The sequence below is a fragment of the Brevibacterium antiquum genome, assembly GCF_016107655.1.
In the GTDB taxonomy this organism is placed as follows: Bacteria; Actinomycetota; Actinomycetes; order Actinomycetales; family Brevibacteriaceae; genus Brevibacterium; species Brevibacterium antiquum.
Genome location: NZ_JABASX010000007.1, coordinates 56065 through 113328, shown reverse-complemented (window position 1 = coordinate 113328; position 57264 = coordinate 56065). Strand labels below are relative to the sequence as shown.

Genomic DNA, 57264 nt, shown 5'->3' with positions numbered 1-57264 from the left:
TGCCGACGGTAAAGAGATCGAAGACGCTCAGTGGCATGGAAGATACTCCGATTCTTTTCGGGTGATCGATGGGACCGACCAAGGCCGGAAGTTCCAGCCCGGTCGGACTGCGTCGTTCCAGCCGTGGCCGGTCCCATCGGTCGGAGGGTGTGTCAGAGGGAATTGGCCTCTGCGTAGCCTGCTGCGTCCATCACTTCGCCCAGTTCGGTGACGGTGACTTCGAACAGCCAGCCGTCGCCGTAGGGGTCGGAGTTGAGCAGTCCGGGGTTGTCCGTGGCTGCCTCGTTGATGGAGGTGACTTCACCGGTCACGGGGCAGTACAGGTCGGAGACCGACTTGGTCGATTCGACCTCGCCACAGGTCTCGCCTGCGGTGACGGTGTCGCCGATCTCGGGGAGGTCCACGTAGACGACCTCGCCGAGGGCGTCAGAGGCGACTGCGGTGATACCGATCTTCACCGTGTTGCCGACGATGGCGTCAGCGTCGGCGTTGATCCACTCGTGTTCGGCGGAGTAGGTGAAGTTCTCTGGAAGTGGGGGCAATTGCGCCATGATCGTCCTTTTCTGCTTGATTGACAGCTGTGTGGGTGAGCAGGTGCCCCCAGTGTACGAGTCACCGGGGGCATCAGCACCAGGTGCAACGGATCAGTTCTCGCCGCGTTTGTAGAACGGCAACTCGGTCACCGAGAATTCATGCGCCTTGCCGCGGATGTCGACGAAGACGGGCGTGCCGGGGTCGGCGAGACCGCGGTCGAGGAACGCCAGGGCGATGGGGTGCCCGAGCGTCGGCGAAGGTTGTCCGGAGGTGATGGTCCCGACGGTTGTCCCGCCTTCGGCACCGACCTCGTCCGCCGAGGCGAAGACGCTCGCTCCCGATCGTGCGGCGCGACGGCCCGCCGAGGTGAGTCCGACGAGCACGCGGGCCGGTTCGGTCTCCCCCAGCTTCGACAGTGCCTCACGTGCGGCGAAGTTCTCCTTCGTTGTGAACCCGATCATGCGGCCGAGTCCGACGTCGAAGGGTGAGGTCTCGAGGCTGAGTTCGTTGCCGTAGAGCGGCATGCCCGCTTCCAGGCGCAGCGAATCACGTGAGGCCAGGCCGCAGGGCACGAGGCCGTAGTCGACTCCGGCCGTCGTCAAGGTCTCCCACAGGCGCTCGGCGGCGATGTTGGGAATGTAGAGTTCGAAGCCGTCCTCGCCGGTGTAGCCGGTGCGCGCGAGCATCAGGTCGATGCCCGCGATCGTCAGCGGCATCCACGCGTAGTACTTCAGCTCCCGAACCGCCTCGCCGACGGTGATCCCGGTCGAGTTCACCGAGGAATCATCCGCGGCGCCGTCGACGGCTGCATCGTTGGCCGCTGATCCGTCCGCCGCTGTGGTCGCAGGTCCGAATTCCCCATGTTCACCCTCATCGAGGGCGCGGAGGATGATGGCCTCGGAGTTCGGCCCCTGCACGGCGATGAGCGCAGTGTCCTCGGACTCGTCGAAGAGTTTGGCATCGGCGCCCGGGGACTCGTTCTGCAGGAAGTTCCGCAGCCGTTCCTTCAGGGTCGCGACGACGCTCGGGGTGTTCGAGGCGTTGGGGACGATGAGGAACTCTTCCTCGCCGATCCGGTAGGTGATGAGGTCATCGAGGAGGTAGCCCGCCTCATTGACCAGCACACCGTACTTGGCCTTGCCGATCTTCATCTTCGAATACTTCGCCACGAGCGCGTAGTCAAGGAACGCGGCGGCGTCGGAGCCGGTGAGGCGGACTTCGCCCATGTGGGAGAGGTCGAAGATTCCCGCGGCCTCACGCACGGCCCGGTGCTCGGCCAGTTCGGAGCCGTACTTCAGCGGCATGTCCCAGCCGCCGAAGTCGGTGAAGGATGCGCCCAGCTTGTCGTGGGTTGAGTGCAGCGGGGTCTCGCGCGGCGAATTCTCAGTACTCATCAGTCGTCCTCTTCATCGTTGACTTCGAAGGCCTCTGGCGGCGGGCAGGTGCACACCAGGTTGCGGTCGCCGTAGGCGCCGTCGATGCGGCTGACCGGCGGGAAGTACTTAGTTGCCTTCAGCCCCTTGACCGGGAACACGGCAGTCTCGCGGGAGTACTTGGCATCCCAGTTATCCATCACGACGGTCGCCGGGTGCGGGGCACCGGCCAGTGGGGACTCCTCGTAGGTGTACTTGTCGCCGATCGAATCGATCTCTGCGCGGATGACGCGCATGGCTTCGATGAAGCGGTCGAGTTCGTCCTTGTCCTCGGACTCGGTCGGTTCGACCATCAGGGTGCCTGGGACAGGGAATGCAAGGGTCGGGGCGTGGAACCCGAAGTCGATGAGGCGCTTGGCCACATCCTCGGCGGTGACACCGGACTTCGCCGTGGCCTCGCGCAGGTCGAGGATGGTCTCGTGACCGACGAGTCCGTGCTCACCCGAGTAGAGGATGGGGAACACATCGTGGAGCTTGGCCGCCAGGTAGTTGGCACCCAGGAGTGCGGCACGAGAGGCCTCGCGCAGTCCCTCGCCGCCCATGAGCTCGAGGTAGGCGAGGCTGATCGGCAGGACGCCGGCTGAGCCGAACATCGAGGCCGAGATCGGCAGCTCGTGCGCGTTCTCATCCCCGGCCACGAGTTCCGCCGAGGTGGGATCACCGGGCAGGTACGGGGCGAGATGTTCGCGCACCGCGACGGGTCCGACGCCGGGCCCGCCACCGCCGTGGGGGATGCAGAAGGTCTTGTGCAGGTTGAGGTGGGAGACGTCGCCGCCGAATTCGCCGGGCTTGGCCAGACCGACCATGGCGTTGAGGTTCGCACCGTCGACGTAGACCTGACCGCCGGCGGCGTGGATCTTCTCGCAGACCTCGCGGACCTCGGATTCGAAGATGCCGTTGGTCGAGGGGTAGGTGATCATGATCGCGGCGAGCTTGTCGGCGTTCTTCTCGATCTTCGCGTCAAGGTCGGCCATGTCGACCGATCCGTCTTCTGCAGTCGCGATGACCTGGACCTTGAGTCCGGCCAGGACTGCGGAGGCAGCGTTGGTGCCGTGAGCCGACTGCGGGATGAGCACGACGTCGCGGTCGGTGTCACCGTTGGCGACGTGGAAGTTGCGGATTGCGAGCAGTCCGGCAAGTTCGCCCTGGGAGCCGGCGTTGGGCTGCAGGGACACACGGTCATAGCCGGTGACCTCGACGAGCGAGTTCTCCAGGCGGGTGATGAGGGTGCGCCATCCGTGCGTCTGCTCAACGGGGGCGAAGGGGTGGATGGAGGCGAACTCGGGCCAGGTGATGGGTTCCATCTCTGCCGCGGCGTTGAGCTTCATCGTGCACGAGCCCAGCGGGATCATCGTCCGATCCAGCGCCAGGTCCCGGTCGGCCAAGGTGCGCAGGTAGCGCATCATCGAGGTCTCGGAGCCGTGTGCGCTGAAGATCGGGTGGGTGAGGAACTCGGTCGTGCGGTGAAAGCTCTCGTCGAAGGCCGGGGTGGGCACGTGGTTGGCTCCGAATGTCCCCGCCGAGGCGGATTCGAAGTTCGCCTCATCGACCCGGGCGATGATGCCCAGGGCTTCGAGCAGTCCGTTGGCATCGGCGACCGAATGGGATTCGCCGAAGGAGACGCCGATGGTGTCGGCGTCGATGACGCGGACGTTGTAGCCGCCGCGCTCTGCGACGACTCGGGCCGCTTCCGCATCGGCGACGCGGATGGCCACGGTGTCGAAGAACTCACGGCTGACTACCTCGGCGCCGGGGGCGGTGTTCGCTGCGGTCGCGAACGCCTGTGCCAGGCGGTGGATGCGGGAGGCGATGCGGGTCAGGCCGACGGGGCCGTGATAGACGGCGTACATCGAGGCGACATTGGCCAGCAGCGCCTGGGCGGTGCAGATGTTGGACGTAGCCTTCTGGCGGCGGATGTGCTGTTCACGGGTCTGCAGGGCCAGACGGTAACCGGGCTTGCCCTGGGCGTCCTTGGAGACGCCGACGAGGCGGCCGGGCAGCTGACGCTGGAGGCCGGACTTCACGGCCATGAACCCGGCATGGGGTCCACCGAAGAACAGGGGGACGCCGAAGCGCTGGGCCGAGCCGACGGAGATGTCGGCGCCCTGGGAGGCGGGATCCTTGAGCAGGGTCAGGGCCAGGAGGTCGGCGTCGAAGGTCACGAGTGCGCCGCGGTCATGCGCGCCGTCGACGGCCTCGGTGAAGTCACGGATGACGCCGGTGGTGCCGGGCTGGGCGCAGACGATGCCGAAGATGTCCTCGCCGGCGAGCCCCTCGGCCAGGTCAGCGACGGTGACGCGGAAGTCCATGGCCTTCGCACGGGCGCGGACGACGGCGATGGTCTGCGGATGGAGTTCGGAGTCGAGGACGACGGTTGTCCCCTTCTTCACTGCCCGACGCATGAGAAGGACAGCCTCGGCGACGGCGGTGGCCTCGTCGAGAAGTGAGGCGTTGGCGATGTCGAGACCGGTGAGGTCCTGGACGACCTGCTGGAAATTGAGCAGCGCCTCGAGCCGGCCTTGGGAGATTTCCGGCTGGTAGGGGGTGTAGGCGGTGTACCAGGCGGGGTTCTCGACCAGGTTGCGGCGGATGACGGCCGGGGTGATCGTGTCGTAGTAGCCCTGGCCGATCATCTGCTTGCGCATGATGTTCTGACCGGCGATCGCGCGGAGGTCATCGAGGACCTCGGCTTCGGAGCGGCCCGTGGGCAGGTCGAGTCCGTCGATCTGAATGGATTCTGGGATGGCTGCGGCCGACAGTGCTTCAAGCGAGTCGTAGCCGAGTTCGGCCAGCATGGCCGCAGTGTCGTCGGCGCGGGGGCCGATATGCCGGTCGGAGAAGGGGCGTTCGGTGTCTCCGGTGGGCGCTGTGGTGTGCGCAAGTGAACTTGTGTGGGCGAGTGAACTGGTCAATTGCCGTCCTTGGGTCGGTGTCGCGCCCGCCTATGGAGGACGCACTGAGCAGTGGCGGTCCTCCCCGATCTGTCGGACGCGTCCCTCGTGTTCGCTTTGCGCCTGGAGCCTCACGTGCGTGAACACGTGCGCTCAGAGCGTTGCGAGCCGGAGTCGGCTCCTTCAGATATGCCTGCAATCGGTGGTACTGGGCCTGAGAGTTTCCCGGGGAGGGAATTGCACCTACGGCGCTGCGCAGTACGGTAGCGGCAACCGAAGCAGTTGCGGCGACTGAGCAGCTCTCCCACGTCATGTCTTAACGGCAGTATTCAATTATGTGTGGTTTTGCGTGTTGCTGGTGTGGCTATATCCCTGTAGCTGGTGTGGCTATAAACTTATGGGGCCAAGTCTAGTGTCTGCGATCACGGCGGACAAACACCGTGATGGGCGCGGTTACCCGTGAGTCGGCTGTTCCGTCCGGTGAGTCGGCTGTTCCGTCCGGTGAGTCGGCTGTTCCGTCCGGTGAGTCGGCTGTTCCGTCCGGTGAGTCGGCTGTTCCGTCCGGTGAGTCGGCTGTTCCGTCCGGTGAGTCGGCTGTTCCGTCCGTGGTTGTGGGCTCGCGTGCGATTCTGTCGAGGAAATCGCACGCGAGCCCACACTGACGGAGTCAGCAGATCAGGCCTTTCCGCCGGCGGTGATGACTCCACCATCGGCGGTGAGCACCTGGGCGGTGATCCAATCGGCATCCGAGGACGCGAAGTAGGCCACGGCAGCGGCGATGTCCTCGGGAGTTCCGAGACGTTTGGCCGGGTAGGCCGAGGCGACTTCCTCTTCCCTGCCCTCGTAGAGTGCGGTGGCGAAGTCCGTCTTCACCACCGCCGGGGCGACAGCGTTGACCCTGATGTCGGGGCCGAGCTCGACGGCCAGTGATCGAGTCAGATGTGAGACTGCGGCCTTCGAAATGCCGTAGAAGGAAATCCCCGGGCTGGGGACCTGGCCAGCGACGGAGGAGATGCTCACGACGCGGCCTTTGTTCTCGCGGAAGCCCAGCTTCTCGTGATGTACGGCGCCTTGCACCCAGGCGAGTGTGCCGAGGACGTTGACGTCGAGGATCTTGCGAGCTGCGTCGAGGTCGATGTCGATGAGGGGTCCGTAGACGGGGTTGATGCCGACGTTCGTCACGAGCACGTCGAGGCGGCCGAACTTCTCGGCGATCGTGTCATAGACCTCGGCGCGGTGGGCCGGGTCGTCGGACTTGCCGGCGATGCCCAATGCGGCGCCTTCGGGGAACTGCGCGACCACCTCGGCGAGGGCCTCGGGTTTGCGGGCGGTGAGGATGACCGTGGCACCCTCTGCCTGCAGACGCTTGGCGATGCCGAGTCCGATTCCACGACTCGCACCGGTGATGAGTGCGACCTGACCGGCGAATCGCGCGCCGAGGTGGGTCTGTTCTTGGGTGCTGGCGTGCTCTGTCATGCGTGAACTCCATCGTCCGTCAAGTTAACCGAGCGTTCGCTCAGTACTGTGTTTGTATCGTAGGCAGGAGCGACCGACAATCACAAGGACGAGTCGGCCGGCAGCATCAGGAGATGACGGATGAACCGATTGAAGCAGACCCTCGACCTAGGCCCGGCCGAGCTGTTCCCGACGGCAAGGGAGGCGATCCTGACGTGGAAGCTGCAGGAGTCTGCCGGTGTCATCGCGCGTCCGGTCCGTCGTGTGCATGTCGCTCAGGTCGTGAATCTCTGGCTCAATCCGACCTGGCCGCTGCCTGCACCGCATCTGCGCGGACGCGAGCTCACAGTTCCGGTCGGATCCTGCGAAGTCATCGAAGTCATCGACGCAGACTCTGCAGCGGGTTTCGTCTACCGCACTCTGCCCGGGCACCTCGAGTCTGGGGAGCAGACCTTCCTCGTGTCCGTCGGAGCGGACGGTCGCCTCGGCGTCTCCATCACTTCGGAGTCCGTTCCCGGACATCCGCTGCTGAGAGCCCTCACTCCGATGTCTGTTGCGGCGCAGCGGATGATGGCTCGGCGTTATGTGGCCGGCCTGAAGACGATGCTGCAGCAGTCAAGTGTGCAGGTGAAATTCCGCAGTAAGCAATTGTCGAGAAACAGCGCTCAAATCGACATTTCTTCACCCTGAAATTTCCCACTGCCCCTTCGCCCCGCAGCCTTCACTCAGCATCCTTCAGTCCACAGTTGGCAATACCGCCTCAGCCAGGTCGAGCACCGCGTCCAGAGAGGGTTTGCCGTGATCGGTCAAGTGCGCGAGGTAGACGATCGACGGCTCCTCGGGAATGTCGAGGGGCACGGCGACAGTGCCGGCCTCTCGCGTATTGGCCGAGACCGAGTCGAAGGTGACCGAGATGCCCAGCCCCGAGGCGACAAGCGCTCCGATCGTCTGCGTGTCCGGTGCCGCCTGAACGAGGCGAGGGGTGAATCCAGCCTCGTGGCACAGCCGCAGGGTGTTCTCTCTCAGAGTCGAACCAGGGTGCGCAGGCAGGGTGATGAAGTCCTCGTCCGAGAGCTCTTCAACGCGGATCGATGACTGCCCGGCCAGCCGATGACCCTCGGGCAGTGCTGCGCACAGACGCTCGATCATCACCGGTCGCCCTGTCACGCCCGGCGGCTGCTTCGCCCACCGGACCAGCGTGAGATCTAGGGTCCCGTCGACGAGCCGCGCCAGCCCTTCCTCGGCGAATACGTTGGACTCGAGGTTGAACGCGATCCCGGGATGTGTCCCCCGCGATGCGGTGACCAGTGCAGCAGCCAGTGCGCGAGACGACGACCGGGCGAAACCGAAGCTGATGCGTCCGGTCTCCCCCGTTGCCGCTCGCTGCACGGAGTCGAGAGCGAGGCTCTGGAATTCGAGCATCTTCCGCGCCGGCTCGACCAGCGCCTCACCTGCAGGTGAGAGCTTCACATTCCGGGTGGTGCGTTGGAACAGAGTGACGCCGAGGTCGTCCTCGAGAGCCCTGATCGTGCGGCTCAGCGGGGGCTGGAGCACCCCCAGACGCTCGGCTGCGCGGCCGAAGTGCAGCTCCTCGGCGACGGCGAGGAAGGCACGCACCTGCTGAATCTCCATCATGTCTCGCTCTCCTGCGCCGTCGGTTTAGATATCATTTACGATAACAATCACTTCTCATTATTACTCACACTGCTATATTATGGGGTGAAACACTCTGAGGAACTTCAGAGCCGAGCAGAACCACCGGGAGCGTTCATAGATGAATGGTGAGACCACCGCGACCCAGGCACCGCCGGATCACAAACAGTCGGATCACGGTCAGAAACCACAGGATCCCACTGACAGTGCGGGAGATCAGGCCCCCAGCATCGCCGATTTCCTCCCACGCGCCGGCAACGGTCCTCTCTCGGGCCAAGTCGTCGTCGATTTCTCCCGTGTCCTGGCCGGCCCCTATTCCACGATGATGCTCGCCGACCTCGGCGCCACGGTCATCAAGGTCGAGGGCCCCAATGGTGACGACACGAGGCATTGGAGCCCACCGGTCCGTGACGACGACGCCACCTACTATCTGTCGATCAATCGGAACAAGTTCGACATCGCCCTCGACTTCTCCGATGCCGATGACCTTGCCGTGGCGCAGAAGCTCGCGGCCCGTGCCGACATCATCGTCGAGAACTTCAAACCGGGAGGTCTGAAGAAGTTCGGCCTCGACTACGACTCGGTCTCCACCTCTAACCCCGTGCCCAACCCGGAAGTCATCTACGCCTCGGTGACAGGTTTCGGTGCCCATAACCCGTTGCCCGGCTACGATCTGCTCGTCCAGGCCATGTCCGGGTTCATGAGCGTCACCGGCAGTCCCGACGGTTCCCCCTACCGTGCCGGCGTCGCAGTCTTCGACGTCATCACCGGTCTGCACACGACGATCGGGATCATGGCCGCAATCCAGCACAAGAACCTCACCGGCGAGGGTCAGCTGGTCGAAACCAACCTCATGTCCTCAGCGATGTCGGGCCTGGCGAACCAGTCCGGAGCCTATGCCGCCGCAGCTGTGACACCGACGCGCATGGGCAACGCCCACCCCAGCCTCTACCCGTACCAGCCGATGGCGACGAAAGACGGCGAACTCATCGTGGCCGCGGCCAACGACGGTCAGTTCGCCACACTCGCCACAGCCCTGGGCCGACCCGACTGGGCCGAAGACAAACGCTTCGCAAAGGCCAAGACCCGCAACGCCAATCGCGAGCAGCTCGAGCCCGAACTTCTCGAAGCCCTGCAGCAGCATACGGCGCAGGAATGGTTTGAGAAGCTCACGGCCGTGGGCCTGCCCTGCGCCCCGATCAACTCGATCTCCCAGGGAGTCGAGCGCGCCCGGGACCTCGGCCTCGACCCGATCGTCGAGACCGGTCAAGGCGAGCGCATCATTCCCACGATCCGCAACCCGATCCGGCTGGCGAAGTCCGAGGTCTCCTACGACCTCGCACCACCGGAACTCGGGGCCGACTCCGATCAGGTCCGTGCCTGGATCGACAGCCTCTAGCCCCACCTCGGCGACAACGGGGCCCAGTTCCACCTCGCCGACAGCGACACCACCACCACCGACAACTTCACAGCACCACGTCAACTCACAAGGAGAACGAAGAATGGATACTTCGGAACTCGACGACATCCTCTCGATCGTCCGCGAATTCGTCCGCGAGAAGGTCGTCCCCATCGAACTCGACATCGAGGCCGACGACGCCATCCCGGAGACGATCATCAGGGAATCCGCCGAAATGGGGCTCTTCGGATGGGCCCTGCCCGAAGAGTACGGCGGGCTGGGCATGAATGCCGAACAAGACGCCCAGCTGGCAATGGAGCTCGGCTACACGACACCGGCGTTCCGGTCCGTCTTCGGCACGAACAACGGCATCGCCGGCCAGGTCCTCGTCAACTACGGCACGGACGAACAGAAGAGCGAATGGTTGCCGAAGCTGAGCTCCGGCGACGTCGTCGCCTCCTTCGCGCTGACCGAGTCCGAGGCCGGATCTGACCCCTCAGGCATGCGCACCAGGGCCGTGCGCGAGGGCGAGAATTACGTCATCAACGGCAGCAAGCGCTTCATCACCAACGCCGAATCCTCCGACGTCCTCATGGTCTTCGCCCGCACCGACCCGAATGCCAAGGGCTCGAAGGGCATCTCGGTCTTCCTCGTCCCGACGACGACGGCCGGCGTCACGGTCGGAACCCATGACAACAAGATGGGCCAGGCCGGTGCCTGGACCTCGGAGATCTTCTTCGACGACGTCCGGGTCCCCGCCGCCAACCTCATCGGCGGTGAGGAGGAGAAGGGCTTCTACGCCGCGATGGCCTCGCTCAACAAAGGCCGTCTGCACGTCGCCGCGATCTGCGTGGGCCAGGCCACCCGCATCCTCGACGAGTCCGTGAATTACGCCGCCGAGGCGAAACAGGGTGGCGAGCCCATCGCCCGGTTCCAGCTCGTCCAGGCCATGCTCGCCGACATCTACACCGAGGTTGCCGCCGCCAAGGCTCTCGTGCTCGCGGCCGCAAAACGCTGGGATGCCGATGAGGACCGGAAGCTGGGACCCAGCTCCGCGAAGCTCTTCGCCTCCGAAGCTCTGGGTCGCATCGCCGACAAGGGTGTGCAGATCCAGGGTGGAACGGGCTATATGCGCGAATCCGCGGTCGAACGCTTCTACCGGCACGCTCGTCTCTTCCGCATCTATGAAGGCACCTCGGAAGTCCAGCGCGTCGTCGTTGCCCGACAGCTGCTCAAGGGCGCCCACAAACCACAGTTCAACCTGTAACTCGTCTACACGCTGAGAAGACACATCCTCATGCAAGGAAAGAAGGACCTGATGACCGACGCACCAGCCACCACCGCCTCCACCACCCAGGGCATCTCCGAGATCCCCGGCCTGCTCACCGGCAAGGTCGCCGTCGTCACCGGCGGCGCCCAGGGACTCGGCCTGGCCATGGCCCGCAGCCTCGTCAACTCCGGAGCAAAGGTCGTCCTCGGCGACATGAACGAGGAGAGCCTTCAGGCAGCCGTCACCGAACTCGGCGGTGTCGACTCTGCCGCCGGCGTCGTGTGCAATGTGGCTTCCCTGGAGAACACCGAAAAACTCGCCGAGGCGGCCACGACGACCTTCGGTGGCGTCGACATCTGGGTCAACAACGCCGGCATCACCCGTGACGCGACGATCCGCAAAATGACGGAGAAGGAGTTCGACGACGTCATCTCCGTCCACCTGCGCGGGACCTGGAACGGGCTCAAGGTCGCCACCGGTGTCATGCGCGAACAGGACCGCGGCGGCGCCATCGTCAATGTCTCGTCCATCAGCGGCAAGGTCGGCATGCTCGGACAGTCGAACTACTCGGCGGCGAAGGCCGGCATCGTGGGCATGACCAAGGCCGTGGCCAAGGAGGTCGCGTTCAAGGGCATCCGCATCAATGCGATCCAGCCCGGCTTCATCAACACCGCTATGACCGCGGCCATGCCCCAGCACGCGATCGATTCGAAGCTCGCCGAGATCCCGCTGGGCCGCCCCGGAGAGCCCGAAGAGGTTGCCTCGGTGGTGCTGTTCCTCGCCTCTGGCCTGTCCAGCTACCTCACCGGCACGGTCACCGAGATCTCCGGCGGGCGCCACATCTGATCACTGTTCAGACCCCGTCAGCATTCGGCCCTCGCCGAGGTGAGCCGACGTCCCCGCGGGGACGTCGGCTCTTCGCATTCCGGGGTCAGCCTCGGCGAGGATCTACGTGGTCAGTCTCGGCGATAATTTGCGTGCTCAGTCTCGGTAGGAGCGCCTGCGCGGAAGTTTGACGACGCCGAAGACGATCATGCCCACCAGCGGCAGCAGCGGCCAGACCCAGGTCACCCCGGATGCATTGACCATGCCCACATCGGCCATGATCGCCAGTCCCGCACAGATCGCTGCTGCGGCGAAGATCGGCATCCCCACCCGAGGGGCAGGGCGATCGTCGGGCTGCGCAGATTCGAACCGGCCGAAGATCACTACGAGGAAGCCGGTGATCGCGAGCAGCGCCAGGCACCACAGAGGACGGGTCAGCCACCACACACCGGTCAGCGGGGTGGGCAGCAGCGCCTCGGCATCGAGTGCGAGGAGCACATGGGCAAGAGCCGTCAGAGCGGTGAGATGCCACAGGAACCAGGTCATGATCCGCTGGTTCACAAGGACGGTGAGCATCCACAGTCCTGGGCTTCGCAGCAGCGCCGCCAGCGGTCGCTGAAGCATGAGCACGATTCCTGCCTGGGCCATTCCGAGGAAGGCCATGGTCACCCGGGTCGGGGCCGAGTTGGAGATCGCATCGGTGCCGGCGGTGATCATCGAGACCGGGTACGGGCCGAATCCGACGAGGAGTCCGAGCCCGATAGCGCCGATGGCGAAGAGCAGCAGACAGCGCTTCAGACTGGCGAGTCTGCCGTCGAGCCACGCGTAGCCGAACTGGTGGAAGCTGGCCCACACGAGCAGGTAGTTGGGGTAGCCGGCGAGGATGCTGCCGGTGGTGATGCTGATGACGTCGATGATCCCGGCTGCGGCGATTCCGAGGACAATCGACCACCAGCCCCATTTCTCCCACAGCACCAAACAGGGCGGAGCGACGATCGCGACCAGCAGGTAGGCGGCGAGGAACCAGGTGGGCACCAGCGCCATCTGCGATGCAAGCTGCACCGCGGCAGGCTCGGCGCCGAAGTTCAACGCAATGATGCAGGTGAGCAGCCAGACGAGCAGCAGTGGAATGAGAGGCAGCCCCAGGCGACGCAGGCGAGCGCGCAGCCATTCGGCGTAGCCGATGCTCTTGCGTCTCGCCGAACGCCAGGACAGAGCGTTGGAATAGCCGCCGACGAGGAAGAAGATCGGCATCACCTGGAACACCCAGGTCAGCGGGTGCGTCCAGCGAGCCTCGTCAAGCAGGCCGTGCGGCTCGATGCCTCCGGTGGAGCTCACAGCGATGATCGTCCAATGTCCCAGCACGACGACGGTGATCGCCGCCGCGCGGAGGAAGTCGACTTCTCGGTTGCGGGAGTCAGGGGTGGCGGCATCGATCTTCCGCGCCTGAGCCATGAACGAGCGAGGCATATGTGAGGATTCTTTTCGGCAGGATGGGACAGCAGGTGAGTGGCAGGACGGCGGTGGCAGGCTGGCCGCAGCAGGACGGCCGCGGCATGTAGGCGGTGGCTGAGCCGCGGGCGAGCGGTGGTGCCGGTCAGGCTTGGTATTTCACCTGGCCGCCGACCACGGTCAGCGCGACTGTGGTGTCACGGATCGCCTCGGCGTGGGCGAACAGTGCCTCTTCGGATTCGTAGCCGAGCAGACCATCGTGCGAAACTGCAGAGACGGTCAGCCCCTCTGCCACAAACGGATCGGTGTCGACGACGATGAAGTCGGCGTCCATGCCCGGGGCCAGATAACCTCGGCGATCTTCGAGTCCTGCCGCGTAGGCCGGGCCCTGGGTGTGCTGCCGAATTGCCTCGACGGCCGATAGCCGACGTCGAGGCTGGAAGCTCGTGGCCGCGTCTCCGGAGATGTTCGCCCTGGTCATCGCCGCATAGATCGCTGCGAAGGGATTCGCGGGCTCCACCGGCCCATCGGAACCGAACGCCACGTGTGCCCCGGCGGCCAGCAGGTCGGGCCAGGCGTAGGCGGCAAGTTGCGCAGATTCGTCGATGAGGTGAAGCAGGTGCAGGTCAGAGATGCAGTGACGGGGCTGCATGGAGGCGATGACATCGAGCTCGGCGAACCGGGCGACGTCGGCAGGCTGAATGAATTGGGCGTGCTCGACCCGATGGCGCAGTGGGCGTTCGAAGCGTTCCTGCGCCTCCTTCGTGGTCTGACGCAGACGTTCGAAGACGTTGAGCACATGGTGGTTGGCCTGGTCGCCGATGGCATGGATGGCAACAGAGATACCGGCCTCGGTGGCCCAGCGTGCGTTCTCGAACAGGTCGTCTTCTGACATCTGGGCGATCCCGTAGTTGGCGTCCTCGGGCGCAGCGCTCAAGGCGTCCTCGGGCACGGTGCCGGGGTAGGTGTAGAACTCCTGCTCGGCGCCCGCCTCGTCTCCCACCTCGTCGGGGGTCACAGTCTCTGCGTGAGCGTGCGGCTCGGGAAACGGTGAGGACATGTGGCAGGTGTGCGAGCCCAGGGCTCCATCGGAGAACAGCTTCAGGCCACCTCGGCGCAGCCAGTCATCGCCGTCGCCGGTGTGCCATCCGGTCTCGATGGCCCAGGGCACCTCCGGTGAGCGCAGGTACTTCGTGACACGGATGTGCTGTCGGTCGGCTTCGCGCAGGTCGTACCACCCCAGCGTCGAGGCGATGGAGTCGAAATCGTGGATCCCGGTCAGCCCTTGGGAGAGGAAGAGCTTCTGGGTGCGATCGAGTCGCTCGACCTGTTCTGCGCGGGACGGTTCGGGAATGAATCTGGCCACCAGGTCGGTGGCATCCTCACGGACCAGCCCGGTCAGCGAGCCCTCGTCATCGCGAACGAATTCTCCGCCGAACGGGTCCGCGGTGAGGTCATCGATGCCGGCGATCTCAAGGCCGTGGGCGTTCGTCCAGAGGGTGTGGAGATCGACTGACCACATCGCCACCGGATGGTCGGGTACGGCTTGGTCGAGCAGTTCGCGATCGGGGTAGCGCGGGTCATCCCACTTGTTGATGTCCCACCCGGAACCGACGACCCATTCACCGAACGGCATCTGGCTGGCGCGGTCACGGATGGCGTCGACCGCCTCGGTCAAGGATCGGACATCGGAGAGATCGAGATTGGTCAGGGAGTCTGCGTAGTGGACCGAGTGCATGTGCGCGTCGACGAGGCCGGGCAGGATGACCTGGCCGGCGCAGTCGATCTCCTCGATTTCGAGGCCCGGAATCACCGTGGTGGCTCCGATTCCACCCGCCGAGGCGAGCGCTGCCGTCGTCGAGGACTCCGCGGCTGCGATGTCGAGCAGTTCGGCTCTGGTGCCCACGGCCACGATCGTCTCCCCGTCGACGAGGATCGAGTCGGGTGCCACCGCCGAGGTGGCATCAGGGGCGGCAGGTGCAAAACTTCGCACGACGGCATTGGAGAACAGACGCATGAGCACCAGTCTAGAGCGCAAGTGCACGCGTTCCGGGCTGGGGCGCGAGGTGGTTTCTGCGCGCCGATACCCCAGCTCTTCTACCGGGAGTAGAATCCGAGGCATGGCCAATGTCTTCAGTTCTCAGGACACCCGTCTCGCCGCGGGTGCTCGCATCGTTCTTCCTGCCATCTGGCTCGGTCTCATCATCGGCATCTCCCTCATCGAGGCGCCGCTGAAGTTCACCGCGCCGGGCATCACGATCCCGCTGGGGCTGGGCATCGGCCGTCTGGTCTTCACCGCCATGAACTGGGTCGAGATCGCCATCGCCGTGATCCTGCTGTGGTCGGTGTTCAAGTCAGCCGTCGGTGCCCGGTACCGGCAGCTGACATGTGCGGTGACGGTCGTCCTCATCGCCAAGGTCGCCGTGATCCGACCCCTGCTCAACAAACGCACCGATGCCGTGCTCGCCGGTGTCGATGACGGCGGGTCGAGCCTGCACCTGTTCTACATCGCCGCCGACGGTCTGCTCATCGTCGGACTCATCACCATGCTCATCGTCGCTGCTCGACGCTGGGTGACGATCCGACCTGCTGTCAAGGGCGCCCCGCGGAGGTGGCGCTCACCTCGTGGAGCTGACGCCGCTGGCTGCCGACCGTGCACTGGGCTGACGCTCAATGCCAGCGGTCCAGGGACACGATTCTGCTGTTCGCGTTGGTCGCCATGACCAGGGGCAGATCGTGTGTGGCCCAGATGATCGTGTGCCCGGCCTCGGCCAAGGCGCTGAGCAGACGGGCGAACCGCGCGGCATTCGAAGCATCGAGTGCCGCGGTCGGCTCGTCGCAGACGATCGTGTCGACTCCGCTGGCCAGGGCCCGGGCCAGGCACACTCTGGCTGCCTGGCCTCCGGAGAGCTCACCGCACTTGTGCTCGAGCAGATCCGACCCCAGCAGTGCGCGGCCCAAGATGTCGGTTCGTTCTTCGGCCTCCAGCTTGCGGCCGAGAATGCGAGCGGTCCGGTCGATCACCTCGGCGACGGTGTGCCTGGGGTTGAGCCATTCGCGTGGGTTCTGCGGCACCAGCACGCCCGGCTCACCGCGGATGCGCCCGCTGGTGGGGGTGAGGAATCCGGTCATGGCCAGGCACAGGGTGGTCTTGCCGCTGCCCGAACCACCTCGCAGAACGGTGACGCTCCCGACGAGGAAATCGGCGCTGACCGGGCCGATCCGGGTGCTCCCGTAGTCGATTTCGAGCTCATGCAGCTCCATCGGCGTCACCCCGATTCTGCTGTGCCCGATCATCACTGACATGGATGACGTCGCCGCCGTGGATGACGTCGCTGCCATGGATGGGTGGCCCGTCCAAGCGGCGCAGTTCATCGCCGACACGATAATCCTGCCCGCCGAGGTGGCGGGGAGTCAGCGGCAGCGGGTGGGCTCCCGCGTCCGGTGCGGCTGCGGCAAGGGCCCGACTGTAGGCATTGTCGGCGTCTCCTGCCAAGAAATTCTCGACAGTGCAGGTGTCGACGATGTGTCCGTTGAAGAGGACGGCGACACGGTCATCACCTCGGGCGTTCCTGGCCATGCCGGAGAGGTCGTGGGTGACGGCGAGTACGGCGGCTCCATTGGTACGGGCGCAGTCGTCGAGGATGTCAACCATGGAATCGGCCTGCCGGGGATCGAGTCCGGCTGTGGGTTCGTCACAGACGAGCAGCCTCGGCGTGTGTGACAGGGCCGCGGCCAGGGAGACTCGGGAGATCTGTCCGCCGGAGAGCTCGTGGGGGTATCGCTGAAGCAGCGTGTTCTCCAGATCGAAGGGGCGCAGGTCCGGATCATCGATTCCGGCGCGGTGGAACCACTGCCGCAGACGCAGCCGCGGTGGGAACGTGTCCATGGCGTTCTGCGGGGCCCAGGCGAGTTCGCCGCGCCCGCGCAGCTCGGCCAAGCGATTTCTGCCTCGCCGGGTGCTCAGGTCAACATGCTCGGCACCGAAGTCGAGGTGCCCGGTGACATCGGCACGGGCAGGAGTCAGCCCGGCCAACAGATTGCAGAGTGTGGATTTCCCGGCCCCGGACTCCCCCACCAGCCAGGTGATGTGCCCCAGCGGCAGAGTCACGGAGACATCGGAGAGGATGTGGGCTCCTGCAGGCGGCAGTCGCAGGGAACACTGGCTCACGGTAATGGCCTTCACAGTGATCGCGGCCTTTCTCCGAGGCGGCGGGACATGATCGTCGGCGGCAGGAGCAGCAGCATGAGTGCCAGCGTCGGGACGAGCAGTGTCCACCATGCTCCCACGGTCATGTCGTTGCGCCCCCAGGCGATGAGCGGGCCCAGGGACACCGCGGCAGGATCGACTCCGATGCCCAGAAACGAGGTGGTGGCCTCGTGGACGACGGCCGAGGGGAAGGTGATCGCCATGGCAGCGGCCACTCGCCCCCAGACGGCCGGGAGCAGATGCCAGGTCAGGATCTGACGGCGGGTGGCGCCGAGGCGGCGGTCGAAGCGCACCCACCCGGAGTTCCATTCTTCGCTGAGTTTCGGCCCGATGAGCTGGGCCGCGATCGGCCAGTGCGTCAGTGCCACCGTGACCATGATCGCTTCTCGTCCCCCGCCGAGGATGCCCACGACGATGAAGGTCAGCAGCATCGAGGGCACGGTGACGGTGGCGATGAGCAGTGCCGTGGAGATCTTCGACAGTGCCCGCGACAGGGTGGACACGACTCCGATGGCGGCCCCGATGAGAGTTGTCGCCGAGGCGGTGAGGAGTGCGGCAAGAGCCGATCCCCCGGCCGCGGTCCAGGTGGTTCGGAAGACGCTGCGTCCGTAATGGTCGGTTCCAGCCGGTCCGCCGTCTCCGGGTGGCAGCAGGGAGTTGGCGAAGTCGGTGGTCTGCGTCGGCAGGAAGCGTCCGATGATGAGCAGCACCAGGACGGCCGCGATGGCGAGGATCGGCAGGCGAATTCTCATGGCCGATCACCGCTGGTCGTCGCGGTGCGCACCAGCAGCATGAGTCCTGTCGTCATTCCCGCAGCGATCGAGGTGACGGTGGCCAGCAGCGGCAGGTCGGCTCCGGCTGCGGCTTGGACGAGTGCGTTGCCCAACCCCGGATAGGCCAGTACCGCTTCGACGGCGGCCTCGCCGAGGACGATGGTGGGCAGGTAGACCAGTGCGGGGCTGCGCGCGGCGCCGAGCACGGTGGGCAGCACCGTGCGGATCCGGGCTCTGTGGCCAAATCCGCGGCCGATCAGTGCACGGGCCCACGGAGTCGACCACACCTCGGCGGCGGCAGAACGGGCCGCGGCGATGAGCGGGGCGGCCCAGGCGAGCGCGATCGTGATCGCCACCCCGGGGATGAGAGTGATCGGGGCGCTGGTGGCGGGGTTGGGCAGCGAAGCGCCCCAGACCACGACGATGATCAGCGCGATGAGGAACGAGGGGACTGCCAGCCAGGCGCCGAGGAAGCCCGAGGCGCTCGTGCTCTGGGCCAGTCCCGGGAAGTGGGCCAGCGCTATCGCCACCGCACCCACCACGATCACGGTGATGGCTGCGGCGCAGACGCTGGCGGCGATGGTGTTGAGACCGCGAGAAGTCACGATCTCTGCGACCGGGGCGTGGAGGATCCGGGAATAGCCCAGGTCGCCCGTGGTCACCGCCGTGATCAGCCACTGCCACCAGGCGGAGAGCCACCCACCGAGGTGGTAGGCGGCTTCGAGGTCGGCTCGTGCCTGCTCGGAGGCGAACTCCCAGCTGCCGACGGTGTGGGCCAGAGGGTTCGCCGGTGAGGCCGCGGCCAGGGCGAACACGCCTGCACCAGCGGCCAGCACCGCGATGAGCATCCCACCGCAGACGATCGCGCAGCGACGTACGACGCCCCTGGCCACGGTGCCCCTCAGCTCTTCGTCCAGTCCGCCAGATTCCACCATGGACCCCAGTCTGAGCCGTGGACGTGGGGTTCGAACGTGGTGTCCGAAACGTCCCAGCCGTCGGTGTCGGCGACATAGGTGTGTTCGAGGAAGGCGACGATGAGGTAGCTGGGGTCGTCCATGTAGAGGTCCTGGACCCGGCGGTAGTCCGCGTTGACCTTCGCCTCATCGGTCTCCTCGGCGGCATGGTCGAGGAGTTCGTCGGCTCCGGGAATCTCCACGTCGGAAGGATTGTCAAAGACCCCGGAGGCGCTTGTGTGGGTGTGCAGCGCCGCCCTGATCTGGTGATCGATGTTGTAGGGCTGTTCCCCACCGGCGTAGACGATCGCCTGTTTCGTCATGGACTTCTCGATCTCGTCCCATTCTCCGGCTTCGACCTCGACGGTGATGCCCAAGGGTTTGAGCTGTGCGGCGACCTCGGCGGCGATGTCCCCGCGCACGGAGTCACCGGCGGGATAGGTGAACGGGATGCTCGCGCTCTGACCGTTCTTGGAACGAAGGCCGTCGTCACCCTTCTTCCATCCGGCTTCGTCGAGCATTCTCTGCGCGGCCTTGACGTCGAGTTCGAAGTTGGCCGAGGGTTCGTAGGCGTCTCCGTAGAACTCACCGACCGGGGTCGAGGCCGGTGTGCCGTGGCCGGCGAGGACCTCGTCGACGATCTTGTCCCGGTCGATGGCGATGTTGAGTGCCTTGCGCACGGTGGCCGAGGCGGTGAACGGGTTGTCAGAGGGCAGGGTCAGTCCGCGCCAGTCTGCGGTTCTCGCGGTGACGATCTCATGGTCGCCCCCCGCGATCTTGTCGACCGAGCGCGGTGGCACGGCTGCCCCGGAGACCTTGCCGTCGGAGACTGCTGCCGCCAGCGCGGAGGAATCCGCGTAGGCCTGGATCGTCACCGATTTCAGTTCCGGAGTGGTGCGCCAGTAGTCGTCCCTGGCCTTCAGCACCGCGGTGTCCGAGGTGAGGGAGTCCAGGACGTAGGCACCGGTGCCGACGGGTTCGCTGTTGACGCTCCAGTCGGCGGCCGGAGTGCCCTTCTCGATGGCCTCGCTGGGCAGGATCCCCAAGGTCAGCCGTGAGGCGAACGTGGGCGTCGGCTCGCTCAACCGGAAGACGACGGTGGACTCATCCGGTGTCTCGATGTCCTCGATCATCCGGAATGCGTCGACGACCTCCGAGGCGGAGTCGGGGTCGATGATGGCTCGATAGGTGGCGGCCACGTCCTGTGAATCGAAAGCGGAATCATCAGAGAACGTCACGCCCTCACGCAGTTTCACCGTCCATGCGCTCGAGTCCTCATTCGCCTTCGGTTCCGCGGCTGCCAGCGCCGGCGCCAGGCCCGGCATCTGTCCCGTTCCCGAGTCCTCCTGCAGGCGCAGCAGCCCGTCATAGAAGGGGGAGTTGCCGTCGACGGAATAGCCGTTGACGGGGTTGTATCCGCCGAGGTTCTCGGTGCCGATGACCAGCTGCGAGTCACCCCCGTCGGGAGCCTCGCACGCAGAGAGTACGAGTGCGAGCGCCCCCACAGAGGCCACCAGCGCCGAGGTTGTCCTTCGTTTCATATCATCGACTCAGTTCAGTGCTGGTGGGCTTCTCCACCTTCGGCATGGGTGTGCATATAGCCTTCGCCTTCTTCCTCGGCGTGGAAGTGCGGGGCCATCGGGCCAGGGTCGACCGGGGTGTGATCGCCCTTGACGAAACGGGCGTGGACCTCGCGGACCCAGTCGGCCAGTGCGTCAACGGTCTCGGGGACCTTGCGGGAGACTCCGAGCACAGGCCCGCCCTCGCGTGCCTTCTTCGCGTCTTCGAGCATGAGATCGACGTCGACATCGACGTACGGGCCGAGGTCGATCTTATTGATGACCAGGAGGTCGGCGCGACCGATTCCCGGTCCGCCCTTGCGTGCCACGTCACCGCCGCCGGCGACATCGAGGACAAAGAGCTGGGCATCGACGAGTGCTGGTGAGAATGTGGCGGTGAGGTTGTCACCGCCGGATTCGATGAGGACGATGTCGAGGGGATCGAAGTCCTCTTCGAGTGCTTCGACGGCCAGCAGGTTCATGCTGACGTCGTCACGGATGGCGGTGTGCGGGCAGGCGCCGGTCTCGACGGCGCGGATGCGTTCGTCAGGCAGGACTCCTGCGGCCTTGAGGAAGCGTGCGTCCTCGTCGGTGTAGATGTCATTCGTGATGACGCCGATGCGGAACTCCTGCGCGAGCGCGGTGCAGATGTTGGCGATCGACGAACTCTTGCCGGTGCCGACGGGCCCGGCGATGCCCAGTCGAAGTGCGCGTTTTCCAGTGCTCATTGCCTCTCCTTCTCTTCGTGGTGTGTCATTGCTTCGTCAGCGAAAATTCTTGGGGGCGCCGCCGCAGTCCGGCCGCTGGTGGGTCCGGGGCGCGTCTCAACGGGGCACCGCGGACCAGGTCTGTTCGCGGCCCCAGGGTTCGCCGATGTGCGTGAGTGCGGCGTCGAGGCGTTTGCGCAGCGCCAAACCGTCAGACCCGACCGCAGTGATCTGCACGCAGGTGTCGTCGACGGGCAGGATCGCAGTCTGCGGGTCGATGACCACGGTCTCTGCCGGCAGTCCGCCCTCGGGGTCGACGATGACGATGGAGCCGACACCCAGTCCTCGCCCTGCCACGGCGGGCGAGTCGAAGCCGGGACTGTTCGGTCCCAGGTCGAAGCGTTGGATGCTCAGCGGAGCTCCGCCTCGGCGGACGGTCAGGGCGGAGCTGAGGTCTCCAGGGTCTTCGCCGTGACGGCCGAGGACGAGCTCTTCGCGGTAGAAGAGTCGTGCGTCGGCTGCAAGGTCGATGTCGACGGTGTGGGTGTGGCGGCACCCATTCGCCGCGATCACCGGCTCCGGCACCCACACCAGGGTCGCTGCCTCACCGACGTGGGCGTGTGATTCCAACAGTGAGGGGTGACCGTGGACGCCTGGCAGCACGAGCGTGGCCGAGACTTCACGGATGAGCAGGCTCGAACCGTCGCCGACGCTGACGTCGAAACGGTAGTGGTCCCCGCCGAGTGGCCCGGCTGCTCCCGAGGTCAGGGCGATGCGGGCGGCGTTCGGATCTCGATCGATATAGGGTTCGTGGCCGCTGGCGCCGGTGGGTCGCGGCACCAGTGGGGCTTGAGCGCGCAGGCCCGACACGCGTGTTCCCGGCTGGCCAGGCTCGCTCAGCTCGGTCGCCACAGAGGCCCGGCACGTCATGCCGCTGGGGCCATTGGGTTTCACCTCGGCAGAGGACACGGTGCCGGGGCTCCTTCTCTCAGGATGCGAATAGTCGAACATGGTCCTTCACGTGCATCTCGGCGGCGAAATCTGACAGGGGCGAGCTCAGCGCAGGCAGGTCCCGGGCCGGGGTGAGTTCGTAGTCGGCGGCTGCCTCCGCGGCGACGTCGAGCTCCTCGCCCAGGGACAGGATTGCTCCGTGGGCTTGGAAGGGGTCGATGCTCATGAGCTTGACCGCGGCGGTGGCCGGTCCGGTGACTGCTTCGTGGAGCACGACGGCCGCCGTCTCCGCAGCCCCCAGTCCCAAGGCTCGACCGACTGCCCCGTACACGAGTGGCTGCTGCAGCCCCTTCGGCAGGTTCTCCAGCAGCGGATGCGGATGGATCCGCTGCATCGACCGCAGCATCAGCGTCCCCAACCACTCCCCCGTCGTGCGCAGGGCCGGGGCGGGTGTGCGGGCACAGAGCTCAGCATCGAGATCGGCGAGGGACCGGTGGTCACCGACGATGTGCCGAGCCGAAACCGCGAAGGCGGCGTTCATCAGCCCGGTCGTGTGCAGGCGTCCGTGCAGGAAGTCCTTCAGGTCGGACACATCGGTGACCCAGCCTTGGCGGATGGCCTGTTCGAGCCCGCCGGAGTGCGCGTATCCGCCTGAGGGAAGTCGCCCGTCGCCGAGCATCAGGAGGGTCGCGCGTGAGGTGCTTCGTGTCATTCCTGTTCTCAGAACAGGAAATAGCGTTGGGCCATGGGCACGAACTCCGCGGGTTCGTGTTCGATGAGTTCATCATCGATGGTGACGGCGTAGGTGTCGGAGTCGACCTCGATCTTCGGGCGGGCCGAGTTGTGGATCATGTCGTCCTTCGTGACTCCACGTGTCGAGGTGATCGGCACGAAGGGCCTGTCGACGTTGACCTTGTCCGCAATGCCGTCGGCGATCGCATGTTCCGACACGAACGCCATGCTCGTCGCTGCTGCCGCGGACGACCGGAAGTTGAAGCCCATCCGTTCGGACACCGGCTGCGGGGTCGGGATCGAGGCGTTCGGGTCGCCCAAGGCAGCTACGGCAGCCATGCCGCCCTTGAACACGGTGTGCGGGCGGACCGCGAACATCGAGGGCTGCCAGAGCACGAAGTCGGCCAGCTTGCCGACCTCGATGGAGCCGACGTGGGCGTCGATGCCGTGAGCGATGGCCGGGTTGATCGTGTACTTCGCGACATAGCGCATGGCGCGGTTGTTATCGGCCCGATCATCGCCTGCCAACGGTCCGCGCAGTCGTTTCATCTGGTGAGCGGTCTGCCAGGTGCGCATGGCGACTTCACCGATGCGCCCCATGGCCTGAGCGTCGGAGGACATGATCGACAGTGCTCCCATGTCCTGGAGAACATCCTCGGCGGCAATGGTTCCCGCCCGCACCCGGCTCTCGGCGAACGCGAGATCATTGGGCACCTGCGGGTTGAGGTGGTGGGCGACCATGACCATGTCCAGGTGTTCGTCGACGGTGTTGGTCGTGAAGGGCCGCGTCGGGTTGGTCGAGGCCGGGAGAACGTTGAGCTCCGAGGCGATCGTGATGATGTCGGGTGCGTGGCCGCCGCCGGCACCCTCGGTGTGGAAGGCGTGGAAGGTGCGCCCTTTGACCGCGGCGAGCATGTCTTCGACGAAGCCGGCCTCGTTGAGGGTGTCGGAGTGGATGGCGACCTGGACTCCGGTGTCATCGGCCACGCGCAGGGCGTTGTCGATGACGGCGGGTGTTGCGCCCCAGTCCTCGTGGATCTTGAAGCCGCCGGCACCGCCGCGCACCTGTTCGAGCAGGGCTTCGTCGTTCATTGTGTTGCCGCGCCCCAGGAAGAGGACGTTGACCGGCCAGGGGTCCATGCTTTCGAACATGCGCGCCAGCCACCAGGGGCCGGGGGTGGCCAGTGTGGCCTTCGAGCCTTCGGTCGGCCCCGTTCCGCCGCCGACCATTGTCGTGGTTCCGGCCATGAGTCCGACCTGGAACATATCGGGTCCGACGTAGTGGACGTGCGTGTCGACGGTGCCGGCGGTCATGATGAGTCCGTTGCCGCTGGCGATCTCCGTGTTCGGGCCGATGACCAGGTTGGGGTCAACGCCGTTCATGGTGTCGGGGTTGCCTGAGCGTCCGATACCGACGAATCGGCCGTCGCGCACACCCACATCGGCCTTGATGACTCCCCAGTGGTCGAGGATGATCACGCCGGTGATGACGAGGTCGGGAGTGCCTTCGGCGCGGGTCCGTGATGATTGGGCCATGGATTCGCGAGCGGACTTTCCGCCGCCGAAGACGACTTCGTTACCGCCGACGCAGTAGTCCTTGTCGATCTCGATGACGATGTCCGTGTCGGCCAGTCGGACTCGGTCACCGACGGTGGGGCCGAACGATGCCACGTATTCGGACCTCGATATGTCAACCATCCAACTCTCCTCTGCATTCGCCTCGGAACCCAAGGGCGATGCGTGCGCCCTGAATGGGAACGAGTTCGACTTCTTCATCGGCCCCCGGCTCGAAGCGCATCGCGCCGCCGGAGAGCACATTCAGTCTCTTGCCCCAGGACCGTCCGCGGTCGAATTCCAAGCCGGGATTCACCTCGGCGAAATGGAAGTGCGAACCGACCTGGATCGGACGGTCGGAGATGTTGGCGACTCTCAGGGTCGTCACGGCCAGGCCGACGTTGATCTCGACGGGTTCATCGCGGAGGAAGATCTGTCCGGGGATGACCTTGTCTGCAGCTGTGACCGGCGCCGTCGATTCCTCGCGTGGCCCCTGCCTCGAACCCGCTCCGGGTCGCCTCGGCTCGCTGGGGCCGCTGGGCCCCGATGAAGGGTGCCGCTCACGTTCGTCGATGCCCGGTTCCGCCACCACCGTTGCTTCGACATCCTCGTAGTCGCGCCCGGGGTCATCGCTGGGATGTTCGGCATCGATGTCGCGATGCTCGGGCTTCAGTTCTTCGTTTTCGAACGGGTTGGTGCCCTGCTTCTCGTCGTCGGGTCCCGTTCCTGCCGGTCCGTGTTCGTTGCTCATCATTGGAGCGGTCCTGTCACGGTCACGAGCTTGGTCCCATCGGCGAAGGTCGCCTCGACCTGGACCTGGGTGAGCATTTCCGGTACCCCTTCCATGACGTCATCTCTGCTGAGCACGTGTCGGCCCGATTCCATCAGGTCGGCGACGCTGTTTCCGTCTCTGGCACCTTCAAGGAGATAGGAGGTGATGACGGCTGTCGCTTCGGGCAGGTTGAGTTTGAGGCCGCGGTCTTTGCGCTCCAGGGCCAATTTTCCGGCTGTGTAGATCATCAGACGCTCTTGCTCATACAAACTGAGAAACACTTTTCCCCCGGTGCGTTCGAAAGGTATGTATCAATTCGCAAAGGTGATGTGGAGGCTGCCTGTCACTCCGGGTGCTCGAGACCCGGGCAGGGCACGTCGAATGACGTCCTGAAGCAGCGTCTCACCCGCGAGAATACGCTCATGCAAGCAACCTTACCCATCGCTTTTGGGCAGTCAAGTCCACGACGGAGGTCGTCTGCGGCCGGGGTGTCAGCGCAGCGTCGGCTCGGGGTCGGCGCGGGGTCAGCGCGGGGTCAGCGCGGGGTCGGCGCGGGGTCAGCAGGGCGCGATGAGGGCCGTGGGCAGCTGGCCCCCGAAGCCGTACGGGCCGTGGGGCGTCCTATCTGCCCGGGCGTTCTGACGGCCGCGCATTCGATCGCAATCCGAGCACCGTGAGACGCCGAGTCCGTCACCTTTGATGCAGGAGGCGATCACTTTTGGTGCAGGAGGCCAGATTGTGAACTGGTCTCCTGCATCAAAAGTGATCGGTGCCCAGTCGTCTGTCTGCTGTGGTCCGTGCCCACGGCGAGCTCAACGGGAGGCTCCGGCGAATTTCCTAAGCGTGGGTGCCTGTGCGAAGAGCTTGGTGGAGAAGGTATTCAGGTGCAGGAGGTCCTTGAACCTCATGCGAATCACGGTGTATCCGAGTGCCAGCAGACGGTTATGTCGATCGCTCTCCTTGTTCATGGCGGCCCGGCCCTCGATCAGATATTTGCCGATGCCATCGACTTCGATAATCGTCCTCGTCGCTTCATGGAGGAAGTCGACGCGAGCGACGAAGCCATTGGAGTCTCGGATACTCACCTGCTGGTCGAAGCCGTTGATCTTCAAAGCATGGAGGTTGAACGAGCAGAAACTCTCAGCGATGCTCTCGGACATCGGATTGAACGAGTCAACCATTCTTCGCGCCGAGGCCCTGCCGTTCTTGAGACGCTCAACGGCGGGGTACCAGCTTTCCACAGCACGTTCACGCGCAAGTCGCTGAAAGCCTGGAGGGTACCCGAATCTGAGATCAGGCTCTTCCTCGATTCCGATGAGCGAAGCTCGAAGCACTGATTCCATCGCCGCGAAACCCGCTTGCTGACCCAGTTCGCGAACAAGGTCCAGGGCAGTTCTGACCGGAGTGGTGAGTGCAAGATGGGAATACACGCATCGATCTGCTTCGTCGATCACACGCACATGACGGGTGATTTCGTTCGATCGGGAACTGCTGGTCGGATGAATGACCGAAATCGGGCCCGGCGCCACATCGAACAGTGGAATTCCATGTATCAACGCGGCAGAGACTCCCCATACGACATCGTCGCTTCGATATCGAGAATAGCTGAGAATGCGAAGTCGGCGCAGTTGTTCCTGATAGGAGAAGTCGTCCCTCAGCTGCGCTGGCGTCTTCTGCACATGCAGGTCGATCCACGCAGGATCGTCGATGAATCCGGCGAATCTCCTGTGCCGACTGTTCGAGCACCTGGCAAGGACCGTATACACTCCGCTGCACAGACGGCGCAGACAACAGGCCTGAGCCTGACGAATCACTCGTGTCGACACTCCCGCCGACACGAGCTCCCTGTAGTAGACGATGTTATGCATTCGTCGATCATGAGTCGCAGAAGCCAGCGAACACCAGACGGACCAGCGTACCTGTGGAAAGGGTGCCTACATCCACAGCCATTTCGAGCACGAGTCGGCGAACCGTCCACAGGCTGCCGCGTATATGCGGAGGACTTCACCAGCTGCCGATCACATTTGGTACACAGTCCGATCATCTTTGGCGCACCAGGCCAGTTCACAGACTGCTCGTCTGCATCACATGTGATCTGGAGACTGGTTCACCAGCCAAACCCGCGAAGCCAGTCACCTTCCGGCGCTGCTGTCCCATGCCGAACGCCGCCGCACAGCCCCAAGGCACGATGACACCCTTGTCAGTAGTACACGGCCAGCCTGCCGCGCGGGCCGTCGATGACTTCGACGGGGGTGTCGAAGACGCGGGTGAGCACCTCGGCGGTCATGATCTCCGCGGGTGTGCCGAACTCGACGACGCTGCCGGTCTTCACGGCACAGATGTGATCGGCATAGTGCCCGGCGAAGTTGATGTCGTGGAGGACGATGACGATGGTCCGACCCATCTGCGTGGCGGCCCGACGCAGGTGCGCCATCATCTGCACGGAGTGCTTCATGTCCAGGTTATTCAAGGGTTCGTCGAGCAGGACGTAGTCGGTGTCCTGAGCCAGCACCATGGCCACGTAGGCGCGCTGCCGCTGCCCGCCGGAGAGTTCGTCGATGAACCGGTCCTCGAGGTCGCTGAGTTCGAGGAAGTCGATGGCCTGGGAGATGATCTCCTCATCGGCAGCCGTCAGGCGTCCCTTGGAGTAGGGGAAACGACCGAAGCCGACGAGCTGGCGGATCGTCAGCCTGGTGATGAAGTGGTTCTCCTGGCGCAGGATGGACACGATCTTCGCCAGATCCTTCGACTTCGTCGACGACACGTCATAACCGGCGACCTCGATGGCGCCGTCGTCGATGCCCAGCAGGCGGCCGATCATCGTCAGCACCGTTGACTTCCCGGCGCCGTTGGGCCCGACCAGCGCGGTGACTCCCCCAGCTGGGATCTGCAGATCGACGGGACCGATCTCGACGTCGTTGCTGTAGGACTTGCGGACATCGCGCAGAGTGATCACAGGCGTCCCTTTCTCATGATGACGAAGAGGAATGCGCCTCCGCCGATGACCTCGATGATGATGGAGACGACGCCCTCGGCGTAGAACAGGTTCTTCATAATGAAGTACGCCCCGCCCAGGACGACGAACCCGAGGAGGCCGGCCATCGGCAGCACGTATCTGTGGTCGTAGGTGTCGGAGAACTGGTAGGCGAGCATCGCGACGAGGAAGCCGAGGAAGATCATCGGTCCGATCATCGACACGGAAACGGCCATGAGGAACGAGACGAAGAACAGGATCTTCATCATCTCGTACTTGTGGTTGAGTCCCAGGTTGCTGGTCGCGTCCCTGCCGAGTGCGAGGACATTGAGCCGAGAGGAGCTCAGGTAGATCGCGGCGCAGGCGAGGAGACACAACGGGATGGAGACAGGGAGATAGCTGGAGTCCGAGTTCGAGATCGAGCCGAAGAGCCGGGCCGCGAGCACGTCGAATTCACTCGGCGTCAGGGTCCGCTGCATGAACGTCGCGATCGAGCCGAGTCCGCCGCCGATGACGACGCCGATGAGCAGCATGATCGCGATATTGCCGTATCGGCCTGAGAGCAGCCAGCCGTAGAGCGCGAGCGAGAGCCCCACCATGAGCAGCAGTTGCACGGTGAAAGGCACCAACCCCTTGAGATCGACGATCGCTGTGACCCCGAAGAAGTACATGGCCCCGGTTTGGATGGCCACGTACAGCGATTCGAAGCCCATGATCGACGGCGTGATGATCCGGTTGTTCGTCACCGTCTGGAACGCCACGGTCGCGAACGCCTGGCACAGTGCGACGATCGCGATGACGACGAGGTTCTTCATCCGCAGCTGCGCAATGAGCCAGAACCCCTCGTCGGTGATCGGCATCGGGTTGTCCCAGGCCAGGAGGCCAAGAGCGATGGCCGCCGAGGCGACGATGAGCCCGGCCATGATCGACCAGTACCGCCACTTGGATTTGGACGTGGACAACGACCCGGAGGAGCGCCGAGGTGGGGCTGAGTCCCGCTGCTTCCTCGGCGTGGCTTCGTTCGGGTTTCGCGTGGTTTCGTTCGGGTATCGCGTGGACTCTGTCGTCTCTGCGGACATGGCGCGCCTCATCCCCGCTTCCGCTGCCGGAGGAGGAGTCCGACGAACACAGCGGCGCCGACGACTCCGAGGATGACGGAGACCGGCAGTTCGAAGGGCATGATGATGACTCGGCCGATGAGGTCGCAGATCGTGACGATCGCAATGCCCAGCAGGCAGACCCAGGGCAGGTTGCTGCGGAGGTCATCGCCGCGGATCATCGAGACGATATTGGGCACGATGAGGCCGAGGAACGGCAGACTGCCGACGACCACCGTGACGACTCCGGTGGCGATGGCCACGAGGATGGTGCCGATGAGGATGACCTGGTTGTAGTTGAGGCCGATGTTCGTCGCGACCTCTTTGCCCAGACCGGCGACGGTGAAGCGGTCGGCGGTGATGAAGACCGCGATGACGACGATGACGACGACCCACAGGATCTCGTACTGGCCGCGCAGGATCGAGGTGAAGCTGCCGGCGAACCAGATGCCCAGGCTCTGGAGCATGTCAGTCTGGACGGCGATGAAGGTCGAGATCGCGCCGACGACTGCACCGAGCATGATGCCGATGATGGGCACGATGAGCGATGATTTGAGAGAGACTCGGCGCAGGAACATGAAGAAGACCAGCGTGCCGATGAACGCGGCGATGATGGCCCCGATCATCCGCGCCAGGATGGAAGCGTCCGGGTAGACGATGACGGTGAGCATCAGACCCAGCCCGGCCCATTCCGTGGTGCCGGTGGTCGTCGGTTCGACGAACCGGTTCTGCGTCAGCAGCTGCATGACCAGGCCGCACATGGCCATCGCCGCACCTGCGAGGACCAGGGCGATGGTGCGCGGCACGCGGGTGATCTGGAACATCTCGGCTCCCCCATCACCGCCGAAGATGTCGTAGACACCGGTGAAGAGGGAGAGCACGAGGAGAAGCAGGACGCCGACGACGCCCACTGCCAGCTTCCAACTCAGCAGCTGCCCCTTTGCCCTGACAAGGCTCTTCCTCACCGAGGTGGCCTCGGCGAGGCTGTCGCGTGTACTCGTCATTCTCTCAATCTCAATTGCTGCCCGGAGGCGCTACTTCTGCTCTTCGAGCTTGTCAGCGAATGAGTTGAAGAACTCGGTGTAGGTCTGGATGCCTTCGTTGAGGTAGGTGTCCTGCGGGAAGTAGACGATCTTGTCGTCCTTGACTGCGGGCACATCCTTGAGCGCCTCTGACTTCTCGAGCACCTCGGCGGCGGGAGCCGATCCCTCATCGCGTTCTTCGGGGGCGAAGGAAGCGTCCCGGTCCAAGACGATCACGAGCTCGGGCTTGGAGTCGGCGATCGCCTCAACAGAGATGTCGTCTCCCTGGTGGTCCTCGCTGCTCGAGTCCACTTCGAGGGCCGGATCCAGACCGAGGATGTCGAAGACCGGTCCGACAGTGCGTCCGACCGAAGGAGCCGAATAGCCGATGTCACCCGCCGAGGTGATGAGGCCCATGGCCTTGTCATTGCTGTCATAGGCGGCCTTGGCTCGTTTCACCGAGGCATCGTAGTCGTCGACGATCTTCTTCGCGTCGTCCTGTTTGCCGAATACCTCTCCCAGGGTGGTCGTCTGGCGCTTGAGTTCAGAGCCGAAGTCTTCACCGTCACGGGGATCGAGCTCGAGCACTGTGGCCTCGGGCGCCAGCTTCGCGAGGTCGTCATGGAACTGCGCGAACCGCTGACCGTTGATGATGAGATCAGGCTTGGCCTCGACGACCTTCTCCAGATCAGGCTCGCGGTGCGATCCGAGGTCGAGGACGGAGTCGTCCTGCGTGTAGCTGAGACCCTCTGGCATCAGAGAGACCGCGCCGGCACTGAGTTCGATGCCCCACGTGTCGAGAGTCTCGAAGGTGCGGTTATCGGTGGCCACCACAGAGGAAGGAGGGCTCGCCACGCTCTGCGCTCCGTTGTTGTCCTCGATGTCGATGATGGTGCCGGAATCGGCATCGGCACCGGTGTCATCGGCGGCAGCTTGGCCGCAGCCGGCCAGAGCAAGTGCAACCACGCCGGCCAGGGCGGTGAAACGAAGGCGAGACGAACTCATGGTGATCTACTTCCTGCAAAAGTCATTGATGTCAGATGAACACGAACCGTGAATTAGCTTAGCCTAAGCTTCACGCAATACGTGACAGTAGTATGACGTTATTCATTTCACATTGACTCTGGGAGTAGTTCATGGCCTGGCCAGACAGGGAGCACCGGTGGGTGGAGTCACCGACAGATGGGCCGCATCAGATCGAGTCGATAAGACGCCTCGCTTCCTGCTCGGTTGCCGCGGCCGCAGTGGGGCCACCGGACCCACCCCGCGACACATGAGCACCGGCTTCCGCGGCAATGACGCCGCCACCGGCATAGTCATAGATCCCGAGGCCGCGCTCGGCATAGCTGTTGACCTTGCCTTCGGCGAGCATGCAGAGATCGATGGCGGCCGATCCGCAGCGCCGGATATCGTCGTAACCCTCCATCAGGGTGAACAGTTTGGCCAGCTGCGGGCCGCGGTTGTCGCCGGTATAGGCAAAGCCCGTGGCCAGCAGCCTGCCGGAGAGTCCATCGGGCGTCCCGCGCAGACGCCGGGCAGGGATGCCAGACGCCGAATCGCCACCATTCGTCGAATCACCATTCTCCGTCGAATCGCTACCCGACATTGATCTCCCAGCCTCAGACAGGCGACCGTCAATGCGATAGGAACCACGGCCCTTCGCGCCCACCCAGGTGGCATTCAAGCCCGGCGAAGCAACGAGGCCGATGAGCCACCGTTCCTCGCCAAGGCCCCGCCCGTGGATCTCGCCTGCCTCACAGACGCCAACCGAGAATGCATAGTGCTCGATGTTGCGCACGTAGTTCACGGTTCCGTCGATGGGGTCGACATGCCACTCCAGCGGCGGGCCGTCGTCGCTCATGTCGAGGAGGTCATCGCGGCTGGGGTCGAAGCCGTTGAGCCTGGCCAGGAGCTGCGCATCGAAGAACTCGATGGGATCCAGTGCCGGCGCGCCCTCCTCACCGACCATGGTGTCCGAGGGTCGAACCTTTGCCAGGTATCCGCGGACGAGTGATTCGATCTGCGCGTCTGCGAGAGTCACGAGATCGTTGGGTGAAGTCTTCGTGTCCACCACGGAAGCGTCAAGCTGTGCCCCGAGGGAGCTGCGCCAGGCCACCATCTGCTCCCACGCCATCACGGATAGGTCCGAGGCGATGCGAATCAAGGGCAGATCGTTGACAGCACTGGGCAGAAGGTCGGTCTCTGAGCTCATGGTTCAACTCTAGTCGGCTCCGGCGGGGGCTCTCCTGTAACAACACTGCAATACAGGCCCGAGTGTGTACTTCTTGTATCTAAGCCGAATTGTGACCGAACATCAGGGGATTCGGGACTGGCGGATTTGACCAACGGAGCTTCACTGCGGGCAGCAGAAATCCATACTCAGGAACCGGACTTCTCGATGACGAGAGCGCTCGGGCGGAAGGCCTCTTCTCTGCTTCTGGACAGCCGTTCATCTAATGCCGCGTGCATGGTTTTCACATGATTCCCACAATAAAGAAATCTTGTTATCAAATGGTGATCATTCGAATGACTTTGGTCACCATTGAGAAAACAAGGTGCCCCTCGGGTGCGAATCACGACACTGTGATGCACAGGCCCGACGAGCACCTCGGTCAACCGTCAGCCAGCGGGCGCCTCTACAGCGCCGCCTTGGCCCTATTTCGCAGGGGCTGGAATGGATCTCGCAGTATCGTTGCGCTGGACCTGACCATGCCTGCGCACGATCTCCTGCACCGCCTGTGAGGAGGTGCCTGCCGCCTCGGCGATGGACCCGAAGGTGGCCCCTTCTTCACGAGCGCGAAGAATCGCCATCACGTAATCGGTATTGATTTTGGCTCGTTGACGAGAAACCTTTCGAACTGCACCAACTAAGGCTGTCTGGTCAACTGTTAATTCACGGGCGCGACGCGACATGGTTTCTTCCCTTACTTATGACTATGGCTCGATGCCAGCTAGATGTGTAGTTCCATTAGATACCATGTATATGAGAATATGCCAATAATTCCCGAATATTAGAAGCTCGGATGCTTTCTGACTCATTTTATGTAACGGTTTTATAACATCTGCGGAGTTTCACGCTCCTTACTGTCGGGTAATCACGCCCGCAGTCGGCACCATCCCACTCCCTATTGAGGGAGTACCTCACTGACAACCGAAGTGGCAGAATGCGGACATGACCACATTGGCTCACAGCTCCAGTGCACCTCGGAAGTCTGCGGAGACAGAGATGTCTCTCGCCGATGTCCTCTCGACCGAGCTCCGGGCCGCGGGGGTCCGGGACTTCAGCGTCGACGACACCGATCGTGCTGCCTATACCACCGATGCCTCCCTGTTCCGCCTGGTTCCGCAGGCGATCGTGTTCCCACATGACGAGGGTGATGTCTCGCACACACTGGCGATCGCGCGCCGGCTGGGAGTGCCCATCACCAGCCGCGGCGCCGGGACCTCGATCGCCGGCAATGCGATCGGCACGGGCATCGTCCTCGACTTCTCCCGCCATATGAACGAGGTCCTCGCCCTCGACCCCGAGGCGCAGTCCGCATGGGTCCAGGCCGGATGCATCCACGCTCACCTGCAGGCACAGGCGCGGCCGCACGGCCTGCGCTTCGGCCCGGATCCCTCCACTCATACTCGCTGCACGATCGGCGGGATGATCGGCAACAACGCCTGCGGGCCACGCGCTCTGGGCTACGGGCGCACCGGCGACAACATCCTCGCGCTGATCGTCATGCTCGTCGACGGCACAGTCGTCACCCTCGACGACACCGACTCCTCAGAGACGTTCCCGCGTCTGCATGAACTCGTCGGCAGTCAGCTGGGCACCATCCGGACGAATCTGGGCACCTTCTCTCGGCAGGTCTCCGGGTATGGTCTGGAGTCCCTGCTGCCGGAGAACGACTTCGACCTGCGCCGGGCCTTCGCCGGGACCGAGGGCACATGGGGCATCGTCCTCGCCGCGAAGATGCGCCTGGTCAAAGACCCCACCCACACCTCGGCGGTGGTGCTCGGGTACGAGGACATGGTCGCGGCCGCACATGATGCTCCCCTGCTCAAGGGATTCCCGGTCGCGGCCTGCGAGGGTCTCGACTCGCGCATGCTCGATCGGGTCATCGAGACCAAGGGCGCCGATGCTGTCCCCCACCTGCCCGAGGGCGGCGGCTGGCTTGTCGTCGAGCTCACCGGCGAGGACGAAGCCGAACTGGTCGATGAGACGAAGCGACTGATCAGAGAGTCGAGTGCCCTGGATTCGGCGGTGCTCGGCCCTCAGGCCGCAGCCGAGGTGTGGGGAATTCGCGCCGATGGGGCCGGTCTGGTCTCCCGCACACCCGATGGACGTGACGCCCACGCCGGGTGGGAGGATTCCGCGGTTCCGGTGGAGCACCTCGGCGACTATCTGCGTGATCTCATGGATCTGCTCACCGAGCATGGGCTGTGGGGAATTCCCTACGGGCACTTCGGTGATGGTTGTCTGCACATGCGCGTCGACTTCCCGCTCGAGGATCCCGACGGACCCGAGGTGATGCGGACGTTCATGGTCGCGGCGACGAAGCTCGTGGCGCGTTACGGCGGGTCCGTCTCCGGTGAGCATGGCGACGGCCGTGCCCGGTCCGAGTTGCTGCGTCTCATCTATCCCCCAGCCGTGCTGGACTTGTTCAAGGAGGTCAAGGAGCTCTTCGACCCGCAGTACCTGCTCAACCCGGGAGTGATCGTCGACCCGGATGCCCTCACCGAGTCCCTGCGCTTGACCCAATTGCCGCTGCGAGAAGAGCTGCCGGGGACCTTGGCAATGGCCTACGAGGGAGAATCGGCAGGATTCGCCTCCGCCGTGCATCGCTGCACCGGCGTCGGCAAGTGCCGCGCCGACTCCGCCGACAGCGGTGGAGTCATGTGCCCGACCTACCAGGCCACCCGCGATGAAAAGCATTCCACGCGCGGTCGTGCCAGGGTGCTGCAGGAGATGGTGTCCGGTGATCTCCTCGACTCCTCGTGGCAGTCCCCCGAGGTCGCCGAGGCCCTCGACCTCTGTCTGTCGTGCAAGGCCTGCGGCACCGAGTGCCCGACTGGCACGGACATGGCCACATACAAGGCCGAGGTCCTCTACCAGTCCTACAAGGGCAGACTGCGTCCGATGAAGCACTATTCGCTCGGATTCCTGCCGCAGCTGGCGCGCGTCATCACGCCCCTGGCCCCCGTGGTCAACCGCGTCTCTGGCCTGCCGGGGCTCACGACCGTGGCCAAGAAGCTGGCCGGGATCGACATCCGCAGGTCCATCCCGCAGTTCGCGGCGACGACGTTCCGTCAGTGGTGGACCACCGCAGACAGCACCCCCGCCGAGGCTGAGCCCAGGAATTCGGGTGCACCTGGGGCAGGTGCCAGGGCGAAGACACGTGAGGTGATTCTGTTCGCCGATTCGTGGTCGAATCATTTCGCGCCGCGCATCCTCGCCGCCGCCGTTGCCGTGCTCGAACGCGCGGGTGTCACGGTGCGCGTCATCGACCAGACCGTGTGCTGTGGCCTGCCCCTGATCTCGACCGGTCAGCTCGATGCTGCGAAGGCGAATCTGGGCGCGACGATCAGCGCGCTCGATGCCACCGGGAACGTGCCCATCGTCGGGGTCGAGCCCTCGTGCCTGGCGACTCTCAAGGATGATTCGCAGAAGCTCTTGGCCGATGAGGCCTCGGCTCGAGTCGCGGCACGGGTGCAGACCTTCGCGCAGTACCTGCTCAGCGTGGGTGCCGAGCTGCCGCGATTGGACGAAGTCGAAGCGCTTGTGCAGCCGCACTGTCATCAGTCGGCGATCTTCGGCAATGCCGCGGATAAGGAGCTGCTGGCCAGGACCGGTGCCGCTGCGAAGTTCTTGGGCGGCTGCTGCGGTCTGGCCGGGAACTTCGGCGTTGAAGAAGGCCATTATGAGACCTCGGTCGCTGTGGCCGAAGTCGCTCTGCTGCCCGCGCTGCGCGAGCAGGAAACTCTGCGCAATCAGGAGACACTGCGCAATCGGGCACCGAACGCCGTCGGGACTGGAGGAGCGGCGGGGACAGGAGCAGTTGCGGGTGTCGGTGAGCCGACACGGGTCGTCCTGGCCGATGGCTATTCCTGCCGCACTCAAATCGCCGATCTCAGCGACGCGCAGGGTGTGTCACTGCCGGAGCTGCTCGCCTGGGGCTGGAGTCTCGAACCCACCCGCTAGCCGACGGGCCCACCCGCTAGCTGACGGGCCCAGGCAGACGACTGGCTTCAGACAGACGCCTCAGGCAGACGTCTGGCTTCAGGCCTTGGCGGTGAGGACCGGGACCTCTGCTTCGAGCAGGATTCGCTGTGCCTGTGATCCGAGAATGAACTTGCCGATCGCCGATCGCTTGCGCAGTCCGATGACGATGAGCTGAGCCTCGTGTTCCTCGACGAGCTCATTCAGCGTTCCCGGCAGGTCGTCTTCGTGATCGGGCTGGAGCACCTCGACCTCGACATCGGAATCCTTGCCGAGAGAGACAATGCGGTCGATGGCGTCTTGATCGATCTCGGTCGGGGTTCCACTGGCTCCGCGTCGCTGGGAGTTGATCACGACAGCATTGCTCGACCGAAGTTTGGCCTCTGCGAAGCCCGCGCGCAGAGCCGCCTCACCCTCAGGAGCAGGAAGATAGCCAATGAGAATCGTCATATCGACGAGTATATTGCTTCTGCCCTGATTCGTTCATTCCCGTATCACCGTGAGGACATCGCGCGGTCATCCCAGCTCCAGCTGCCCGAACCTGCAAAAGCCCGCCGCCTGCACGACGCTTTTGCAGGTTGAGGTGGCCGGCAGGGCACAGAGTGCTCAGTCCGCTCAGCTGCTGCCGGTCCTGCTCACCCGCTCCGCCCGCTGTCCCAGGTCGCTCAGTGCACCCAACAGCTCCGGTGGCTCGACGACCCGGAAATCCACGGGAGTCGCCGCGGTGATCACGGCCGCCCAGCTCAGGTCCTCGACTCCGAATTCGACGCGAGCACCGCCGTCGGTCTTCGTGATCGTCGCGGTCCTCGTCGGGAACCATGCTTTGGCCTCGGCCACGGAGGCATCCACGTCCAGGATCACTGTGTGGCGGTAGGCATCGGTGGTGACGGCGGAACTCACGGCCGCCTCGGCGTCGGGATGGTCTCTGGCAGTGAAGGCGAACGTCGTCTCATGGACCTCGCTCATCCGGTCGAGGCGAAAGACCCGCCAGTCGCTGCGGGTGAGATCCCAGGCGTAGAGGTACCAGTGCGCACCGAGGACGACCATCTGCACAGGCTCCACCCGGCGCTGCATCGTCTCGGATCCGGCTGCTTTCCGCTTCTCATGAGTGAACGTGAGAATGTTTAGGGACGCGATCGCCGAGGTGGTCGTCATCACCGCTGTCATGTCGACTCCGGGTTCATGACCAGGAAGGACGGACACGGACGTGCTGATGTCTCCGACTGTCTCGCGAATTGCGGGAGGCAGCATCGCGCGGAGCTTCGCAGTGGCCGAATCGGCATTCGCGGTGCCCAATCCGGCACCGTTGAGCAGTGCCAGGCCGACGGCTGTGGCCAGTGCCTCGCCGGTCTCGAGCTGCAGTGGAGGCAGAACGGTGCGCGAGTGAGCGCGGTAGCCGCCGGCCGCACCGGGGATGGATTCGATGATATAGCCGAGCTCACGCAGACTCGCGATGTCGCGACGGATGGAGCGCGGGGTGACACCGAAATGCGCGGCCAGTTCGGTCGCGGAGTAGGTCCGTCCTGCAGCGAGCATTCCCAACAGCGAAAGCAGACGAGATTCAGCGGTCATAGCGGACAGTATATGACCGCGATCACCTGGACACTTGTGTCACAGATCCGGACAGACCGGATCAGCCGCAGACAATCAGGAGATCCCATGCCATTCTTCGCCCCGTCCATCACGACCGAAGCCGACGCTCTGTTCACCTTCCTGGAACAGCAGTGCACACAGCTCAAGCTCACGGCGCTCGACCTCACCGATGAACAGGCCCGCAGCACTCCGACCGCGAGCCCGCTGAGCATCTCAGGGCTGTTGGCTCATGCGGCGCAGGTCCTCAATGGCTGGCTGCTGCAGGTGAAGGAGCCTGACCGCTACATCGATGAGGAGGAATATCCGACGATCAATGACGGGCTCGGGCTCGACGGGATGTTCGATGGCTCGGCTGTCCCCGACCTCGACATCGCCGAGGTCGTCGTGATTCTGGAGAAGAGCATCGCCGAGATCGGAGTTGCCCGCGCTGCCGTGAACGAGAACGGGACCGACCTCGGCACGGTCGTCCCGATGCCCGGCAATCCCTGGATGCCCAAGGACTTTGTGATGAACGTCCGGTGGATCCTGTGCCACCTCACCACCGAGATCGCCCGCCATGCCGGACACGCTGACATCATCCGCGAGTCCATCGACGGCTCAATCGCCTACCAGCTCAACGCCCAGGCCGACGGCCAGCCCTGGCCACCCGCGCAGTGGAGCTGAGTGTGGGGTGAGCCAAGTTTCTGCGCAGCCGTTCACGGGGTCACACCACGCAGAAACTGCCCGAGTCCGGGAACGCAACTGATACCTGTTGCGTTCCCGGACTCGGGCAGCCGATGAGTGACGATCAGGCCGCGAACACGGCTCCCTTCGACACCCTGTCGACCAGGTGGTCGGTGTAGGCGGGCATGGTGAGGAATTCGGGGAAGTCCTCACCCAGTGCGCTCTTGCGGAAGATCTCAACGGCCTCGGTGTAGTGGTCTGCGGGGTGGCGCTCGATGACTGCGAGCTCCTCGCCCATGTACCGCTCCACCAGGTCGCGGGTGACCTGCTTCCCGTTGTCCAGCGTCACCGAGTGGCGGATCCACTGCCAGATCTGGGACCTGGAGATCTCAGCGGTCGACGCGTCTTCGAGCAGGTTCTCGAGTGCGACGTTGCCGTTGCCGCCCAGCCATTCATTCATGTAGCCGATGGCCACACGGATGTTCAGGCGAACACCTTCCTCGGTGACCGTGGTGTCCAGACCTGACACGTCGAGCATGTGCTCGGCGCAGGCGTGGGCATCGACCCGGCGGTTGTCGAGCTGGTTCGGCTTGTCGCCGAGTGCGGCATCGAAGACCTCCAGCGCGTCATCCACCAGTCCAGGCTCGGCCACCCAGGTGCCGTCGAAGCCACGCGAGGCTTCACGAGCCTTGTCTTCACGCATCTTCACCAGCTCCGAGGTAACGAATTCCTTGTCCGGGTGAGTGGTCATGAGGTTGCCCATGGTCCCGATCGCGTGTGCTCCGCGGCGGTGGCAGGTCGAGACGAGGCGGTCTGCGAACGCCTGCAGCAGCGGCAGTCCCATTGTCAGGTGCTCGCGATCCGGCAGCACCCACTCCGGAGAGTTGCGGAAGTTCTTCACGAGTGAGAACAGGTAGTCCCAACCTGCGGCGTTGAGGCCGGCGCAGTGATCGCGCAGCTCCCACAAGATCTCTTCCATCTGGAACACAGCGGTGATCGTCTCGATGTGAGCGGTCGCCCGGATGGTTCCCTGCGAAATACCCATGTAGTCCTGTGCGAAAACGAAGATCTCGTTCCACAGGCGTGCTTCCCGGAAGGACTCGAGCTTGGGCAGGTAGAAGTATGGTCCCGAGCCGTTGTCGACGAGTCGACGGGCATTGTGGAAGAAGTAGAGACCGAAGTCGACCATGGCGCCTGAGGTCTCTGACTGGCCGCCCTTGTCATCGACGTGGATCAGGTGCTTCTCCGGCAGGTGCCAGCCACGGGGACGCAGGCCGATGGTGGGCTGCTCACGGTTGTTCACGCCCGGCAGGGTGCCGCGGATGGCGTTGAACAGGTTGAGCTGTCCGCCGATGACGTTGGCCCAGGTCGGGCTGGTTGCGTCTTCGAGGTCGGCGAGCCAGACCTTCGCACGGGAGTTCAGCGCCGCAATCACTTCAGGTTCGGAGACGGGGCCTGTCAGTTCGACGCGACGGTCTTCGAGACCGGGGGCTCCGGTCGCGCCGGCGACCTTCCATGTGGTGTCGGCCCGGATTCCTGCGGTGTCGGGGGTGAACCTCGGGAACGTGCCGTTCCGGATGCTCTGTGCCTGACGTCCACGGACTCCCAGCAGCTTGCCCAGACGGTCGCTGAAGCGATCGTGGAGCGCTGCGATGAAGTTGAGGGCGGACTCCGAGAGGATCGTGTCGAAGCCTGGTTCGATGGGGGCGTTGATTTTGATGTGAGACATGGGGCTTCTCCTCACCCGTCGGAATGTGTGCTGCTGATGTGCGTTGCGGTGGCTGTGCTGCGATGGCTGTGCCGGTGGTGCTGGTGTCGCCGAGGTTGTGGTTGGAGCTGTGATGTGTGGTGTGCCGGCGCGGACCAACAGTGCAAACCCCGTGAAAACACTGTCGATCCGCGCCGAGTACTAGGCGACCGGTCCCGGCGAAGCCGGTGTCCGTCGTCGCGTGACCGGTCGGGTCACCGAAGGCTCAGCTGAACTGAGCGGACTCGGTCGAACCGGCCAGAGCTGTCGTCGAGGACTCTGGGTTCAGCGCGGTCGAGACCAGGTCGAAGTATCCGGTTCCGACCTCACGCTGGTGCTTGGTTGCGGTGTAGCCGCGGCTCTCGGCAGCGAACTCGCGTTCCTGCAGCTCGACGTACGAGGTCATCTGGTTGCGGGCGTAGCCGTGAGCCAGATCGAACATCGAGTAGTTGAGCGCGTGGAAGCCGGCCAGGGTGATGAACTGGAACTTGTAGCCCATCGCTCCCAGCTCACGCTGGAACTTCGCGATGGTGGCATCGTCGAGGTGCTTGCTCCAGTTGAACGACGGCGAGCAGTTGTAGGCCAGCATCTGGTCCGGGTACTCCGCATGGATGGCGTCCGCGAACTGCTTGGCAGCTTCGAGGTCCGGTGTGGAGGTCTCCATCCACAGCATGTCCGCGTAGGGAGCGAAGGACAGTCCGCGGGCGATGCCTGCTTCGATGCCGTTCGTGATCTTGTAGAAGCCCTCAGAGGTGCGCTCACCGGTGACGAAGCGCTGATCGCGCTCGTCGATGTCCGAGGTCATGAGCGTTGCCGCTTCGGCGTCGGTACGGGCGATGACGAGGCTGGGCACGTTCTCGACGTCGGCTGCGAGGCGAGCCGCGTTGAGGGTGCGGATGTGCTGCGAGGTCGGGACGAGAACCTTGCCGCCGAGGTGGCCGCACTTCTTCTCAGAACCGAGCTGATCCTCGAAGTGCACACCGGCTGCGCCGGAGGAGATCATCGAGCGCATGAGCTCGTAGACGTTGATCGAACCGCCGAAGCCTGCTTCTGCGTCGGCCACGATCGGTGCGAACCAGTCGTCGACGTTCTTCTTGCCTTCCGAGGTCTCGATCTGGTCGGCGCGCATCAGAGCGTTGTTGATGCGACGCACGACCTGCGGCACCGAGTTGGCCGGGTAGATCGACTGATCAGGGTAGGTCTGTCCGGCGTTGTTCGCATCGGCGGCGACCTGCCAGCCGGAGAGGTAGATGGCGTTGAGGCCGGCCTTGACCTGCTCCACTGCCTGGTTGCCGGTCAGAGCACCCAGCGCGTTGACGTAGTCGCCGGACTTGATGTCGGTGGAGGCCACCTGGTTCCAGAGGCGCTCGGCACCGTGGCGAGCCAGCGTGTGCTCTTCGATCAGCGAACCGCGCAGTTTGACGACATCCTCGGGCTCGTAGTCACGAGCTACTCCCGACCAGCGGGCATTGGTGGCCCAATCGCGGCGGATGGCCTCAGCATCGTGCAAATTGCTCTGCGTGGTGTTCTCAGTCATTCTCATTCACTCCTCGTCGTTCGGGGTTGGTGAGATCAGTCTGCCGTGACCGCAAGGGGGCCGATAGAGATTTTGCCGATGAATAATCGACTGTTTTCCGGTTTTAGAAATTCTGTCGTTCTGTCATACTGATTCTCAGCGCATGTGAACCAGGACACGATGTCGACGGGAGCCGCCATGACAAGCAACGAGATCGATCTGAAGGATACCGAGCAGGAGGCCGACACCCTCAGCATCGGCAGAAGAATCAGGTTTTTTCGCAAACAGCAAGGGCTGACTCTCACCGAGCTGGGCGAGAAGGTGGGGCGCGCAGCCTCCCAGATCTCAACGATCGAGAACGGCAAGCGAGAAACTTCTGTCACGCTGTTGAGCGCGATCGCGAAGGCCCTGCACACCGAAGTCGCCGAGCTCATCGACCCCACGCCAGTCGACGGCAGGCAGGCTCTCGAACTCGAAGCCGAACGCAATCAGGCCTCACCCATGTACTCCTCTTTGGGTCTGCCACAGGTGCGGATCAAATCACTGCCCCACGACGCCCTCGAAGCGATCGTGGGTCTGCAGAGACAGCTCGGCCAGGTCCTCGAACGTCGAGCCGCGACTCCGGAGGAGGCTCGTCGGGCCAACCGGGAGCTGCGCGAGCGCATGCGTGAGAAGAACAACTACTTCGCCGACCTCGAGGCCCAGGCGGCCGAACTCCTGCGCCTGGCCGGCTATGAATCGGGCACGGTCTCCCAACGGCAGACGGCGACGATCGCGGAGAAGCTGGGATTCAGCCTTCACTACGTGTCCGATTTGCCCACATCAACCCGGTCGATCTCGGACACGGCCAACAACCGCCTCTATCTGCCCAACTCCGATGCCGCCGCAGATCCGCGCTCCCATCTGCTCACGAGCCTGGCCGCACACGTGCTCGGCCACGACTCTCCGAAGGATTTCAGCGAGTTCCTCCAGCAGCGAGTCGAGGCGAACTATCTGGCTGCGGCGGTGCTGTTGCCGCAGAGCTCTGCCGTGCCGATGCTCGTGGAGGAGAAGAAGAGGCGTGAGATATCGGTCGAGCACCTGCGCGATATGTTCGGCGTCAGCTACGAAATGGCCGCCCACCGGTTCACGAACCTGGCCACCGAACATCTGGGCCTGCCCGTGCACTTCATGAAGGTTCACCGCTCGGGAACGATCCACAAGGCCTACTCCAACGACGGCCTGCCCTATCCCACTGACCCCCTCGGTGCCATCGAGGGACAGTTCGCGTGCAAACGATTCACCTCTCGCACGGTGTTCCGTGTCGCGGACAGGTTCAGCCCCTACTACCAGTACACGGACACACCGGAGGGCTCATTCTGGTGCACCGCACGCGTACTGCCCGGTGGTGACTTCGCCATCAGTGTAGGAGTCCCCTTCGCCCACGTGAAGTGGTTCGAGGGACGAGAATCCCAGATCCGTTCCAAGTCAGCCTGCCCGGATCCCGCGTGCTGTCGCCAGGCACCCGAGGATCTCGCCGAGAAGTGGGAGAACCAGGCCCTGCCTTCGGCGCAGATGCACGCATCCCTGCTTGCGGCCGTTCCGCCCGGCGCCGTCCCCGGAGTCGATGACACCGAGGTCTACGAGTTCCTCGAACGCCACTCCGGCTGATTCGGACGAATCAACCGTGTGCGCCGTCTGAGGTCACCGAGCGTGCGTGCCGTCTGAGGTCACCGAGCGTGCGTGCCGTCTGAGGTCACCGAGCGTTCGCCTCAGCCGTCCGCGCCCGCGGGGCCGTCGAGGACTTGGTTCGCGACACGTTCAGCCGTCGCCAGCGCCGAGGTGGCCCCTGACCTGGGGAGGCTTCTGACCATGGTGAGCCTGCCGCGCGTGGTCACCCGCAGTTCGTCCACGAGCGTGCCCTCGGCGTCGATTGCCTGCGCGCGGATTCCGCGCGAGTCGGCCCGGACAGCCGAAGCGTCGATGGCAGGAACGAACTTCCGGATCTCCTCGACGAAGGCGGAGGTGCTCACGGCCGACTTGGCTCCGCGAGCGGCGGTCTTCGCTGTCTGCGCCGCGAACTTCCAGAACCCCTTGAAGCCGACGGTCGAGCCCATATCGCCGAGGTCGAATCCGTGCTTGTCATAGCGTTCGCGCCCCAGAGACACGATGGTGTTCGGGCCCAGGACCAGCCCACCTCTGATGCCTCTGACCACGGATCTCTCGGAGAACGGGGAGCTCGGATCGGGGACCGTGCCGATGATGCCCCGGACCACCTCGGCGGAGTCGTCGGTGGCGCGGTCGTCGATGGCGTAGTAGTCGCTGGTGAACGGGACGATGCGAGGCCCCTCGTCGAAGCCCGCCGCCGCTGCCAGACGGTCGGCTTGGAGGCCGGCGCAGACGATGACGAGGTCGAACACCTCCGTGTCCTCGGGCGAGACCGTACGATCACGTTCGCGTCCGGCAGGTTCCCGGTGCTCGTCCCCACCGGTGCGCCGGGGCTCGTCCCCACCGGTGTGCCGGGGCTCTCCCCCACCCGAGTGTCGAGATCGTCCTGAGGCGGGATTGGTGAACCGGTCGCTGAGGTTGCTGATCGTGTCTTCGACCTGATTGAACCAGTCCTGAGAGCCGAAACGACTGCGCAGCTCGTCGCGGAAGTCGATGACCGGTCCGGTGGTGTTATCGCCGCGATATGTCCGCGGAGCCTCGTGTACCTGGTCGTCGATATCGCCGTCGGAGCCGGAGTCGATATCCCTGTCGGCGCCAGAAGCGGAGTCACCGTCGGAGCCCTCGGTGCCGACAGTGGGCTCGCTCTGCTCGGGCGCTGCAGTGCGCATGCGCAGGCGAACCTCGTTGCTCATCACGTCGAAGCCGGTGACCAATGTGCCGAAGCGGAACGTGCCGCCGGCAGCGCTGACATCGGAGGCGAGCGCCTCGGTCAGAGCAGTGAAATCGGTGACGGCCGTGTGCGGTGCGTAGAGTGCGAGGACGCCCCTGGCGTTGGGTTCGACCTCCAGCATCTCCTTACGGTCAAGCAGCCGGACTCCCGGAATCGAGTTCGCTTCGGCCCGGGCGAGGATCTCCTCGAGTCGGTCGGCCTCGTCCGTATTCTGCGCAATGAGCAGCTGACCACACTCGCGGTAGGGGATGCCGCGTTCGGACACGAACGGGACCAGCAGCTCCACACCTCGGCGAGCGAGCTTCGCCTCCGCCGAACCCGGCTGCGCAGCGAGGGCGGGATCCACGATCCCCGAGGTGTGCCCGCTCTGATGCGCGGCGAGGCGGTCGGCCTTGTCGAAGACGGTGACTTCAGCGGCGGGGAGCCTGCCGGTGAGCTCACGAGCGAGCGCCACTCCGACGATTCCGGCACCGACCACGGCCACTCGTGAAATACTCATACAGCAATCTTGGCACCGATCGCGGAGAAGGAGAAGGATGTCGACGGCCCTGAACTGGACTGGCAAGGATGCCGCCTTCGCACTCGGTCGACGGCTGATCTCCGCGGACTCTTCGGGCCGCCTCGGCGAGGGGCCGCACTTCCTTCGCGGCGGTGACGCCTACCTCCCCACCGCCGATGAGAACATGCTCGTCGTCGGGGACAACCTGCCGGCGCTGACCGGGCTGCTTGCCACCCACCGGGGGCGAATCAAGGTCGTCTACATCGATCCGCCCTACAACACCGGCAACGCGCTGGCGTATAAGGATCACGGGCATGATCACGCAAGCTGGCTGAACTTCATGACGCCGCGGCTGATTCTGGCGCGCGAACTCATGCGCGAGGACGGGGTGATCTTCATCCACCTCGACGATGGTGAGAGTGCCTGGGCGCAGCTGCTGGGGCATGAGATCTTCGGCGAGGCCAATTCGCTGGGTACCCTGATCCATCAGCGCGCGAAGGGCGGCGGCAACTCCCCCTCCTTCGTCCGCGGTCACGACTACGTCCATGTGTGGGCCAAATCCGCCGAACAAGTAGGTGCGTTCCTGACGGAGAAGAAGGCACCGGCGAAGCTCGAGATCATCGACGGCAGACGCATGCTCGTAGAAACCGATGTGCTGCGTGCCGGATTCGGCCGCTACGCTCGCGGCCAGGAACGTCGGCTCATGTACGAGGACATCCTCGAGGTCAAAGGTGCGAAGAAGCTCGCCGAGGTGGACGCGAAGTTGGGCACAGGAGAATTTGTTCTGCGGCCCTGGGGACCAGCGGCCAAACATGCCGTGGTGCGGGTGACGCCGGCGGAGAAGGCGAGTTCGAAGCTCTACTCGATCATCAAGGCCCTGGGAGGGCAGAACGACCTCGAGGATCTCGGGCTGGGTGGGATCTTCAGCTATCCGAAGCCCGTGGAACTGGTCAAGACGCTCGTGGCCTCCCAGACCTTCTTCGACCCCGAAGCAATCGTCCTCGACTTCTTCGCCGGCTCGGGCACAACCGCGCAGGCGGTGATGGCCGCCAACCAACGCGACGCAGGCTCACGCACGTTCATCCTCATCCAGACCCCCGAACCGCTGCAGACGAAGAACGCGCGCAGCCTGGTGGGCGCGGACACCGAGGACGGTTTCCCCGAGATCAGCCGACTCACCGCGGAACGGATCCGACGAGCCGCGAAGCGCTGCGACCCCGAGCTTCGCTTCACCGAAATCGCGGTGGCCGAGCAATGAATTCTCGCCAGCACCCTTGAGTCTTTCCTGGTGACGGTGTAGGAATGCATAAAGACTCATATGTCGGCAATGATTTCGAGAAGAGTGATCCAGTGCCCACCTACGTCTACCGATGCACGACCTGCGGCGACACCGAACAGGCTTTTCCGATGAGCCGCAAACCCGAATCCATCACCTGCCCCGACTGCCGCAGAACGGCCGTCTCAGCATTCACTTCCCCTCACCTCGGCGCCGGTTCCGGGACCGCCTTCGGCATCATCGACGCAACTAAGAAGACCGCAGAGTCACCACCCGTCGTCTCGCGCGTTCCCTCCTCCGGTCGCCGTCGGCAACCAGTGAGTCGGGATCCGCGTCACGCGAAGCTTCCCCGCGCCTGAGGTCGATCGGCTTCCGGGCGGAGCACAGAGAAAGGGAAAGAACAATGCCGGACAATGTATTTCCACTCGATTCGACTCAGCCCTTCACCGCCCAGGAAGTCACCGGTCACAACCGCTGGCACCCGGACATTCCCGCAGCCGTGCATGTGAAACCAGGAGAATCCTTCCGATTGGACTGCCGCGAATGGTTCGACGGGGCCATCAAGAACGATGACAGTGCCGATGACATCCGCGACGCACCGATGGACATCGTCCACGCTCTGTCCGGACCTATAGCCATTGAAGGTGCGAAGCCAGGTGACCTGCTCATCGTCGACATCCTCGACGTCGGGCCGATCCCGCAGGAGGATGGACCGCTGGCCGGGCAAGGCTGGGGCTACACCGGAATCTTCGCGAAGAAGAACGGCGGCTCGTTCCTCGTCGACCAGTTCCCCGACGCCTACAAAGCAATCTGGGACTTCTCCGGCGGCACCGCGACATCGCGCCACGTCCCAGGTGTGTCCTTCACCGGAATCGTCCATCCGGGCCTCATGGGCACCGCCCCGAGCAAGGACCTGCTGGGCAACTGGAACACCCGCGAGGCAGCCCTCATCGCCACGGACCCGGATCGTGAACCGCCCCTGGCGCTGCCACCGGAACCACAGGGTGCGATCCTCGGCTCGCTGAGCGATTCTGAGTTCGACCGGGTGGCGTCCGAAGGCGCGCGCACTGCTCCCCCGCGGGAGAACGGCGGCAACCAGGACATCAAGAACCTCACCAAGGGCACACGAGTTTTCTACCCGGTGTTCGTCGACGGCGCGAACTTCTCCGTCGGCGATCTCCACTTCAGCCAGGGCGATGGTGAGATCACCTTCTGCGGCGGCATCGAGATGGGCGGCTTCGTCGACATCAGCGTCGACCTCATCAAGGGTGGAATGGACACCTACGGGGTGAGCGAGAACGCCATCTTCCAACCAGGCAATACCGCCCCGCAGTACTCCGAGTGGCTGGCATTCTCCGGAACCTCGGTGACGCTCGACGGTGAGCAGCGCTACCTCGACTCCCATCTGGCCTACCAGCGGGCGTGCCTGCACGCCATCGACTACCTGTCCAAGTTCGGCTACAGCCCGGAGCAGGCCTATCTGCTGCTCGGCGCGGCACCGATCGAAGGCAGGTTCTCCGGCGTCGTCGACATTCCCAATGCGTGTGCCACCGTGTACCTGCCGACCGCGATGTTCGATGTCGACATCTCACCCAGCTCCAACGGGCCCACGCAGATCGATCCGGGCATCGGCGCACCCCATTCGGCGTTCTGAGCACTGCGTCTGGGGCTCTGGTGTCCTCTGTCATCTCATGATGCTGAGACGGGGCGCGGTCTCATGTGGACAATTCAGCTCGGGTCCAGATTTCGGTCGTAGCCTCAAAGCAGACACGAACGGTATCACCGTCGGTCTGTGAACCGTTGTTCTGCAGATAGTTGTTCCCCAGCTTTAGGAGCCAGCATGTCCGTCGTCGCCATCAACACCCTCACCGTTCCCGAAGCCGCACGCGGTGAACTCGAGAAGCGCTTCGCGGCACGCAAGCACTCCGTCGACGGTTCGCCCGGCTTCGAAGGCTTCCAGCTGCTGCGTCCGGTCTCCGGCGGTGACCAGTACTTCGTCTACACGCAGTGGGCCACCCGCGAAGACTTCGAGAACTGGCGCTCAGCCCGCAAGCCCTCACACGAAACCAGCGGCAAAGAACCCGTCTCGGAACAAGCCAATCTTCTCGAGTTCGAGGTCGTCGACCTCGGCGACTGATCTGCCTGCCGTGGGCAGGCGGCAGCGGATCGCTTGCTAGCTGTCGTTGTCCTTGTCGAGTTCGCTGAAGGTCTCCACGTTCCGCGGTGTGCCGGCGATGAGGATCTCATCGTTGGCATAGAGCGTGACGTCGCGATCGGCGATGTCCCAGGAACCGCCTCCATCGCGTTTGAAGGCGACGATCGTGACGCCGTATTCCGTACGCAGACCCAGCGACCCCAGCGGCACGTCGGCGACTCGCACCGGCGGTGTGGTTCTGGCGAGGACGAAATCCTCATCGATGGGCAGGAAGTCCGAGATGTGTCCCTTGATGAGGTGCGCCAGGCGCCGACCCATGTCGTTCTCCGGACTGACGACGTTCTTGACCCCCAGCTGATGCAGGATCTCGGCGTGGGGGTCGGTGATGGCCTTGGCCCAGATGTGCCGATTACCCAATTTGAGGATGCGTGAGGTGATGAGGATGCTCGCCTCGAGGTCGCTGCCCACTGCGATGACGACACGGTCGACCTCCTCGATGCCGATCTGACGCAGAACCGTCTCATCGGTGGCATCACCGCGTGAGGCGTAGGTCAGCACCTCGGCGTGGTCCGACACGACCTCCTCGGAGATGTCGATGCCGATGACCTCGACTCCGTGCTTGACCAATTCCCTCGCCAGGGAGCCGCCGAACCGGCCCAGACCGATCACTGCCACCGCTCCATGGCGGGCGGCAGGTTTCGGATTGCCGGCGAAGAACACCGCAGGCCGAGTCAACCAGGATTTCTCATTCATTTCGACGTCCTCTCTGAACTGTCAACGGTACTGTCATCCATCAGCCGATCAGCGGCCTTTCCTTCGGCAGTTCGAATCGCTGAGGACGCACCCGCAGGGCCAGCACCGAGGCGACTGTCACCGGGCCGAGCCGCCCCAGGGCCATCGTGATGATGATGACCACTTGGCTGAGTCCCGGCAGATCTGCTGTGATTCCCGTCGACAGCCCGACGGTGCCGAAGCCGGAGATGACTTCGAAGAGGATCCGGTCGAAGCCGAGCGACGGAGCATCGAGCATGATGACCATGGTTGCCGCAACGACGAGTCCCAACGACAACACGATGACCGTCGTCGCCTGCCTGTGCACGGACCGGGACACTCGCCTGCCGAGCAGATTCACCGCCCGCCCACCGGTGATCTCTGTCCATGTCATGGCCCCGAGCACGAGGAACGTCGTGATCTTCACACCACCTGCGGTACCGGCAGGGCCTCCTCCGATGAACATCAGAATGTCCATTCCCAGCCAGGTCGCAGGATGCATCTGCGAGATGTCGACCGAGTTGAACCCGGCCGTACGGGTCACCGTGGACTGGAACGCCGACGCCTGGATCTTTCCCCACACGTCGAGAGTTCCCATAGTGTTCGGGTTGTTCCATTCGATCACCGCGATGTAGATCGTTCCGCCCACGAGCAGCACCGGTGTCATGACGACGACGGCTCGGGTGGTCAGACTCCAGGTCAACGGTGACCGGTAACGTCTCGCCAATTCGATGACCACCGGATACCCGAGACCGCCGAGGATGACGGCGCAGCTGATCGGGCCGCAGATGAATGGGTCCGCCACGTAGTCCATGAGGCTGGTGCTGTGCAGACCGAAGCCTGCGTTGTTGAAGGCTGAGACCGAGTGGAAGACCGCGCTCCATACCGCTCCGCCCAGCGACTCATCGTAGAAGAGGCGCAGACGCAGGAAGAGCGCCACAGCGACGACGAGCTCTGCCCCTACGGCAAGGACGACGATGCGCCGCACCATGGGCGCGATTCCTCCGATCGCAGAGCTCCTGGTCTCCGTGGCCACGGACTCGCGAAGTCTCAGACCCGTCTTGCCCGCCACCACGATCGCCAAGAGAGCGGTGAAGAGCAGGACACCGAGGCCTCCGATCTGGATGAGGGCGAGGATGACCGCCTGCCCGACGAAGGTGAAATCTCCTCCGGTGTCGAGAACCGCCAATCCGGTGACGCTCAGCGCCGAGGTGGCGGTGAAGAGTCCGGACAGCAGCGAGATGCCGCCCGGTGCCACCGTAGCGGCAGGCATCATCAGCAGTCCCGTACCGATCACGAGAGCTGTGAGGTATCCGATGACCACTCGGGCGATGGCGTCACGATGGCTGCTGTGCACAGCCAGAAATCTAGCACGTCACCCGCCGAACTCGAGATACGGCGAACTCACAGGTCGAGTCCTTGCCGCCGCCGGCACCACAGCCACTGGCTCGCCGGCTCCGCCGCCGCACAGGCTCTGGCTGACAGCCCCGATTTGCTGGGTGATCGCACCCGTGTCCCTTTCGGAGATGGCGTTGAGATTACCGGCCGGAAACTCTCGGAATCCTGCTACTGTGCACAACAGCACTGTCGGGTGAAAAGAGGGATGCGATGTCGCAACAGCAGGCAGAGGTCGAGGACCGGGGCCACGGCTTCGTCAAGGCGCTTGGCACGGTCGATGCACTATTCATCGGATTCGGGGCGATGATCGGCTTCGGCTGGGTCGTCCTCACCGGAGAATGGCTCAGCGGTGCCGGCACAATGGGTGCGATTCTCGCATTCGTCGTCGGCGGCATCATCATGTGCTTCGTCGGTACGGTCTATTCCGAGATGGTCGCTGCCATGCCGCACGCTGGAGGTGAGCACAACTATCTCATCCGGGCGATGGGACCGCGCGTCTCGCTGTTCGGCTCCTGGGCGATCACCGGCGGCTACATCAGCGTTGTCATGTTCGAAGCAGTCGCAGTGCCGAAGACCGCCCTGTATCTGTTTCCTAATCTCGAACACATCAAGCTGTGGACCATCGCCGATTCTGATGTGTATCTGACCTGGGCGCTTGTCGGAACCGTGACCGCAATCATCATCGCCTGGATCAATATTCGGGGCGTCAAGCTCGCCTCGCTGGTTCAGACGTTCGTCGTCTCGTTCCTCATCATCGTCGCGTTCCTCCTACTGGCCGGTGGCCTGACCGGCGGCGAAGCTGCCAATGCCGAGCCGCTCTTCACCGGTGGCGGTGCCGGTTTCATCGCCGTCGTCGCCGTTGTGCCCTTCCTGTTCGTAGGCTTCGACGTCATCCCGCAGTCGGCGGAGGAGATCAAGCTCCCACCGGCCAAGATCGGCAAGCTCGTCGTCGTCTCTGTCTTCATGGCGATCGCGTTCTACGTCATCATCATCTGGATGACATCACTGGCGATGCCGGCCTCCGAACTGGCCACCCACGACCTCGTCACGGCCGATGCGTTGGCGACGATGTTCAATTCCGTCTTCTGGGGCAAGCTCGTCATCGCCGGTGGACTCGCCGGCATCATCACCTCGTGGAACGCATTCCTCATGGGGTCCTCCCGCCTGATGTGGGCCATGGCCGTGGCCGGCATGATTCCTGCCTGGTTCGGCAAGCTGCACCCCAAGTACCGCACCCCCGTCAACTCGATCATCTTCATCGGAATCCTCTCCGCCCTGGCTCCATTCCTCGGCTCAGCGGCCCTGGGCTGGATCGTCGACGCGGGTTCACCGGCAATCGTCATCGCCTACTTCCTCGTCAGCGTCGGGTTCATCATTCTGCGCAAACGCGAACCTGCGATGGGCCGTCCCCTGCGCATCGGGGGCCAAGGCAACGGCGGTATGGTCATCGGCGTCATCTCGGCCGTGCTCACCCTGGCGCTCTTCATCCTCTACCTGCCCATCACCCCGTTCTCCGCGCAGCTGGCGTGGCAGTCGTGGGCGATGTTCGGACTCTGGCTCGCCGTCGGCATCTTCTTCATGTTCCGCCTGCCCACCGGCGTCAAAGCAGGACCCAACGCCGAAGAGGAACTTCTGGCGAAGGTGAAGTCGCTGCGCAAGAAGTGATGGGCTGAATGTCCCGCCTGAGTGAGGCGCAACTGAAACGAGAATGCGGCCATCGGAGATTTCTCCGCTAGCCGCACTTCGTGGCGCGATCCCTAGGTGTACTTTTCCGACAAGTGGTTCTGCCAGTTGATTGCAGCATAGAGGACGCTGGCGGCTCTGTAGACGACAGCGAGCTTGTCGTAGCAAGTGGCCAAGCCTGCCATTGCTCCAGACGGCCGTAGCCGCACCCGACGACGTACCTGTCCCGGTACCTATTCGCGTTAAACTTCGGTGGTCTCCCGCCTGTGGAACCGCGGCGCGTGCGGTGATTCTGCTGGGCCCGGTGCTCGAAGATAACAGTCTCGTACCGGTACCTGCGCAAGTATGCGCGATTTGCCCGCGAAAAATTTGCCCTATCACCGAGCAACGCGCCCGGCCGATTGCGGACAGCGTCGCTGCCTGGGCGCCTGACTCGCAGCTCGTCTATCAGTTGGATGAGCATTGGGCAGTCGCTGTCCTGGCCAGCTGTGCAAAAGGTGACCGACGGCAGACCATGGCGATGCGTCTTCGCTGGCGGTCCATCACAGGGGTATCCAGGGCGTGGCCAGGCCGCCCGCATCTTCGATTCGTGCAACTTCGACAGGCTCCTTTTTCTAGGCGGGTGTTATTCGTCGCATGCTGATGATCACGCCCAATTGTGGGGGTCCACCGAAAGCGACTAGTCCAGCTGGCAGACAGCATTTACGTGCGCAGCCAAGCGCGCAAGCACGGTATCCCGGATACCGTCAGTGGTAGATGATCCATTCGACCATCTAGCGGGCATTCGCGAACGGCAAGCGTCTGCGACCGGTCGGCGCTGGCAGCAAGTCTTCGATCAACGACCGCCGAGGATGCGTAAGATTCCGGAATCTCGACATGCCTCCGGGCCTTCACCCAGCAAATTGCAAATTTGACAGACACGCCTTAGCCGCTGCGATAGGACCACTCGGGGTCAGACACCTGGTCATGCAGACTTCATGGCGGCCAGCAGCTCTGGTCCAGTCGAGGTCAGACGCACGATCGTCAGCGGCCCGGCGACGGCAATACTAATCGCGCCGATGGCGAGCCCGAGGCCGAGGTGAATGAACCAGAGGTCTCCGATCCGCAGCACCGCCGCCAAGATTCCCGGAAGCAGTGACGCGAAGAGGACCAGGGTGAAGGCCGTCATCTGTCCGCCAGCTGGGTTCCCAGCGTTCTGCCCGGTCGAGATCCGTTCACGGGCATCACGGCCGATGGCTGGCATGAGTGCGCTGAGCAGCGTCGCGCAGGCACAGGCCGTCCCGACCGAGGCAAGAGTGGCGCCCATCGCGATATACCACATCGACGAGGCAGTGATGAGGTTGAGTATCATAGTGGCCACCATGATCGGAAACCCGAACATCAGCATCCAGGAGAGTTGCCGCCCTCGAACGTCCGCGCGAACTGCGCCCGGGGTCGTCAGCAACTGCCAGAGTGCTGTGCCGTCGAGTGCGTACGTGTTAGACGCCACCATCGCCGCGAACACGGCAGCAGCGACACCTAGAAATGGTAGGCTCCAGGACCACGCAGTTGGAACCACGAGCAGGAGCATGAGCAGGGGCGTCATCCACGCGTGTCTCAGTTCGAGGGCCCGTTGCGGGTCGCGCAGCCATGTCTTCAGTTCGCGCGCAGCAACTGCAGTCATGGGATCTGTACGCCGTGAGCCTGCGCGTCTCCGGCTGAGTTGAGCCCGGGTGGTTCGCACGGTGGTCCGGCTGTTGGCCCGGGCCGGCGGCTGCCGCAGCGTTGCCGAGGTGAGCTTCACCCACACGGCCCAGAGCGCAAGTCCGACCAGCAGGAGTCCTCCAAGCGGCAGCAGCACCAGAGCAGGTGAAGCCGAAGCCGCCGCATTACCGATCGCTGCCATTCCCCAACCAGTCGGCGCCACCAACAGGGCCTGCTCCAGCGGATCCGGCAGCGCGGTCCAGCCCGCGCCAGTATGGACCTCCGTGCGACCGCGGCCCAGCTCTGGGAGGAAGAACGCGGCGACCGGAACCCACCCGGCAAAGGACACGGCCAGCAGGGCAGACATCTGGAACGCAGCGATCCAGCCGCCCAGGCGGGAACGCAGCAGGTATGCAACCAATGCGCCAGCGCTGCGGCCCAGCCATACCAAGAAGAACAGCTGTAACACGATTGCCCCCAGAGCCACGATGATGGTGATGACGCCGTGCCCCGCAGCGACGACTGCGAAGCTGCTCAGAGCCACCGCAGTGATGACTGTTCCGACACTCAGCAGCTCACTAGGCGTCAGCATCGCCGCGATCCGAAACGGACGCTGTGGCAGCGTCCGAAACCACTGCGGGTTGAGCACCGGAACCGCACCCGGCAACAGGATCGGCCCGAGCAGCCACATGAGCCCGAGAACGCTTACAGCAGCGGTCAACCAGCTGTCGTCGAGCCTGCTGGTGCTGACGAGCACCGCTGTCATCACAACGGCAGCAGCGACGACCAAGCCGGCGATGAGCCCGAAAGCTCGGTCGTCGCGCGGTCCGTGTCGAAGGATGCGAATCTTGAGCGAGACGAAGCGGCGCCACATGCTCATGCCAGCCAGTCCAGCCTGCGCTGGGGAGCCGCGCCGACGAAGTCGACGAAGGCTTCGTTGAGTGTCCTGCCCGCTGCGACCTCGGGAACTGTGCCGTCGGCCAGGATGCGGCCGCGGGCCAAGAGCGCGACACGTGTGCATGTGCGCTCGATGACATCCATGTTGTGGCTGGAGAGCAGCACCGTACCACCTCCGGTGACGTACTGCTGGAGAAGCTCTTCGATCGAGTGGGCGGAAACCGGGTCAATCGCTTCGAACGGCTCATCGAGTACGAGCACACGGGGACGGTGCAGCAGTGCAACTGCGAGGCCGATCTTCTTCCGCATGCCGGTGGAGTAGTCGACGATGAGCGTGTTCGGCGCGCGGTCGAGTTCAAGGATCGCCAAGAGATCAGCCGACCGTTCCTGCCACCTCGCGTCCATGCCGCGCAACCCGGCCGTGTATTCCAGCAGCTCTGCTGCTGTCAGCCGTTCCGGCAGCGACAATCCTTCCATCATGATGCCGAGGGCGCCAAGAGCCTGCTCCCTCTCACAGAGCGTGTCGTATCCCGCAACGCTGACTGTGCCTGATGTAGGTGCCAGCAGACCGGCGATCATCGACAGTATGGTGGATTTTCCGGCTCCGTTTGGTCCGACGATGCCACAGAATACACCTACTTCTACGCTCAGGTCGATGGCATCGACTGCGGTAGTCCCTCCGAACCTCCTGGTGAGCCCGAGGAGCTCGACTGCTGCATCGGTGGGTGCCTTCATAACATCCTCTCGCGAATCACAATTGCACCAGCGCTGTGCGCATACACCCAGCGCTGGTGCGCCTTCCGAGCGGGCCGGAACCGGGCGGAGGTGTGCGATGCTGGCGATGAGCTGTCACGGTCGATATGCGCGGACAAACGTACGCACCCCGGCTTCAATCCACATCGCCTTCTCCTCAGTGGTGATATCAGCGCGCCCCGGTGGTCCGGCTTGGGACGCCACCAGCTGGGCGTAATGTACTGCCGTAATCATCGGGTCCTCGGCTCGCAGCAGTCCTTTCTCCCTCCATCGGCCGAAGACGGCTGCCAGCTTTTCGAGTACCTGACCCGGCCCGGCTCCCCACCAGACCTCGACGAGGGAGGGGTCGAGCTGTGCCGCTGCACTGTGCACCTGGCTTATGAGGATCCGATGTTCTGCCGAGGGAGCCGAGGCTGCAAGCCAAGCAGATGCGAAGCTCTGCAACGCTGGTTCGACGTCCCCAGCAGCGTCGACACCCGACAGTTGCTCTTCGATGAGGACGGTCTCGTCGTCAGCAATCTGCGCGGCAGAATTCGCGATGACTGCAGCGCACAGAGCCGCCTTATCGGTGAAGTGTTTGTAGATCGTGCGCGTCGATACTCGTGCTGCGGCTGCAATTGCCTCTATGCTGGCATTGTCGATTCCTGAGGCCGCCAGCACCTTCCTCCCGCCGACCATAATCGCAGCGTGTTTGTCTGGACGCAGTTGTCCTGTGCGGGACCTGCTGGCGGACGGTGACCCAGAGACTGTATCCATTGTGTGACTCCTTGGGTGAATCGCATCGGACAGAGTCTGATGCGAAGGCTGAAGTAAAATTCCTATTGTACTTTACCAACCGGCTGAAGCTCAGGCTGATGCTCTGGTGACATTCGATGAGGGCACAGAAGCAGAGCCACCGCTAGTGCACATGCCGCACAGACTGCAACCAGACCCAGTTCAATGGCCATGGGCGGCAGGGCAGGGCCGGGCCGAGGAGAAAGCGAGCCGGTATTTTTGCGTCGGTATGTCCGACGAAGATCGGCAGCAGAAGCTTCGGTACGACGGGTGCCAGCAGAATCATTCCCGACCGTGAGGGCGTCAGTGCCCGAACGCCCTGCAGGAGGCTCGGCAGGTGAGCGAGCAGCCCTGCATAGCCGATGGAAACGGTGGCCAGCGCCAGCAGCCACCCCGCGAACGCCAGGTTTCTCAGCGGACCGAAGTCGATGATCGGCATCTGAGTTCGGTCCGTCGACAGCGCCAAGCTGATGACACTGAGAGCTAGGGCCCTGCAGACAGCAGGGGCACAGGATGAGCCCATCCCCGCTCGGGAGCACCGGCAACTCCGAGCA

50 protein-coding genes and 1 riboswitch (2 of these 51 cut by a window edge) are annotated in these 57264 nt (G+C 64.1%); of the genes, 13 read left to right on the top strand and 37 right to left on the bottom strand.

From position 1 onward, the window contains the following. The 5 genes from JFC13_RS13005 to JFC13_RS12985 form a co-directional block, all read right to left on the bottom strand. Window positions 1-37, bottom strand: the beginning of a protein-coding gene (locus JFC13_RS13005) for an L-serine ammonia-lyase (RefSeq protein ID WP_198397510.1). The gene continues 1478 nt to the left of window position 1, outside the view; the window shows 37 of its 1515 coding nt (coding positions 1-37); it begins with the start codon at window positions 35-37; its stop codon lies beyond the left edge, outside the window. A 115-nt stretch (window positions 38-152) separates the two neighbouring features. After that, window positions 153-551 (bottom strand): glycine cleavage system protein GcvH, encoded by a 399-nt coding sequence (gcvH, locus tag JFC13_RS13000; protein ID WP_198397509.1) that lies wholly within the window; start codon window positions 549-551, stop codon window positions 153-155. A gap of 93 nt (window positions 552-644) precedes the next feature. Beyond that, complete coding sequence (locus tag JFC13_RS12995) at window positions 645-1928, bottom strand: aminomethyltransferase family protein (protein ID WP_198397508.1); 1284 nt, start codon at window positions 1926-1928, stop codon at window positions 645-647. Then, window positions 1928-4879 carry an aminomethyl-transferring glycine dehydrogenase gene (gene gcvP / locus JFC13_RS12990; RefSeq protein WP_198397507.1) on the bottom strand — a complete coding sequence of 984 codons (2952 nt, stop codon included), beginning with the start codon at window positions 4877-4879 and terminating at the stop codon, window positions 1928-1930. The genes JFC13_RS12995 and gcvP overlap by 1 nt, the downstream gene beginning before the upstream one ends. Window positions 4880-5051: 172 nt before the next feature. Continuing rightward, a riboswitch (glycine riboswitch) is annotated at window positions 5052-5175 on the bottom strand. A gap of 358 nt (window positions 5176-5533) precedes the next feature. After that, window positions 5534-6334, bottom strand: coding sequence for an SDR family oxidoreductase (locus tag JFC13_RS12985; RefSeq protein WP_198397506.1), 801 nt, complete (start codon window positions 6332-6334; stop codon window positions 5534-5536). Window positions 6335-6454: 120 nt separating this feature from the next. On the opposite strand from JFC13_RS12985, the gene JFC13_RS12980 reads away from it, so the two are divergent. Further along, window positions 6455-7003, top strand: a complete 549-nt coding sequence (locus tag JFC13_RS12980) for a DUF1990 family protein (protein WP_198397505.1) — start codon at window positions 6455-6457, stop codon at window positions 7001-7003. 45 nt (window positions 7004-7048) lie between these two features. On the opposite strand, the gene JFC13_RS12975 is transcribed toward JFC13_RS12980, so the two are convergent. Beyond that, window positions 7049-7948 carry a LysR substrate-binding domain-containing protein gene (locus JFC13_RS12975; protein ID WP_198397504.1) on the bottom strand — a complete coding sequence of 300 codons (900 nt, stop codon included), beginning with the start codon at window positions 7946-7948 and terminating at the stop codon, window positions 7049-7051. A gap of 139 nt (window positions 7949-8087) precedes the next feature. Here JFC13_RS12975 and JFC13_RS12970 point away from each other — a divergent pair, with 139 nt between their 5' ends. The 3 genes from JFC13_RS12970 (at window position 8088) to fabG (ending at window position 11481) form a co-directional block, all read left to right on the top strand. Continuing rightward, the gene (locus JFC13_RS12970; protein WP_198397503.1) at window positions 8088-9365 is read left to right on the top strand and encodes a CaiB/BaiF CoA transferase family protein; all 1278 of its coding nucleotides are present in this window, start codon (window positions 8088-8090) and stop codon (window positions 9363-9365) included. Window positions 9366-9468: 103 nt separating this feature from the next. Beyond that, entirely contained in the window at window positions 9469-10632 is a 1164-nt protein-coding gene (locus JFC13_RS12965) for an acyl-CoA dehydrogenase family protein (RefSeq protein WP_198397502.1), read from the top strand. A gap of 51 nt (window positions 10633-10683) precedes the next feature. Beyond that, window positions 10684-11481, top strand: a complete 798-nt coding sequence (gene fabG / locus JFC13_RS12960; protein WP_198397501.1) for a 3-oxoacyl-ACP reductase FabG — start codon at window positions 10684-10686, stop codon at window positions 11479-11481. Between the two features lie 135 nt (window positions 11482-11616). Here the strand turns inward: fabG and JFC13_RS12955 are convergent, their stop codons facing one another. Further along, window positions 11617-12930 (bottom strand): acyltransferase family protein, encoded by a 1314-nt coding sequence (locus JFC13_RS12955; protein WP_198397500.1) that lies wholly within the window; start codon window positions 12928-12930, stop codon window positions 11617-11619. A 127-nt stretch (window positions 12931-13057) separates the two neighbouring features. Next, a complete protein-coding gene (locus JFC13_RS12950; protein WP_198397499.1) occupies window positions 13058-14929 on the bottom strand; it encodes an amidohydrolase in 1872 nt (623 codons plus the stop codon). Window positions 14930-15032: 103 nt separating this feature from the next. Between JFC13_RS12950 and JFC13_RS12945 the strand changes: the two genes are divergently transcribed. Continuing rightward, window positions 15033-15635 carry a hypothetical protein gene (locus tag JFC13_RS12945; protein WP_332839408.1) on the top strand — a complete coding sequence of 201 codons (603 nt, stop codon included), beginning with the start codon at window positions 15033-15035 and terminating at the stop codon, window positions 15633-15635. Here JFC13_RS12945 and JFC13_RS12940 read toward each other — a convergent pair. The 18 genes from JFC13_RS12940 to JFC13_RS12855 all read right to left on the bottom strand — a co-directional run bounded on the left by JFC13_RS12940 (window position 15583) and on the right by JFC13_RS12855 (window position 33027). Continuing rightward, window positions 15583-16176 (bottom strand): ATP-binding cassette domain-containing protein, encoded by a 594-nt coding sequence (locus tag JFC13_RS12940; RefSeq protein WP_198397498.1) that lies wholly within the window; start codon window positions 16174-16176, stop codon window positions 15583-15585. The two genes, JFC13_RS12945 and JFC13_RS12940, sit on opposite strands and share 53 nt — an antisense overlap. Next, window positions 16163-17083, bottom strand: coding sequence for an ATP-binding cassette domain-containing protein (locus JFC13_RS12935; protein ID WP_198397497.1), 921 nt, complete (start codon window positions 17081-17083; stop codon window positions 16163-16165). The genes JFC13_RS12940 and JFC13_RS12935 overlap by 14 nt, the downstream gene beginning before the upstream one ends. An 11-nt stretch (window positions 17084-17094) precedes the next feature. Next, window positions 17095-17874, bottom strand: coding sequence for an ABC transporter permease (locus JFC13_RS12930; protein ID WP_198397496.1), 780 nt, complete (start codon window positions 17872-17874; stop codon window positions 17095-17097). Further along, window positions 17871-18830, bottom strand: a complete 960-nt coding sequence (locus tag JFC13_RS12925) for an ABC transporter permease subunit (protein WP_198397495.1) — start codon at window positions 18828-18830, stop codon at window positions 17871-17873. Before JFC13_RS12925 ends, JFC13_RS12930 begins: the two co-directional genes overlap by 4 nt. After that, a complete protein-coding gene (locus JFC13_RS12920; RefSeq protein WP_198397494.1) occupies window positions 18797-20389 on the bottom strand; it encodes an ABC transporter substrate-binding protein in 1593 nt (530 codons plus the stop codon). The genes JFC13_RS12925 and JFC13_RS12920 overlap by 34 nt, the downstream gene beginning before the upstream one ends. A 14-nt stretch (window positions 20390-20403) precedes the next feature. Then, window positions 20404-21135 carry an urease accessory protein UreG gene (gene ureG / locus JFC13_RS12915; RefSeq protein ID WP_198397493.1) on the bottom strand — a complete coding sequence of 244 codons (732 nt, stop codon included), beginning with the start codon at window positions 21133-21135 and terminating at the stop codon, window positions 20404-20406. 96 nt (window positions 21136-21231) lie between these two features. Then, the gene (locus JFC13_RS12910; protein WP_198397492.1) at window positions 21232-22083 is read right to left on the bottom strand and encodes an urease accessory protein UreD; all 852 of its coding nucleotides are present in this window, start codon (window positions 22081-22083) and stop codon (window positions 21232-21234) included. 19 nt (window positions 22084-22102) lie between these two features. Further along, complete coding sequence (locus JFC13_RS12905; RefSeq protein ID WP_198397491.1) at window positions 22103-22777, bottom strand: urease accessory protein UreF; 675 nt, start codon at window positions 22775-22777, stop codon at window positions 22103-22105. Between the two features lie 8 nt (window positions 22778-22785). Next, window positions 22786-24495 (bottom strand): urease subunit alpha, encoded by a 1710-nt coding sequence (locus JFC13_RS12900; protein WP_198397490.1) that lies wholly within the window; start codon window positions 24493-24495, stop codon window positions 22786-22788. Beyond that, window positions 24488-25105, bottom strand: a complete 618-nt coding sequence (locus JFC13_RS20085; RefSeq protein WP_232488582.1) for an urease subunit beta — start codon at window positions 25103-25105, stop codon at window positions 24488-24490. Before JFC13_RS20085 ends, JFC13_RS12900 begins: the two co-directional genes overlap by 8 nt. Then, on the bottom strand, window positions 25102-25404 hold the full coding sequence (locus tag JFC13_RS12890; RefSeq protein WP_092104410.1) for an urease subunit gamma: 303 nt from the start codon (window positions 25402-25404) through the stop codon (window positions 25102-25104). The genes JFC13_RS20085 and JFC13_RS12890 overlap by 4 nt, the downstream gene beginning before the upstream one ends. 531 nt (window positions 25405-25935) lie before the next feature. After that, entirely contained in the window at window positions 25936-26991 is a 1056-nt protein-coding gene (locus tag JFC13_RS12885) for a DUF559 domain-containing protein (protein WP_198397489.1), read from the bottom strand. A gap of 332 nt (window positions 26992-27323) precedes the next feature. Beyond that, window positions 27324-28079, bottom strand: a complete 756-nt coding sequence (locus tag JFC13_RS12880; RefSeq protein WP_198397488.1) for an iron ABC transporter ATP-binding protein — start codon at window positions 28077-28079, stop codon at window positions 27324-27326. Next, on the bottom strand, window positions 28076-29176 hold the full coding sequence (locus JFC13_RS12875; RefSeq protein ID WP_198397487.1) for an iron chelate uptake ABC transporter family permease subunit: 1101 nt from the start codon (window positions 29174-29176) through the stop codon (window positions 28076-28078). Before JFC13_RS12875 ends, JFC13_RS12880 begins: the two co-directional genes overlap by 4 nt. A gap of 8 nt (window positions 29177-29184) precedes the next feature. Then, window positions 29185-30198, bottom strand: a complete 1014-nt coding sequence (locus JFC13_RS12870) for an ABC transporter permease (RefSeq protein ID WP_198397486.1) — start codon at window positions 30196-30198, stop codon at window positions 29185-29187. 30 nt (window positions 30199-30228) lie between these two features. Beyond that, window positions 30229-31221: a siderophore ABC transporter substrate-binding protein gene (locus JFC13_RS12865; RefSeq protein WP_198397485.1), complete on the bottom strand. Its 993-nt coding sequence runs from the start codon at window positions 31219-31221 to the stop codon at window positions 30229-30231. Between the two features lie 187 nt (window positions 31222-31408). Further along, the gene (locus JFC13_RS12860) at window positions 31409-32428 is read right to left on the bottom strand and encodes an inositol monophosphatase family protein (protein WP_198397484.1); all 1020 of its coding nucleotides are present in this window, start codon (window positions 32426-32428) and stop codon (window positions 31409-31411) included. Between the two features lie 443 nt (window positions 32429-32871). After that, on the bottom strand, window positions 32872-33027 hold the full coding sequence (locus JFC13_RS12855) for a hypothetical protein (RefSeq protein ID WP_198397483.1): 156 nt from the start codon (window positions 33025-33027) through the stop codon (window positions 32872-32874). A 415-nt stretch (window positions 33028-33442) separates the two neighbouring features. Here JFC13_RS12855 and JFC13_RS12850 point away from each other — a divergent pair, with 415 nt between their 5' ends. Beyond that, entirely contained in the window at window positions 33443-36406 is a 2964-nt protein-coding gene (locus tag JFC13_RS12850; protein ID WP_198397634.1) for an FAD-binding and (Fe-S)-binding domain-containing protein, read from the top strand. Between the two features lie 78 nt (window positions 36407-36484). On the opposite strand, the gene JFC13_RS12845 is transcribed toward JFC13_RS12850, so the two are convergent. After that, complete coding sequence (locus JFC13_RS12845) at window positions 36485-36874, bottom strand: universal stress protein (protein WP_198397482.1); 390 nt, start codon at window positions 36872-36874, stop codon at window positions 36485-36487. A gap of 165 nt (window positions 36875-37039) precedes the next feature. Beyond that, window positions 37040-37996 carry a helix-turn-helix transcriptional regulator gene (locus JFC13_RS12840; protein ID WP_198397481.1) on the bottom strand — a complete coding sequence of 319 codons (957 nt, stop codon included), beginning with the start codon at window positions 37994-37996 and terminating at the stop codon, window positions 37040-37042. Window positions 37997-38083: 87 nt separating this feature from the next. Here JFC13_RS12840 and JFC13_RS12835 point away from each other — a divergent pair, with 87 nt between their 5' ends. Further along, window positions 38084-38680 carry a mycothiol transferase gene (locus JFC13_RS12835; protein WP_198397480.1) on the top strand — a complete coding sequence of 199 codons (597 nt, stop codon included), beginning with the start codon at window positions 38084-38086 and terminating at the stop codon, window positions 38678-38680. 124 nt (window positions 38681-38804) lie between these two features. Here the strand turns inward: JFC13_RS12835 and aceB are convergent, their stop codons facing one another. Both aceB and aceA read right to left on the bottom strand, forming a co-directional pair. Continuing rightward, window positions 38805-40409, bottom strand: coding sequence for a malate synthase A (gene aceB / locus JFC13_RS12830; protein WP_198397479.1), 1605 nt, complete (start codon window positions 40407-40409; stop codon window positions 38805-38807). 244 nt (window positions 40410-40653) lie between these two features. After that, window positions 40654-41964, bottom strand: coding sequence for an isocitrate lyase (aceA, locus tag JFC13_RS12825; RefSeq protein WP_198397478.1), 1311 nt, complete (start codon window positions 41962-41964; stop codon window positions 40654-40656). Between the two features lie 177 nt (window positions 41965-42141). On the opposite strand from aceA, the gene JFC13_RS12820 reads away from it, so the two are divergent. After that, window positions 42142-43593 (top strand): helix-turn-helix transcriptional regulator, encoded by a 1452-nt coding sequence (locus JFC13_RS12820; protein WP_198397477.1) that lies wholly within the window; start codon window positions 42142-42144, stop codon window positions 43591-43593. A gap of 101 nt (window positions 43594-43694) precedes the next feature. Here JFC13_RS12820 and JFC13_RS12815 read toward each other — a convergent pair whose 3' ends face one another. After that, the gene (locus tag JFC13_RS12815) at window positions 43695-45320 is read right to left on the bottom strand and encodes an FAD-dependent oxidoreductase (protein WP_232488580.1); all 1626 of its coding nucleotides are present in this window, start codon (window positions 45318-45320) and stop codon (window positions 43695-43697) included. A gap of 37 nt (window positions 45321-45357) precedes the next feature. Here JFC13_RS12815 and JFC13_RS12810 point away from each other — a divergent pair, with 37 nt between their 5' ends. From JFC13_RS12810 to JFC13_RS12795, 4 genes are all read left to right on the top strand, one after another. Next, window positions 45358-46578 carry a site-specific DNA-methyltransferase gene (locus JFC13_RS12810; protein WP_198397476.1) on the top strand — a complete coding sequence of 407 codons (1221 nt, stop codon included), beginning with the start codon at window positions 45358-45360 and terminating at the stop codon, window positions 46576-46578. Window positions 46579-46622: 44 nt separating this feature from the next. Then, window positions 46623-46955, top strand: coding sequence for an FmdB family zinc ribbon protein (locus JFC13_RS12805; RefSeq protein WP_198397475.1), 333 nt, complete (start codon window positions 46623-46625; stop codon window positions 46953-46955). Window positions 46956-46999: 44 nt separating this feature from the next. Continuing rightward, on the top strand, window positions 47000-48250 hold the full coding sequence (gene fmdA / locus JFC13_RS12800) for a formamidase (RefSeq protein ID WP_198397474.1): 1251 nt from the start codon (window positions 47000-47002) through the stop codon (window positions 48248-48250). Between the two features lie 186 nt (window positions 48251-48436). Continuing rightward, window positions 48437-48733 carry an antibiotic biosynthesis monooxygenase family protein gene (locus JFC13_RS12795; protein ID WP_198397473.1) on the top strand — a complete coding sequence of 99 codons (297 nt, stop codon included), beginning with the start codon at window positions 48437-48439 and terminating at the stop codon, window positions 48731-48733. A 36-nt stretch (window positions 48734-48769) separates the two neighbouring features. Here JFC13_RS12795 and JFC13_RS12790 read toward each other — a convergent pair whose 3' ends face one another. Both JFC13_RS12790 and JFC13_RS12785 read right to left on the bottom strand, forming a co-directional pair. After that, window positions 48770-49504, bottom strand: a complete 735-nt coding sequence (locus JFC13_RS12790; protein WP_198397472.1) for a potassium channel family protein — start codon at window positions 49502-49504, stop codon at window positions 48770-48772. 40 nt (window positions 49505-49544) lie between these two features. Next, window positions 49545-50879: a TrkH family potassium uptake protein gene (locus JFC13_RS12785; RefSeq protein ID WP_198397471.1), complete on the bottom strand. Its 1335-nt coding sequence runs from the start codon at window positions 50877-50879 to the stop codon at window positions 49545-49547. A 251-nt stretch (window positions 50880-51130) separates the two neighbouring features. On the opposite strand from JFC13_RS12785, the gene JFC13_RS12780 reads away from it, so the two are divergent. Continuing rightward, window positions 51131-52585, top strand: coding sequence for an APC family permease (locus JFC13_RS12780; protein ID WP_198397470.1), 1455 nt, complete (start codon window positions 51131-51133; stop codon window positions 52583-52585). A 982-nt stretch (window positions 52586-53567) separates the two neighbouring features. Here the strand turns inward: JFC13_RS12780 and JFC13_RS12775 are convergent. From JFC13_RS12775 to JFC13_RS12760, 4 genes are all read right to left on the bottom strand, one after another. Then, entirely contained in the window at window positions 53568-55166 is a 1599-nt protein-coding gene (locus tag JFC13_RS12775; RefSeq protein ID WP_198397469.1) for a hypothetical protein, read from the bottom strand. Continuing rightward, a complete protein-coding gene (locus tag JFC13_RS12770) occupies window positions 55163-55918 on the bottom strand; it encodes an ABC transporter ATP-binding protein (protein WP_198397468.1) in 756 nt (251 codons plus the stop codon). Before JFC13_RS12770 ends, JFC13_RS12775 begins: the two co-directional genes overlap by 4 nt. 114 nt (window positions 55919-56032) lie before the next feature. Then, window positions 56033-56692: a TetR/AcrR family transcriptional regulator C-terminal domain-containing protein gene (locus JFC13_RS12765; RefSeq protein ID WP_198397467.1), complete on the bottom strand. Its 660-nt coding sequence runs from the start codon at window positions 56690-56692 to the stop codon at window positions 56033-56035. Window positions 56693-56834: 142 nt separating this feature from the next. Beyond that, on the bottom strand, window positions 56835-57264 hold the 3' portion of the coding sequence (locus JFC13_RS12760; RefSeq protein WP_332839417.1) for a hypothetical protein. 185 nt of this gene lie beyond the right edge of the window; the window shows 430 of its 615 coding nt (coding positions 186-615); its start codon lies off the right edge, out of view; the stop codon is at window positions 56835-56837.

Excerpts from the sequence above, each read along its gene's own strand:
- gcvH (WP_198397509.1), bottom strand. The coding sequence starts at position 551 with ATGGCGCAATTGCCCCCACTTCCAGAGAACTTCACCTACTCCGCCGAA.
- JFC13_RS12995 (WP_198397508.1), bottom strand. The coding sequence starts at position 1,928 with ATGAGTACTGAGAATTCGCCGCGCGAGACCCCGCTGCACTCAACCCAC.
- JFC13_RS12985 (WP_198397506.1), bottom strand. The coding sequence starts at position 6,334 with ATGACAGAGCACGCCAGCACCCAAGAACAGACCCACCTCGGCGCGCGA.
- JFC13_RS12980 (WP_198397505.1), top strand. The coding sequence starts at position 6,455 with ATGAACCGATTGAAGCAGACCCTCGACCTAGGCCCGGCCGAGCTGTTC.
- JFC13_RS12975 (WP_198397504.1), bottom strand. The coding sequence starts at position 7,948 with ATGATGGAGATTCAGCAGGTGCGTGCCTTCCTCGCCGTCGCCGAGGAG.
- JFC13_RS12970 (WP_198397503.1), top strand. The coding sequence starts at position 8,088 with ATGAATGGTGAGACCACCGCGACCCAGGCACCGCCGGATCACAAACAG.
- JFC13_RS12965 (WP_198397502.1), top strand. The coding sequence starts at position 9,469 with ATGGATACTTCGGAACTCGACGACATCCTCTCGATCGTCCGCGAATTC.
- fabG (WP_198397501.1), top strand. The coding sequence starts at position 10,684 with ATGACCGACGCACCAGCCACCACCGCCTCCACCACCCAGGGCATCTCC.
- JFC13_RS12955 (WP_198397500.1), bottom strand. The coding sequence starts at position 12,930 with ATGCCTCGCTCGTTCATGGCTCAGGCGCGGAAGATCGATGCCGCCACC.
- JFC13_RS12950 (WP_198397499.1), bottom strand. The coding sequence starts at position 14,929 with ATGCGTCTGTTCTCCAATGCCGTCGTGCGAAGTTTTGCACCTGCCGCC.
- JFC13_RS12945 (WP_332839408.1), top strand. The coding sequence starts at position 15,033 with ATGGCCAATGTCTTCAGTTCTCAGGACACCCGTCTCGCCGCGGGTGCT.
- JFC13_RS12940 (WP_198397498.1), bottom strand. The coding sequence starts at position 16,176 with ATGGAGCTGCATGAGCTCGAAATCGACTACGGGAGCACCCGGATCGGC.
- JFC13_RS12930 (WP_198397496.1), bottom strand. The coding sequence starts at position 17,874 with ATGAGAATTCGCCTGCCGATCCTCGCCATCGCGGCCGTCCTGGTGCTG.
- JFC13_RS12925 (WP_198397495.1), bottom strand. The coding sequence starts at position 18,830 with ATGGTGGAATCTGGCGGACTGGACGAAGAGCTGAGGGGCACCGTGGCC.
- JFC13_RS12920 (WP_198397494.1), bottom strand. The coding sequence starts at position 20,389 with ATGAAACGAAGGACAACCTCGGCGCTGGTGGCCTCTGTGGGGGCGCTC.
- ureG (WP_198397493.1), bottom strand. The coding sequence starts at position 21,135 with ATGAGCACTGGAAAACGCGCACTTCGACTGGGCATCGCCGGGCCCGTC.
- JFC13_RS12905 (WP_198397491.1), bottom strand. The coding sequence starts at position 22,777 with ATGACACGAAGCACCTCACGCGCGACCCTCCTGATGCTCGGCGACGGG.
- JFC13_RS12900 (WP_198397490.1), bottom strand. The coding sequence starts at position 24,495 with ATGGTTGACATATCGAGGTCCGAATACGTGGCATCGTTCGGCCCCACC.
- JFC13_RS20085 (WP_232488582.1), bottom strand. The coding sequence starts at position 25,105 with ATGATGAGCAACGAACACGGACCGGCAGGAACGGGACCCGACGACGAG.
- JFC13_RS12885 (WP_198397489.1), bottom strand. The coding sequence starts at position 26,991 with ATGCATAACATCGTCTACTACAGGGAGCTCGTGTCGGCGGGAGTGTCG.
- JFC13_RS12875 (WP_198397487.1), bottom strand. The coding sequence starts at position 29,176 with ATGTCCGCAGAGACGACAGAGTCCACGCGATACCCGAACGAAACCACG.
- JFC13_RS12870 (WP_198397486.1), bottom strand. The coding sequence starts at position 30,198 with ATGACGAGTACACGCGACAGCCTCGCCGAGGCCACCTCGGTGAGGAAG.
- JFC13_RS12865 (WP_198397485.1), bottom strand. The coding sequence starts at position 31,221 with ATGAGTTCGTCTCGCCTTCGTTTCACCGCCCTGGCCGGCGTGGTTGCA.
- JFC13_RS12860 (WP_198397484.1), bottom strand. The coding sequence starts at position 32,428 with ATGAGCTCAGAGACCGACCTTCTGCCCAGTGCTGTCAACGATCTGCCC.
- JFC13_RS12855 (WP_198397483.1), bottom strand. The coding sequence starts at position 33,027 with ATGGCGATTCTTCGCGCTCGTGAAGAAGGGGCCACCTTCGGGTCCATC.
- JFC13_RS12850 (WP_198397634.1), top strand. The coding sequence starts at position 33,443 with ATGTCTCTCGCCGATGTCCTCTCGACCGAGCTCCGGGCCGCGGGGGTC.
- JFC13_RS12845 (WP_198397482.1), bottom strand. The coding sequence starts at position 36,874 with ATGACGATTCTCATTGGCTATCTTCCTGCTCCTGAGGGTGAGGCGGCT.
- JFC13_RS12840 (WP_198397481.1), bottom strand. The coding sequence starts at position 37,996 with ATGACCGCTGAATCTCGTCTGCTTTCGCTGTTGGGAATGCTCGCTGCA.
- JFC13_RS12835 (WP_198397480.1), top strand. The coding sequence starts at position 38,084 with ATGCCATTCTTCGCCCCGTCCATCACGACCGAAGCCGACGCTCTGTTC.
- aceB (WP_198397479.1), bottom strand. The coding sequence starts at position 40,409 with ATGTCTCACATCAAAATCAACGCCCCCATCGAACCAGGCTTCGACACG.
- aceA (WP_198397478.1), bottom strand. The coding sequence starts at position 41,964 with ATGACTGAGAACACCACGCAGAGCAATTTGCACGATGCTGAGGCCATC.
- JFC13_RS12820 (WP_198397477.1), top strand. The coding sequence starts at position 42,142 with ATGACAAGCAACGAGATCGATCTGAAGGATACCGAGCAGGAGGCCGAC.
- JFC13_RS12815 (WP_232488580.1), bottom strand. The coding sequence starts at position 45,320 with ATGAGTATTTCACGAGTGGCCGTGGTCGGTGCCGGAATCGTCGGAGTG.
- JFC13_RS12810 (WP_198397476.1), top strand. The coding sequence starts at position 45,358 with ATGTCGACGGCCCTGAACTGGACTGGCAAGGATGCCGCCTTCGCACTC.
- JFC13_RS12805 (WP_198397475.1), top strand. The coding sequence starts at position 46,623 with ATGCATAAAGACTCATATGTCGGCAATGATTTCGAGAAGAGTGATCCA.
- fmdA (WP_198397474.1), top strand. The coding sequence starts at position 47,000 with ATGCCGGACAATGTATTTCCACTCGATTCGACTCAGCCCTTCACCGCC.
- JFC13_RS12795 (WP_198397473.1), top strand. The coding sequence starts at position 48,437 with ATGTCCGTCGTCGCCATCAACACCCTCACCGTTCCCGAAGCCGCACGC.
- JFC13_RS12790 (WP_198397472.1), bottom strand. The coding sequence starts at position 49,504 with ATGAATGAGAAATCCTGGTTGACTCGGCCTGCGGTGTTCTTCGCCGGC.
- JFC13_RS12780 (WP_198397470.1), top strand. The coding sequence starts at position 51,131 with ATGTCGCAACAGCAGGCAGAGGTCGAGGACCGGGGCCACGGCTTCGTC.
- JFC13_RS12775 (WP_198397469.1), bottom strand. The coding sequence starts at position 55,166 with ATGAGCATGTGGCGCCGCTTCGTCTCGCTCAAGATTCGCATCCTTCGA.
- JFC13_RS12770 (WP_198397468.1), bottom strand. The coding sequence starts at position 55,918 with ATGAAGGCACCCACCGATGCAGCAGTCGAGCTCCTCGGGCTCACCAGG.
- JFC13_RS12765 (WP_198397467.1), bottom strand. The coding sequence starts at position 56,692 with ATGGATACAGTCTCTGGGTCACCGTCCGCCAGCAGGTCCCGCACAGGA.